We start from the raw sequence: 55,501 nt of genomic DNA on the forward strand, positions 1-55,501 counted from the left end.
GCGTCGCCGCCGTCACCATCAAGCAGCTCGTCCAGGCTCGCGACGGCAACACCGATCAGCGGCTCAGCGATGCTTTCGATCCCGACGACCGACCCATCCTCGAAGCCGTCTCAGCCAAGCTCGAAGGCAAGACCGAACGACAACGCAATCCTCACCCCAAAGGCTCTCTAGCCTTCGCGGCCTGGGCCATCGCCCGCCTCGGCGGCTGGACAGGCTACTACGGCAAGCCAGGCCCCAAGGTCATGCGCATCGGCCTCGCCGAATTCCACGCCATCAAGTACGGAACCAAACTCAATCTGCAAAATGTGTGAATCCGATAGGTATAGTGACGGGGAGAAGGAACGCCTTCACAAAGGATTTCGCCAATCTCCAGCGTTGCTGAAAGGGCGCCGACGCTACGGTCAGCCCCTTCTCCCCGTCACTATACGGGGAGAAGATGCCGGCAGGCAGATGAGGGGCGGCGCCGACATCGATAGTTGGTCCGACGCGACAAGCCCTTGCCCAAGCCCCTGCCCGAGCGCTCAGATGTCGAAGCTGACGACGTGGTCCATCGTCTGCGATGGCAACAGCTGGTCCATCTGCCGCGAGGGCTGGTCGCAGCCGGTCTCGCCGACGACGCGGGCCGGCACGCCGGCAACCGTCTTGTTGTGCGGTACCGGCGACAGCACCACCGACCCGGCGGCGATCTTCGAGCAATGGCCGATCTCGATGTTGCCGAGGATCTTGGCGCCGGCGCCGATCAGCACGCCGTAGCGGATCTTGGGATGGCGGTCGCCGCCGGCCTTGCCGGTGCCGCCCAGCGTCACGCCGTGCAGGATCGACACGTCGTCCTCGATCACCGCCGTCTGGCCGACGACGAGGCCGGTGGCGTGGTCGAGGAAGATGCCCTTGCCGATGCGGGCTGCCGGATTGATGTCGGTCTGGAACACCGAGGACGACCGGCTCTGCAGATACAGCGCGAAATCCTGGCGGCCCTGGTTCCACAGCCAATGCGCCAGCCGGTGCGTCTGGATGGCATGAAAACCCTTGAAGTAGAGCACCGGCATGATGAAGCGGTCGCAGGCCGGATCGCGGTCGTAATAGGCCTGGATATCGACGCGCACCGTCGTCGACCAGTCCTTGTCGTCGGCCGCCATCGCCTTGAATGTCTGGCGGATGAGGTCGGAGCCGATGTCCTGGTGGGCGAGGCGCTCGGCCAGCCGGTGGATAACCGCTTCTTCCAGGTTTTCCTGATTGAGGATGGTCGAATAAAGGAACGCCGCCAGCAGCGGATCGCGGTTGACCGCTTCCATCGCTTCGTCGCGGATCGAACGCCAGATCGGATCTACCGGCTGCACCCTGGTGGGACGGGAAATCGTAACGCTGTTCATCTGATGTCTCCGGCCATCCAATGTCTCGGCCATCCAATGTCTCGGCTTGGCGGCTTGCCTATTCTCCGGCCGCACCTATAAGCCAGATCATAGCACGGGTGAACTCAATTTTCCTTAGTGCTTCGTCAAATGGATTTGGTTGGCGGAATTTCAAGCAGTCATGGAAAACGCAACCTTGATGGACGAGACCCTGAAGCGCGAGCTTTCCGCGCTCTACAAGGCCGGGGACCGCCACTACCACGACCTCGGCCACATCGAGGCGATGCTGGCGCTGGCCAATGATTACAGGGCGTTGCTGCATGATCCTGAAGCAGTCGAAGCGGCGATCTGGTTCCACGACGCGATCTACGACAGCCGCGGCAAGGACAATGAGGCGAGGAGCGCTGCACTTGCCGTGGAGAAGCTCGCCGGCCGCGCCGACGCACAACGCATCGGCCGCATCGCGGCGATGATCACTGCGACCGCCGGCCACGAATTGCCGCCCCTTGGCGACCAGCATTCGGTTCGTGACGCGGCGCTGTTCCTCGACATGGACCTGGCGATCCTGGGTGCTGCGCCTGACGTGTTCGACGCTTACGAACAGGCGGTCCGCCGCGAATATCAGTGGGTCGATGAGCCGATGTGGCGGGCCGGCCGTGCCACAGTCCTGAAGGGCTTCCTCGCCCGCCCGCATATCTTCCATAGCGAAGAATTCCGCCTGCGCTTCGAAACCCAGGCCCGGCAAAACATGGCGCGGTCGCTCAAGGCGCTTGGCAATGACCAAGGCGGATCATAGCCCGACGCGTCGGCCGCTTGCGTCCGGAGATTTGCCCGAAATGAGATCAGGTGAATGCGCCAAAAGTCGATGCCATTGCCCACAGCATGAACACCCCGGCCGCCAGCGACGCGCCGTTGATCACGATGCCAGCCAGGCCGAGCACACGATTGTCGTTTGGGCGCCCAAGCGCCATCAGCCCGAAGACCGCGCCGGTAAGATGTGCCAAAGGCCCGGCCAGGAAAAATACCGCAGCGAAGAAGCCCGTCGCACTGTTCTGGAGCAGTGGGGAGGCGTCGCTCGGCATTGCTATCAACGCGGTGATCGCAATCGCCCCTGTCGCCAATGCGGCCAGCGCTAGAACAACGGACCATTCGCCGAACGTGCTTTTCGTAACGACGCCCGGCAAAGCGGCGTCGCTTCTTCCCCATTGTACCATCGTACCCCCAACCCTGTTTAGCGCGTGGCGGAGTTGAACCGATCCGCGCGTCACGCTTATTTAGTCCTGTATCGTTGCAAAACCGCTAAGAACCCCAGCTTCAGGCCCAATGGCCGCCTTTGGGGAGCCATCCATCAAAGCGGATGCTCGGCATAAAACTCCAGCACGCGCTGCTTGAAGGTCTTGTCGCCGACCGCCAGCATGTGGTCGCGACCTTTGATGTGAAAGGCCCTGGCGTTGGGCATCAACGCGGCGAGTTCATCCGGCGAGCCGCCGATGTCGTCCTTGGTGCCGACGGCGATCAGCGTCGGCTGGGCAATGCGGGCAAGATCGGCCTCGCTCAGCAATTCGCGCGAGGTGGCGATGCAGGCGGCGAGCGCCCGGCGATCGCTGCGGGTCTGGTCGGCGAAGGCGCGGAACGAGCGGCCGCGCGGGTCTCTGGTGCCTGCGGGATCCTTGGCCAGGAGGGCGTCGGCTATCGGATCCCAGTCGCCGACGCCGTCGACCATGCCGATGCCGAGACCGCCGAAGACCAGCGTCGCCACCTTGTCCGGGTCGGAGAGCGCCAGGAAGGCCGATATGCGCGCGCCCATCGAATAACCCATGACATGAGCGCGTTCGATGCCGAGATGGTTCAAAAGCGCTGCCGCGTCCGACGCCATTTTTGCCGGCGTGTAGTCGGCTTCGTCATAGCTCTTTGACGACGAGCCATGGCCGCGATTGTCGAAGGCGATGGCACGGTAGCCGGCATCGTTCAGCGTCTTGAACCAGCCGGGCGACACCCAGTTGACGTAATGGCTCGAGGCGAAGCCGTGGATCATCAGGATCGGATCGCCCTGCCCCGATGCCGGCTGGCGGTCAAGGAAAGCAAGGTCGAAACCGTCATGGGAGAAGAACTGCATCGGCCGAAGATCCTGCCCGTTCAGTCGGAATCGACATTCGGCGCATCGCCCTTGTCGGGCGGCGGCATGGCCGGCCCGGGCGCCGTGCCGATGGCCGGATGGCGCAGCAGGTCGCCGTCCTTAAGGCCCTTTTTGGCGGCGGTGCCTGCCTTGAGCTCGAGTACGAAGCGCACCGGCTCGTCCGGCGAGATGATCGCCTCCGACTGCGGCTCGCCTTGCTTGATCGCCCGGATCCGGCCGTCCTGGCCGACGAAGATCAGGTCGAGCGGCATCGGCGTGTTCTTCATCCAGAAGCTCACATCCTGCGGCGCACCGAAGACGAACAGCATGCCGTGATTGTCGGCCATGTGGCGGCGAAACATCAGGCCAGCCTCGCGCTCGGCGGGCGTGTCGGCGATTTCGACGGAAAAAGAACGCTCGCCGGCCTTCGTCACCGCGACCAGCGGCACCGGATCGACGGGAAGGATCATCGCCTTGCCGTCGGCCGAACTCGGTTGCTGAAAATAGAAGAACGCACTTGCGGCGACGATGAGGAAAATCCCGGCGCATAGCGCGCCCGCCGTCAGCCGGTTCCTGTGAGCCATATGAAATCCTCGACCGGAACTAATGCGAGACCGGCAAGGTACCCATATCGGGGTGAATTTCGGCAGCCATAAGGCCTTTGTCGCCGCGTCCGAAGCGGACCAGCACCACCTGGCCCGGCCGGAGTTCGGTGATGCCGTAGCGGCGCAGCGTCTCCATGTGGACGAAAATGTCCTCGGTGCCCTCACCTCGGGTCAGAAAGCCGAACCCCTTGGTGCGGTTGAACCATTTGACCAGCGCCCGTTCGAGGCCGCTTTCCGGCGTCACCGCGACATGGGTGCGCTGCTCCTGCATCTCCGCCGGATGCACCGCCGTGGAGACATCCATCGAGAGCACGCGGAAGGCCTGCAGCCCGCGCTCGCCCTGCTTGACCAGGCAGACGACGCGGGCGCCTTCCAGGGCGGTCTGAAAACCGTCCTTTCGAAGGCATGTCACATGGAGGAGGATGTCGCCCGAAGTACCATCATCGGGAAGGATGAAACCGTAGCCCTTGGCCACGTCGAACCATTTGATGGCGCCGGCGATTTCGACGAGATCGGCCGTATCGGCGCTCTCATCCCGCTTCAACGCATCGTTACCGGCCCCGTCCCGCCCCATGAAAGAGGCCTTTTCCCCCATAAGAACGCCCCCTTTTTTCAAGAAACACTGCAACTGATTCTTGGTATCAGATTAACACCGCGGCTTCCGGTGTGTGCAAGACCTGACGTGCCTTTTTTCACGGTTCCATACAGGAATAGCAGATTTGCCGTTTGCCGGCGCCGGCAAGCGCGGCCGATTGCCCTTTGGCCGGGCCGCCCCTATGTTGCGCCGCAACGCAACATAAGGAGGAAATCATGCGCTATCTGCACACCATGGTCCGCGTCGCCGACATCGATGCCTCGCTCGATTTCTACTGCAACAAGCTTGGCCTCAAGGAAGTGCGCCGCCACGAAAACGAGCAAGGCCGCTACACGCTGATCTTTCTCGCAGCGCCCGAAGACGAGCAGAGCGGCATCTCCGAAAAGGCGCCGCTGGTCGAGCTGACCTACAATTGGGATCCGGAAGACTACAAGGGTGGCCGCAATTTCGGCCATCTCGCCTATGAGGTCGACGACATCTACGCCACCTGCCAGCGGCTGATGGACAATGGCGTCACCATCAACCGGCCGCCGCGCGACGGCAACATGGCGTTCGTCAAATCGCCGGACGGCATCTCGATCGAGCTGTTGCAGAAAGGTCCGGCAAAGCCGAAGGCCGAGCCGTGGGCGTCGATGCCGAACACCGGCAGCTGGTAGCCGATCACGCCATCTTGAACGGACGTCGACGGGCCCTGGTTCGGTTTTCGCGTCCGCATTCCCCAGGAGAATTCATTCATGCCGACCAGCCATGTCGACGTCGCCACCGAACATGCCAGCCGCTATCTGCAGCAGCTGTGCAAACATTGGGCGCACAAGTTTCCAGTCGAATTCGACGCGAACCACGGCACTATCGATCTGACGCTCGGCCGCACGGTTCTCGATGCCGACCAGGCTGCGCTGCACATTGCGGTGACGACCGATGAAGCCGGCTCGCTCGAGCGCCTGGAAACGGTCGTTGCCGAGCACATCAAGCGCTTCGCCTTCCGTGAAGAGCTGGCATTCGACTGGAAACGCGCTCCGGCCGCGTAGACGACCTCAACCGCCGGCCTTGGCCATCTCGAGCAGCATCAGCACGGTGCGCCAATTGCGCGCCGTGCCAGGCACCTTCAGAACCCGCGGGATGAGATTGGCAAACACCGATTTGGCGAGCCCATCAGGCGCATGCAGGTAGAGCACGTCGCCCTTGACCTCGAAGCGTTCGGGCCCGGTGCATTTTTCCGCCAGCCGGGCGACCTCCTCGGCGGTCGGCTGGCGCTCCAGCGCATAGGCGTGCAGCTTCGTCGGCTCGCCGGCCACTTCCGGATAGGGATTGTCCACCGCCAGCCGCTCGAGCCAGCCGAGATCGCGCACCATGATGCGCGAATGGAACCCCCATTTCTTCTCGAATTCCGCTTCCAACCGCCTGGTCAGCATCGCCGCATCGCAATCTGGCGACCGGAAGACGGCGTTGCCGCTCTGCACATAGGTGGCGATATCGGAGAAGCCGAGCTGCTCGAAAAATGACCTGAGTTCCGCCATTTTGACGATGCGGTTGCCGCCGACGTTGATGCCGGAAAACAGCGCGATAAAAACCTTCGCCGGAGCGTTCGGAAGATCGTTGCTGCTCATATGATGAACCCGGCGAGCGTCTCGTTGTCGGTGATGTCCTGGTAATGGACGCTCTCGGCATCGAAATTCGCCTTGAGCAGGTCGAAATTGCGGCGGTCCTTGGTTTCGATGCCGATCAGCACCGAACCGAAATTGCGCGCCGATTTCTTCAGATATTCGAAGCGGGCGATGTCGTCGTCGGGACCTAGCAATTCGAGGAAATCGCGCAGCGCGCCGGGCCGCTGCGGAAAGCGGATGATGAAGTATTTCTTCAAGCCCTCGAAGCGCAGCGCCCGTTCCTTCACATCGGGCAGCCGCTCGAAATCGAAATTGCCGCCTGACACCACGGCAACGATGGTCTTGCCCCTGATTTCCTTCCTGGAAAAATCCTTGAGCGCGTCGATCGCCAGCGCGCCGGCCGGCTCCAGCACGACGCCTTCGACATTGAGCATTTCGATCATGGTTGCGCAGAGCCGGTTTTCCGGGATCAGCCGCACGGTATCGGCGGCAAACTCCTTGAGGTGGCGCAGCGGCTCGCGGCCGATCTCGGCCACCGCCGCGCCGTCGACGAAATTGTCGACCTTGGCGAGCTTGACCCGCTTTCCGGTGGCGAGGCTCTCGCTCAGGCTCGGTGCGCCGGCCGGCTCGCAAAAGACGAAGCGTGTTTCACGCTGCTGGTCGGCGAAATAATGGGTGACGCCGGCGGCCAGGCCACCGCCGCCGACCGGCAGCATGACCATATCCGGCATGCGCGCGCCGGGCATCTGGCCCGATATCTCGTAGGCGACGGTCGCCTGCCCTTCGATGATGTCCTTGTGGTCGAAAGGCGGCACCATGTGTGCGCCGGCAGTCTCGGTGAATTCGAGTGCCGCGCGGTAGCAGTCGTCGAAGAAATCGCCGACCAGCCTGATCTCGACGAATTCGCCGCCGAACAGCCGCGTCTTGTCGATCTTCTGCTGCGGCGTCGTCACCGGCATGAAGACGACGCCCTTTTTGCCGAAATGGCGGCAGACGAAGGCAAAGCCCTGCGCGTGATTGCCGGCCGAGGCGCAGACGAACAGCTCGGCAGCGTTGCCGGCGGCGAGCGTCTTGCGGAAGAAGTTGAAGGCGCCGCGGATCTTGTAGGATCGCACCGGCGTCAGGTCCTCGCGCTTCAGCAGCACCCGCGCGCCGGTCTTCTTCGACAGATAGTCGTTTTCCTGCAGCGGTGTTTCCGGAAAGATCTCGCGGATCGCGGCAGCGGCGGCAGCGACGCGAGAGGAGAAACTGGTCATGGCAAGAGCACCCCACAGCTAGCCGAATTCGGTCCCGCTATTGCATATCCGGCCTCGCGAAGCCATTGTCCGGCCACCCCGAAAGGGTATTCCCAAAACCGCGTTGGCCGTTAGGAGCGTCTGTTCATGCCTGTCGCATCGGTGGCCCAGAAAACCGTGTCGCTGCCAGAGTTCGGCGAGCCGACGGTGATGCCGCTGGTTACGCGCGCCACCTATGAGGTCCGCATAGCGGCACTGGTCGCGCGCGGCGGGTTCGATGCCTTCGTCGTCTATGGCGACCGCGAACATGCGGCCAATGTCGCCTATCTCTGCGGCTACGATCCGCGCTTCGAGGAGACGCTGCTGGTCATCGTTGCCGGCAAGCCGCCGAAATTACTGGTCGGCAATGAGGGCTGGGGCTATGCCGAGATCTGCGACGGGCCGTACGAGCGCGTGCTCTACCAGACGTTTTCGCTGCCGGCGCAGCCGCGCGACCGCTCGCAAGCGCTGGCCGACATCCTCGTGGATTGCGGCCTGAAAGCCGGCCTGCGCATCGGCGCCATCGGCTGGAAGCCGTTCGGCCCCGGCGATGTCGGTTTTGGCGAAACGACGCTCGACCTGCCGTCCTTCATCGCCGACACGTTGCGCAGCCTTGCCGGCGATAGGGGCGTGGTCGTCAACGCGGCGAACCTTTTGATGAACCCTGCCGACGGCCTGCGCGCCATCAACGAGGCCGACCAGCTGGCGGCGTTCGAATTCGCCGCGACCTATTCCTCGCAAGGCCTGCGCAATGTGCTGCAAGGCATCGAACCCGGCATGACCGAATTGCAGGCGGCGCGGCTGATGGGCATCAACGGCCTGCCGCAATGCTGTCACCCGATGCTGTCGGCCGGCAGGCGGGCGCCCTATGGCCTGCCAAGCCCGCGTCTTGACGTCATCAAGCGCGGCGACCCGATCACCATGGCCTATGGCATCCATGGCTCACTCAACGCCCGCGCCGGTTTTCTGGTCGAGGACGCGGCCGAGCTTCCAAGGGGCATCCAGGACTATGTCGAGAGGCTGGTCGCGCCCTATTTCTGCGCCGTCGTCGACTGGTATGAGACGGTCGGCATCGGCGTTCCCGGCGGCGCGTTGTGGCAAGCGGTGCACAAGCGCATCGGCGATCCGTTCTTTGGCGTGTCGCTCAATCCCGGCCATCTCGTCCATATCGACGAATGGATGCATTCGCCGGTATTTTCCGGCTCCGACATCAGGTTGAAGTCGGGCATGGCCTTGCAGGTCGACATCATCCCGGCGACCGGCACCGATTACTTCACCACCAACATCGAGGACGGCATCGCGCTGGCCGACGAGGCGCTGCGCGAAGAGATCGCCGCGCGCTATCCTGAAGCCTGGCGCCGCATCGAGGCGCGCCGCGCCTTCATGACCGACGTGCTCGGCATAAGGCTGAAGCCGGAAGTGCTGCCCTTTTCCAACATTCCGGCCTTCCTGCCGCCGTTCTGGCTTTCGCGCAACAGTGCGATGGCAGTCGCGAGGCGCTGAGCGCATTTCGGCGCCTGCGACTTACTTCTGCCGCACTTCGCCTGTCCGGGAGGTGCGGCGGAGGTGGATGGGCCTTTGGTTAGGCCGGAGTGGAATTGCTTAAGTGCCCTTGAAGACAATTTGCATCATTGTTCTTGCCGCGCTGCTCGCCGGCTGCGGCGGCCGCCAAACCGAGGAACTGCTCGGCAGCGCCATGATGGCGGTGCCGGTGACGGAAATCGCCGGCAACCACTCGATCTTCATCGCCACCACGCGCAAGCGCTCCGACGATCCCAACAAGGTCTTCGACGGCGAGCGGTCGGCGACGCTGAACTATGCCCGCGTCAACGTCACCGTCCCCGGCATCCACAAGACAGGCCAGATCGAGCGGCGCTCGCGCGGCAAGTCGGACGATCCGGCCAAATACTTCATGGCTTCCGAGGTCGTCGGCTACGACACCCAGCCGAAATTCTCCAGCGCGCTCAGCGCCGACATCGCGGCGCGCGGCGGCCGCGTCATGGTCTTCGTCCACGGCTACAACACCGGCTTCGACGACGCCGTCTACCGCGTCACCCAGATCACCCATGATTCCGGCTATCCGGGCACGCCGGTGCTGTTTTCCTGGGCGTCGGGCGCCAAGACCACCGACTACGTCTACGACAAGGAAAGCGCCAGCGTTGCCCGCGACCAGCTGGAAGTGACCTTGAGAATGCTGGCGCAGACCGGCGCGCGGCGCATCGACATCGTCGCCCATTCGCTGGGGACCTGGGTTACCATGGAGGCGCTGCGCCAGCTCGCCATTACCGGCGACCGCGATCTCGGCGGCAAGCTCGGCGACGTCGTGCTGGCCTCGCCCGACATCGACGTCGACGTGTTCAAGAGCCAGATGCGCCGCTACGGCAAGCCGGACAAGCCGTTCATCCTGCTGCTCTCCGACGACGACCGGGCGCTAAGGTTATCGGGCCTGATCGCCGGTTCGCGGCCGCGCGTTGGCGACTACAAGAATGCTGCCGACCTCGCCAGCTATGGCGTGTCGGTCGTCGACCTTTCCAGCGTCAAGGGCGCCGACCGCTTCAACCACACCAAATTCGCCGACAATCCGGAATTGGTGCAGTTGATCGGCCAGAAGCTGCGCGAGGATGACGGGTTTGCCAGTGACCGCGAAGTGACAGACCGCATCGCCTCGGTCGGACAATAGCTGCATTGCACGGCCGTCATTGTTGACCCTTGCCGCGCCATCGGGACAGTTTGAACTGGACCGTGCCGGCCTCTGCCTCTATCGAATAGGCCAAGACGTCTCCGGCTCGACGTCGCCTTTGCGGGAGCCCGCGTGATCGTGCCTTCGAAGATCTTTCTCGTCGTTGCGTTCGCGCTCGCGGTTACCGGCTGCGCCGGCCAGAACACGCATGACCTGCTCAACAAGACGACGATCACCGTACCTGCTTCCGACATTGCGGCAACGCACAAGATCTTCGTCGCCACAACCCGGCAAAGGGCAACGAAAGAGCCCCGGCAGGTGTTCGACGGCGACCGTTCGCCGACCACCAGCTTTGCCAGCGTCGAGGTGACGGTGCCCAAAATCCACCAGCTCGGCGCCATCGAGCGGGTCAAGGGCTCGGCCAACAGCAATCCGGCGAAGGATTTCACGGCGACCGGCGTCACCTTCTACGAAGGCGCCCCGCAATTCGCCAAGGCGGTCGGCGCCGACATCGCGATGCGCGGCGACCGCGCGCTGGTTTTCGTGCACGGCTTCAACAACGGCTTCGACGACGGCATCTACCGGCTGACGCAGATCGCGCACGACACCAAATACCCGGGAACGCCGGTGCTGTTTTCGTGGGCATCGAGCGGCAAGACGACCGGCTACATCTACGACAAGGAAAGCGCCAATGCGGCGCGCGACGATCTCGAAGCGACGCTGCGCATGCTCGCCAAGAGCCGCGCCAAGAGCATCGACATCATTGCCCATTCGATGGGGACCTGGGTGACGATGGAAGCGTTGCGCCAGCTTGCCATCACCGGCGACCGCGACCTCGGCGGCAAGCTCGGCTACGTCATCCTGGCCTCGCCCGACATCGACGTCGACGTGTTCAAGAAGCAGATGATCCGCTACGGCAAGCCCGACAAGCCGTTCGCCGTGCTGCTTTCGGGCGACGACCGGGCGCTCAGACTGTCGACCATGATCTCCGGCGACAAGCCGCGCGTCGGCGACTATGGCGACGCGGCCGACCTCGCCAGCTATGGCGTCTCGGTGGTCGACCTGACCAAGACAAAGGGCGGCGACCGGCTGAACCACGCCAAGTTCGCCGACAACCCGTTTCTGGTGCAGCTGCTCGGCGACCGCCTGCGCGCCCCGGCGGGCCTCGCCTCCGAAGAAACCGCGCCGGCCCAGCTCGACAATCTCGGCCAGGGCCTCGGCAAGGCCGTCGGCTCGGTCGCCGAGATCGTCATCACCACGCCGTTCAAGGTGCTGACCATCGCCACCGGCGGGTGAGCAACGGCGTGGGCTGCCGGGCATAAGTAGCAATCCTTCGCGCCCCCCTCTGTCCTGCCGGACATCTCCCCCACTTGGGGGGAGATTGGCAGCTTCAGCGCTCTGCTCAATTTTTGCGACGAGGAAGATTGGCGAAAACCGAGGTGACGTCCGATCTCCCCCCTCGTGGGGGAGATGTCCGGCAGGACAGAGGGGGGCGCTGTCCCTCCAGCCTCAAAAGTTCCGCACGACGGCGCTAAACGAACAGATCGACCTTCCGAAACGTCGTCACGTCGATCAGGCCGACATCGGAAATTCTGAGCTCCGGGATGACGACCAGCGCCAGCAGCGAGTGCTGCATGTAGGCGTTGTTCAGCGAGCAGCCCATCTGCCGCATGGCATCGCTGAGTTTGTCCGCCTTGGCGGCGACGATTTCGGCGCGCTCGTCCGACATCAGGCCGGCGATCGGCATTTCGACCAGCGCCAGCTCCTTACCCTTGGAGAACAGCACAACGCCGCCGCCGACCTCGCCCAGCCGGTTCACGGCCAGCGCCATGTCCTGCTTGTTGGTGCCGACGACGATAATGTGGTGGGCATCGTGCGCCACGCTGGAGGCCATGGCGCAGTCGCCGATATAGCCGAAGCCGGAGACAAAGGCGTTGGTGACGCCGCCGGTGCCCTTGTGGCGCTCGACCAGCGCTATCTGGCAGACGTCGTTGCGGCGGTCCATGGCGACCAGCCCCTCTTCAACCGGCAGATCGGCCTCGAGCGCCCGCGTCGGCGCCTGGTTCTCGATGACGCCGATGACGCGCACCCGCACTTCGTTGGCGCCCATGGGTGCCGCGATGTCGAAATCACCGGGTTTGAGTTTCTTGCCGAGCTTGACGGTGTTTTTCGCTGTCTTCGGATAGTCGTAGGCCGCAATGTCGATCTCGAGCTTGCCGCCCTTGGCCAGCCTGACGCCGCGGCCATAGACCTCGTCGATGGTCATTTCGGCGAGGTCGGAGACGATCAGCAGATCGGCGAGCCGACCCGGCGCGATCGAGCCGATTTCGCGCTCCAGCTTGAAATGCTGGGCGGTGTTGAGCGTCGCCATCTGGATCGCGGTTACCGGCTTCAAGCCCTGGCTGATGGCGTGGCGCACGACCCGGTCCATATGGCCTTCGTGCACCAGCGTGCCGGAATGGCTGTCGTCGGTGCACAGGATGAAGTTGCGCGGGTCGAGGCCGCTCTCGGTCACCGCCTTGATCTGTGATGCCACGTCGTACCAGGCCGAGCCCAGCCGCAGCATCGCCTTCATGCCCTGGCGGACGCGGGCGATGGCGTCCTCGGCGCGCGTGCCTTCGTGGTCATCCTCCGGGCCGCCGGCGACATAGCCATGGAACGGCAGGCCCAGATCGCGCGAGGCATAATGCCCGCCGACGGTCTTGCCGGCCCTCACCGTCGCGGCGATCTCGCCCGACATCACCGGATCGTTGGCGGCGACGCCGGGAAAATTCATCATCTCGCCGAGCCCGATGATGTTCTCCCAGGTCATCGCCTCGGCAACGTCGGCGACGGTCAGCTCGGCGCCGGCATGCTCGAGCCCCGGGGCGGAGGGCACGCAGGACGGCATCTGCACGAGCACGTTGACCGGCATGGCGACGGCCTCGTCATGCATCAGCCGCACGCCCGGCAGGCCGAGCACATTGGCGATCTCATGCGGATCGATGAACATCGAGGTGGTGCCGTGCGGGATCACCGCGCGGCAGAATTCCGTCACCGTCACCATGCCGCTCTCGACATGCATATGCGCGTCGCAAAGCCCCGGCACCAGATAGCGGCCACCGGCATCGACCACCTTGGTGCCCTGGCCGATGGCATGGCTGGCATTCGGCCCGCAATAGGCAAAGCGGCCGCCGGCGATGGCGATGTCTGTGCCGGCGATGATCTCGCCGGAATGAACGTTGACCCAGCGCCCGTTGCGGATGACGAGATCGGCGGGTTTGCGGCCCATGGCGACATCGACCAGATGCGTCGCCATCTCGGCCCAGGGTTTTGGTTTCGTCGCACTGGCGGTCTTCGGCATCAACAGGCTCCTCTTTGTCCGACTGTGCCAAGCCGCGAGGATTTTGACCAGCGAGGAAGTAAGCGCGGACGGCGAAACTGCCATTTCCCCCCAAAAGGGGACCCAAAGTGGGGGAGATGTCGCCGAAGGCGACAGAGGGGGTCGGGCGCCGACCTCTCAAGACCTGGGTTCCTCGCCCACCGCGAAGCGGGGGAGAGGTGGCCGCGACGGGGCCGGAGAGGGGGCCTTTCATAGAGCGCGGTCCCCCTCTCCGTCTCGGCTTCGCCGAGCCACCTCTCCCCCACTTTCGTGGGGGCGAGGAACCCAAGCTGAGAAATGAAGCGGCGATTCAACGCTGACAGGCAACTTTGTTCTTGCTTTGTGCCGGCAGCTATGCTACTAATTTGGGTATGGTACTGATTCGTACCGATGACCCGCCCGCAAAGGCGGGTTTTTTGTTTTAGCCGGTTTGTCTCGGTTTTCGCAGTCGACACTCAGAACCGCTACGGCTTCGACTCGGAGCTCTCGATGCATCCATGGGCCGCGCCACCAACCCGCGACCGCAGAAGACGGCTTGACGGCCCCTGCCCGGCATCTGAAAAGGACTGGCCTGCGGACGTGGCGGAATTGGTAGACGCAAGGGACTTAAAATCCCTCGATCTCTGATCGTACGGGTTCGATTCCCGTCGTCCGCACCAGATTGGTCTTCGTTTTTAGTTTCGTAACTGGAGACCAGGCGCTCGACCCGGTTCTGGCCGCCTCACCTCCCGATCGGGTTCAGCTTCAAATGCTGGATCAGGATAATCGTCTTGGCGTCGATGATCCGACCGTCGTGGATACCGGCCAGCGCCTCGTCGAGCGGCATTTCCAAAACTTCGATGTCCTCGCCTTCGTCGTGGGCGCCGCCGCCGTCGGAAATGCGGTCGGCGGGCGAATAGCGGGCGACGAAGAACCAGAGCCGCTCGGTCACGCTGCCGGGGCTCATATAGGGCGAAAACAGCCGCTGCACGTCCTTCAGCCGGTAGCCGAGTTCCTCCTCGGCCTCCTTGCGGATGCAGGTTTCGGGATCGTCTTCGTCGAGCAGGCCGGCACAGGCCTCGATCAGCGGCTCCTTGTGGCCGGTGACATAGGCCGGATAGCGGAACTGCCGCACCAGAAGCACCGTCGAGCGCTCCGGATCGAAAGGCAGGATCACCGCGCCGTCGCCGCGATCGTAGGTCTGGCGGGTGTGCGTTTCCCATTTGCCGTCGCGCCGGCGGTAGTCGAAGACGGTCTTTTTCAAAACCGCCCATTCGTCGGAAAGGACTTCCTCAGAGCGGATGCGAATGCGATCTTCCATGGTGGACTCCCTGCTGCCGCGGCAAGGCGTAGCCGCGGACGCCCGTTCGTGCAATCCGGCCAGCTATTGGTCCAGAGCACCGGTTCACCGTCTCGTGTCTGGCGCTGGCACAATCGGCTGCATAAATAGCGGCAACCCTTCGCGGAGTTTTTTATGACCTCATCGCTTTTCCAGCCGATCACCCTCGACGGCCTCACCTTCCCCAACCGCATCGCCGTCGCGCCGATGTGCCAGTATTCGGCCGAGGACGGCTCGGCCAGCGATTGGCACCTTTATCACTGGATGAACCTGGCGATGTCGGGCGCCGGCATGGTCACCGTCGAAATGACCGATGTCGAGCGGCGCGGCCGCATCTCGCACGGCTGCCTCGGCCTCTATTCCGAGGACAACGAGGCGGCCGCCCGGCGCACCCTGGATGCAGCCAAGCGTGTCGCCGCACCGGGCACGAAATTCGGCACGCAGCTTGCCCATGCCGGCCGCAAGGCCTCCAACCGCGAACCCTGGGAGGGCGGCGGCCCGCTAAGCGCCGATCAGGACCCGTGGCCGATCGTGTCGGCCTCGGCGATCGCCTACGACACCGGCTGGCAGGTGCCGCGGGCGCTGGAGGACGCCGAGATCCTGCAAATCATCGAACGCTTCGCCGAAGCGGCCCGGCGGGCCGAGCGGGCCGGCTTCGACTTCATCGAGTTGCATGCCGCGCATGGCTATCTGATCTTCCAGTTCCTGTCGCCGCTCTCCAACCGGCGCACCGACCGCTGGGGCGGCTCACTGGAAAACCGCATGCGTTTCGCCGTCGAGATCGCCAAGGCGGTGAAGAAGGCAGTGCCCAGGCTGATGCTGGGCGCGCGTCTGTCGATCAAGGAATGGGTCGATGGCGGCTTCGAGGTCGAGGATGCGATCGAAGTGGCAAAAGCGCTGAAGGAAGCCGGCGTCGCCTATCTCTGCTGCTCGAGCGGCGGCAATTCGCCGTTGCAGAAGTTGCCGTCCGGGCCCGGTTACCAGGTGCATCTGGCCGAAGCGGTGCGCAAGGCCGTCGGCATCCCGACGCGGGCCGTCGGCCTTATCGACGATCCGAAACAGGCCGAGGCGATCGTTGCCGACGGCCGCGCCGACATGGTGGCGCTGGCGCGCGCCTTCCTTGCCGATCCGCGCTGGGGCTGGCGCGCCGCGGCCACCTTCGGCGAAAAAATCCACCCGGCGCCGCAGCTTGCCCGCTCGGTGACGACGATGCAGCACTGGATGAAGGCGGCGAACTGACGCCGGGTTCGTCTCGCTGGACGGGCCAGCACAGCTTCGCATTGATCCACTGCCGGTGTAGAGTGGCCGGCCGCGGCTGGGCGCGGCGGGTTGGGGGGAGCAGAGACATGTCGTTCAGGGGGATTTCCATTGCGGCCGCCGCCGCGGTTTTGGCCGGGCTGTCGTTCGGCGCATCGACGCCGGCCGGGGCGCAATATTGCGAAGGTACGGTGCACGGACTTTCCAGGCACTACAATCTGGCAACGGGAAGCGGCTTTCTCGCCGTTCGAGCCCGACCGAACTCGTCGTCACGCATGATCGGGCAATTGTTCAACGGCGACCAAACCGAGATCTTCGACCGCCGCGGAAACTGGTACCAGGTCGATTTCGGCGGCCGCACCGGCTGGGCGAATGCGCGCTGGCTGCGCAATGACTGCGGCTATTGAGCTATTTTCGCCTGAGCTAAAATAGCAGTTGCAACCAAATCGGCCGCTCCGCGTTGGCGGCGATGATGGACAGCAAGCCATTTGAAAAGCCGGTCGTGGTCGAACTCGGCCATGTCGGCAAGTATCGCCACATCCGCAGCGCCCAGGAGGCGGCGGAGTGCCTGATGACGATCTGGCCGCTCAATCGCGGGCCCCGTCATCGTGATGCCCTCGACACTTGCCTAAAAGTGCTGGAAGGTTATCGTTCGACGGCGGATGCGCGCCGGGCACTGATCGAAGCCGCCAGGGAATCGGACGTGCTGGTCGCAGACGACAGGCTGCCAGACGACAGACTGGCCGACGACAGGCTGCATTGAGGCAACGGGCTTTCAACCGGAGGGTTTCATGGCGAAACTGACCTACAAGATCGTCGAGCATGACGGAGGCTGGGCCTACAAGGTCGGCTCGACATTCTCCGAAACGTTCCCGACCCATCAGGACGCGTTGCGCGCCGCCGAGATCGCTTCCGCCGAACAGCAGGTCGCCGGCAACACCGACGGCATCCAGTACGAGGACGCCGACGGCAAATGGCACGACGAGCTCGCCGACGGCCGCGATCGGCCGCAGACCGAGGTTTCGGATTAGGGTGTATCGATATCCCAGTGATGCCGGCGTGCTTTACAGGTCGGTTTGGTAGCGCTACCGTCTCACATCGCGCGTGACCAGGGAGGAGCCTGGGCGCTGTCGCGGGCCAGGCAGGAAAGCGGTTTCCTTCGAAGTCGTTGCAGGAATCAATCGGGAGGAGATCGATGGCGTCTGTCGCAATCGGCGATGTCTACAAATCATTCGGGAACGTCGAGGTCCTGCACGGGGTCAGCGTCGATATAAACGACGGCGAGTTCGTCACGCTGGTCGGTCCTTCGGGTTGCGGAAAGTCGACCCTTCTCAGAATGATCGCCGGCCTGGAAAAGATCTCGCGCGGCCAGATTGCGATCGGCAAACGTGTCGTCAACAACGTTGCGCCAAAGGAGCGCGACGTCGCCATGGTCTTCCAGAACTATGCGCTCTACCCGCATATGACGGTCGCCGAGAACATGGCGTTTTCGCTGATGCTCAAGGGCGTTCCCAAGACGGAGAGCGATGCCGGCGTGCGGCGTGCGGCCGAGATCCTGGGACTGGTGCCGCTGCTCGACCGCTATCCGCGCCAGCTTTCCGGCGGCCAGCGCCAGCGCGTCGCCATGGGCCGGGCGATCGTGCGCGATCCGCAGGTCTTCCTGTTCGACGAGCCGCTGTCCAATCTCGATGCTAAGCTCCGGGTGCAGATGCGCGCCGAGATCAAGGAACTGCACCAGCGCCTGAAAACGACGACGGTCTACGTCACCCACGACCAGATCGAGGCGATGACCATGGCCGACAAGATCGTCGTCATGCATGACGGAATCGTCGAGCAGATCGGGCCGCCGCTCGAACTCTACGACCGGCCGAACAACCTTTTTGTCGCCAGCTTCATCGGCTCGCCCGCCATGAACATGCTCAGGGGCGAGATCGTAACCGACGGCTCGCCGTCGTTTCGCGGCGCCGGCGGAATTTCGGTCCCGTTGGCCTCGGCACTTTCCATCGGCAATGGTGAGCCGGTCGTGCTGGGAATACGGCCCGAGCATTTACGGCTGTCCGACCATCAGGGCATTCCGGTCACCGTCGTGGTGGTCGAGCCGACAGGGTCCGAAGTGCAGCTCATCGGCCGCACCGCCGGCGGCGAGGAGATCGTCGCCAATTTCCGGGAACGCCATTCCTTCACGCCGGGCGAAACCATCCGGCTTACGGCCGAGCCTGGCCTCATCCATCTCTTTCACGGCAAAACCGGACAGCGGTTCGAAACACCCATCGAGCAGTAGGACGGCAAGGACAATAAGCAGGAGGAAGCGAGCATGAAATTCAGCAGACGCGACGTGATCCGCACCACCGCCGGCGTGGCGGCGGGAGCCTTGGGAAGCCGGCTCATCGGTTCTCCCGCCTTTGCCCAGGAGGGGTTGAAATACAAGCCCGAGGACGGCGCCAAGCTCAGGCTGCTGCGCTGGTCGCCTTTCGTGCAGGGCGACGAGGATCAATGGCTGGCCAACACCAAGCGCTTCACCGAAGCGACCGGCGTCGAGGTCCGCGTCGACAAGGAAAGCTGGGAGGACATCCGTCCCAAGGCGGCGGTCGCCGCCAATGTCGGCTCGGGCCCGGACCTGATGTTCGTCTGGTTCGACGACCCGCACCAATATCCCGACAAGCTGCACGACGTGACGGAACTGGGCGAATATCTCGGCTCGAAATATGACGGTTGGCACGATGGACCGCACCAATATGCGACGCGGCAAGGCAAGTTCCTCGGCCTGCCGCTGGCGACCATCGGCAATGCCATCGTCTATCGCGAAAGCTGGGTGAAGGAGGCCGGCTTCTCCGAATTTCCGAAGGACACGGCAGGCTTGCTCGAACTTTGCAAGGCGTTGCAGGCGAAGGGCCATCCGGCCGGCTTCACGCACGGCCACGGCGTCGGCGACGGCAACAACTACGCCCACTGGCTGCTGTGGAGCCACGGCGGCAAAATGGTCGACGAGAGCAGCAAGGTGACGATCAACAGCCCCGAGACGCTGAAGGCGATCGAATACGCGCAGGAGCTCTACAAGACCTTCATTCCCGGTACCGAAAGCTGGCTCGACGTCAACAACAACCGCGCCTTCCTAGCCGGCGAATTGAGCGTCATCGCCAACGGCATTTCGGCCTACAACACCGCCAAGGTCAACAAGGACAAGGATCCGAAACTGGCCGAGATGGCCAAGGACATCCGCACGACCAACCTGCCGATCGGCCCGGTCGGGAAATCCGTCGAGCTGTTCCAGGTGACCACGGCCGTGATCTTCGACTACACACCCTACCCCAACGCCGCCAAGGCCTACCTGCAGTTCATGTTCGAGGAACCGCAAATGGCCAAGTGGATCACGTCCTCGGCGGGCTATTGCTGCCAGACGCTCAAAGCCTTCGACAATAACCCGGTGTGGACGGCCGATCCTAACAATGCCGCCTATGCCAAGGCCTCGGCGACGCTGCGGCCCAACGGCTATGCCGGCCCGCTCGGCTATGCCTCGGCGGCGACCATGGCCGACTATGTGCTGGTCGACATGTTCGCAAAGGCGGTGACCGGCCAGGCGACGCCGCAAGAAGCGATGGAAGAAGCCGAGAAGCGCGCAAACCGCTACTATCGCGTTTGAGCCGGATTCAGCCGGGCAGCCATGCTGCCCGGCTTCGAATCGCGCATGGCCGCCTGGCCGATCAATGAGACCTTAGAGGAGCCGACCCATGGCCGTGACCTCCGCTGCCGCTCAGCCACGCCGGTCGACGCTGTCGCGCATTTTGACGTTCGTGTCTGAAAGTCATAACGCGCTTGGCTTCGGCTTCATGCTGCCGGCGGCGGCACTGCTGCTGGTCTTCCTGACCTATCCGCTCGGGCTCGGCGTCTGGCTCGGCTTCACCGATGCCCGCATCGGCCGCCCCGGCATCTTCATCGGCATTGAGAACTACGAATATCTGTGGGACGACGCCGTCTTCTGGCTCTCCGTCTTCAACACCTTGCTCTACACGATCAGCGCCTCGATCCTGAAGTTTGCGCTCGGCCTCTGGCTGGCGCTTATCCTCAACCAGAATCTGCCGTTCAAATCGTTCTTCCGCGCGATCGTCCTGCTGCCCTGGGTGGTGCCGACGGTGCTGTCGGCGATCGCCTTCTGGTGGATCTACGATTCGCAGTTCTCGATCCTGTCCTGGGCACTTATGGAAATGGGCCTGATCGACCATCGCATCAATTTCCTCGGCGACCCGGAGAATGCGCGGGCTTCGGTCATCGCCGCCAATGTCTGGCGCGGCATTCCTTTCGTGGCGATCACGCTGCTTGCCGGCCTGCAGACGATTCCGCAGTCGCTCTACGAGGCCGCCACGCTCGACGGCGCCAGCCGCTGGCAATTGTTCCGTTACGTGACGCTGCCGCTGCTGACGCCGATCATCGCCATCACCATGACGTTTTCGGTGCTGTTCACCTTCACCGATTTCCAGCTGATCTATGTGCTGACGCGCGGCGGGCCGGTCAACGCCACCCATCTGATGGCGACGCTGTCGTTCCAGCGCGGCATTTCCGGAGGCCAGCTTGGCGAGGGCGCCGCGATCGCAGTCGCCATGATCCCGTTCCTGCTGGCGGCGATCCTGTTCAGCTATTTTGGCCTACAGCGCCGCAAATGGCAGCAGGGCGGCGGAGATTGACATGACCGCGATCGAAACGAGCAAACGCCCGGAACTCGACGAAGGCGGTATGGGCTACCTGCAGAGTTTGCCGCGCCGCGTGGTGACGGTCTACCTGCCGCTGCTGATATTCGTCATCGTGCTGTTGTTTCCGTTCTACTGGATGACGATCACAGCGGTTAAGCCCAACCTCGAGATGACCGACTACGCCAATTTCAATCCGTTCTGGGTGGTGCATCCGACGCTCGAGCATATCCACTATCTTCTTTTCGAGACATCCTATCCAGGCTGGCTGCTCAACACGATCATCATCTCGACCGCTGCCACTGTGCTCTCGCTGCTGGCTGCGGTGTTCGCCGCCTATGCGATCGAACGCTTGCGGTTCTCCGGGGCGCGGCAGGTCGGCCTCGCGGTGTTCCTCGCCTATCTCGTACCGCCCTCGATCCTGTTCATTCCGCTGTCGGTGATGGTGTTCAACCTTGGGCTTTACGACACGCCGTTCGCGCTCATCCTCACCTATCCGACCTTCCTGATCCCGTTCTGCACATGGCTGCTGATGGGTTACTTCCGCTCGATCCCGTTCGAGTTGGAAGAATGCGCGCTGATCGACGGCGCGAGCCGCTGGCAGATCCTCACCAAGATCGTGCTGCCGCTGTCGGTGCCGGGGCTGATTTCCGCCGGCATCTTCGCATTCACCCTGTCATGGAACGAGTTCATCTACGCCTTGACCTTCATCCAGTCGTCCGAAAACAAGACCGTGCCGGTCGGCGTGCTCACCGAGCTGGTGCGCTCGGATGTCTATGAATGGGGGGCGCTGATGGCGGGAGCGCTGATCGGTTCATTGCCGGTCGTGGTGCTCTATTCGTTCTTTGTCGAGCACTATGTTTCCTCGATGACCGGAGCCGTGAAGGAATAGGCGGCATGGTCAGGAATGCGTGAGCTTCCCGGAGGGTGTCAGCTGCTAGTGTCGGACTTCGGCGCAAATGCGCGGTCGGCAATGCGTTCGATGAAAGCGACGACCCGTTCCGGCTCGACGAATTGTGGCATGTGGCCAAGCCCCTCGACCGGCTCGAAATCGAGCCCGCTGATCTTTTCCATCAGCGGCCAGCCATGGATATCGATCCCCAGGACGATGTCGGAAGCACCAAACAGAATGCCGGCTGGCATGGCGATCTCACCATAGCGTTGTTCGATGCGGCCAAGGTCGTGCTCGATGGCCGCGACGTCGGTCGAGGTTGCATAGAAATGGCTTGGCCTCAGCCCGCACCAGCCGCCGCCCTCGACCATATAGTCGGCCGGCGCGGTCTGCGGCGCGAAAATGAAGGCAAGCGTCGCTTCGGCATATTTGAGAGCCGCCGGGATCGCCACCGTATGCGCCATGATCCGCCGCCGCAGCGGCGACCTGACGTATAGCGGGCCGAACTTCTCGCGCACCTCCGGCTCCAGATGGGTCAGCGGTGCCAGCAAGGCGATACCGGAAATCGCCTCTGGACACTCGACAGCCAGCGTCAGCGCGATGGCGCCACCCAGCGAATGGCCGACGACCAGAGGCTTTTCCAGCCCAAGCGCCTCGATAAAGCGCCGCACGATCTCGGCCTGCTCGGGCAGCCGTCCGCTGGCGCCGCTGGCCCGCACCGAATAGCCGGAACCCGGACGGTCGAGCGCGATCAGCCGATAATTCGGGCCGAACCGTCCGAACAGCGTGTGGCCGAATTGATGAAGCTGCGCGCCAAGCCCGTGTAGGAAGACGATCGGCCGCCCCTCGCCCGTCTCGACATAATGGATGCGATTGCCGTCGACCTCGATGAATTTCCCGCTGGCCGGCACCAGCCTTTCGGCCTTCGCCGCGATCCGCCGCGTCGCCAGTATCGGATAGGCTGCCACGACGAGCGCCAGCAGAAGCAGCGCGCCGGGCAGCCATAGAAGAATCGAGACCGGCATGTCTTGCTCATGGCTCCAAACCGGCACGCAGCATCACCCGCCGAAGGGTCCACTGCAAGGGAGGTGGCACAGGTGGATCCGTCGTTTGGCGGCATTGCCGCCGGCCGTCCGCCGCGCTATCTCAGGCGACCCGTTTGCCGGAGCTAGTCATGACCGAAATCGTCACCGCCGCCATGCTCGTCATCGGCGACGAGATTCTGTCCGGCCGCACCAAGGACAAGAACATCGGCCACCTCGCCGACATCATGACCGCGATCGGCATCGACCTGAAGGAAGTGCGCATCGTTGCGGACGAGGAAGACGAGATCGTCGCTGCGGTGAATGCGCTGCGCACCCGCTATACTTATGTCTTCACCACCGGCGGCATCGGCCCGACGCATGACGACATCACCGCCGATTCGGTTGCCAAGGCCTTTGGCGTGCCATGCGAATACGACGCCAGGGCCTACGCCCTGCTGGAAGCAAGCTATGCAGCCCGCGGCATCGAATACACCGAAGCGCGCAAGCGCATGGCGCGGATGCCGCGCGGGGCAGACCACATCGACAATCCGGTGTCGGTTGCGCCGGGCTTTCGCATCGGCAACGTCCATGTCATGGCCGGCGTGCCGGCGATTTTCCAGGCGATGCTCGACAATGTCGTGCCGACATTGCGGGCCGGCACCAAAATGCTGTCGGCAACCGTGGAATGCCCGTTCGGCGAAGGCCTGATCGGCGGGCCGCTGGGCGACATCCAGAAGGCGCATCCGGACACGATCATCGGCTCCTACCCGAAATATGGCGACGGCAAATTCTGGACGGAACTGGTGGTGCGGGCCCGCAGCCAGCCGGCGCTGGACTCGGCACGCGCCGACGTAGAGGCTATGGTGGCGAGCTTGATCAGGGCAAGCAGAGTGGGTTGATCGGCCGGCCTGACGGAACCAGCATCGCGCAGTGACGTTTGTCACGAGTGGGATCGCCGTAAAACTGAGGGATTGCCATGCGCTTCAAGACCATCGTTGCCATATTGCAGAATGAACAGGATGCCGAGCGCGTCCTCGACTGCGCGATCCCGCTGGCCAGCCGATTCCAGAGCCATCTAATCGGCATTCATGCCGAGGCGCTGCCCGTGCCCTACACCTCGGCCACCGGCTTTCCGGACACCGAGTTCCTGCAGGTTTCCGCCGACATGAACCGGGAGCGCGCCGAGAAGTTGCAGGCCGCCTTTTACAAGCGCATCGAGAATTCCGGCCTGTCGTTCGAGTGGCGCAGCCTCGAGAGTTTTTCCGGCGACAGTGCGCTGACCGGCATCTCGACCGTTCGCACCGCGGACCTGATCATCGCCGCCCAGCGCGAATCGGGCAGCGATCCGAGCGCCGACGTCGACACGCTGGTCTACGATGCCGGCCGGCCGGTGCTGGTGGTGCCGCATTTGGGTCCCCTCGTCACCAGCTTCAAGCATGTGCTGCTCGCCTGGAACGGCAGCAAGGAAGCCGCGCGCGCGGCCTTCGACGCCCTGCCCTTCATCATCGAGGCCGAGAAGACGGACATCGTCGTCATCGATCCGCCGGATACGCTCGACGAGGCGCCGGAAACGGCCGGCGCAGAGATCGCCGCCTCGCTGTCCAGGCACGGCGCGACCGTCAGCGTCTCGGTGCTGAGGTCAGGCGGCGCCTCGGTCGACGACATCATCCAGACCAGGGTCGCCGAGTCGGGTGCGGACCTGCTCGTGCTCGGCGCCTACAGCCATTCCTGGCTGCGCCAGCTGCTGTTCGGCGGGGTGACGCGGACGGTGCTGCGCACCGCCCCGGTGGCGGCTTTCCTGTCGCGGTAGAGCATGATCCCGAAAAGTGGAATCCGGTTTTCGGAAAGATCATGCTCAAGAAAAAAGAATAGAGCCCCATCCCGATCATGTCGGGATGGAACAGGCTTTAGGTTCACAGGGATAGCTTTGCCACTCCCCTTGCCAAGGCCAAGCCTTTCCAGTTAATTCCGCGCGCATTCCATAGTGTCTGCGCGCGATGCGCGCTTTGCGGAGTGCGCGAAAGATGTCCCTGCCCGAAAAAGCCTTCCCGGTCTCCTGGGACCAGTTCCACCGCGACGCGCGCGCGCTCGCCTGGCGGCTTGCCGGCGCCAACAAGGGGCAATGGAAGGCGATCGTCTGCATCACGCGCGGCGGCCTGGTTCCGGCCGCCATCATTTCGCGCGAGCTTGGCATCCGCATCATCGAGACGGTCTGCGTCGCCTCCTACCATGATTATACCAGCCAGGGGCAATTGCAGGTGCTGAAGGAGGTCACGCCGGCGCTGCTCGCCGATGACGGCGCCGGCGTGCTGATCATCGACGACCTCACCGACACCGGCAAGACGGCGGGCATCGTGCGCGCGATGATGCCCAAGGCGCATTTCGCCACCGTCTATGCCAAGCCAAAAGGCAGACCGATGGTCGACACTTTCGTTACCGAGGTCAGCCAGGACACCTGGATCTATTTCCCTTGGGACATGGGCTTCACCTACCAAAAGCCGATCGCCGACGACCACGCCGGCTGATTCGCGGCAACGCCGCTCATTGCAGCCGGTCGCCCAAGGCACCATCCGCGACCGACAAATGCCTGCGTGATGCTCGCGCGGCCGCGCCATTTGGGCGAGACCGACGTAAATTGGCGCAATTTCGTTGGTCCATGAAAGATTTTTTACTTTTATTGCTCATGATTAGCCGTAAGATTCGTAAGACGGCAAACGATTCTGGAAGCTGGGGCAAGCTTCTCCGATGTTGACAAGGCCAACGACGCATAACCATCTGGCCGAAAGGGTCCGGCGACTCTTCGGCACGGTGCCGTCCCGCCTGCAGGTTGCCGCCCTGCCCTGGCGCGATAGCGGCGACGGCGTCGAAATCATGCTGATCACCAGCCGCGACACCGGCCGCTGGGTGCTTCCCAAGGGCTGGCCGGAAGCAAAGGAGCCGCTTTGCGAGGCGGCGGCGCGCGAAGCCGGCGAAGAGGCCGGGCTGCGCGGCACGATCTCGCATCACGAGGCCGGCCGCTATTTCTATGCCAAGGTGCTGGATTCCGGCGAGGAAGTGCCGTGCGAGGTGCTGGTGTTCCCGCTGCAGGTCGACAAGGTCGCCGACCGATGGAAGGAAAAGCGGGCACGCACCCGCAAGTGGGTCAGCGCCGCCGAGGCTGTGGGCATGGTGCATGAACCGGACCTTTGCCAGATCATCGCCCATTTCTGCGCCGATCCACGCCGGTTCTCCTGAGCCCGAGCCGCGCATAGCCGCGATCAGGTGCCGCTATGCGGAGGCGAACCTCCCTCGCTGCGCTCCGTTTCTATCCCCGTTATCCACATATGTGACACACAAGATGTTGGGGTCATAAAAGCTACGCAAACGAATCCTTGACGCCGCAAAACGAGTCGCCTTTTATAGGCCATGCGCTCCTGTTGAGAGTGCGACCGGAAAAGTTTCGAGGCCGGTCTTTTTCCCGGAATATGTGCGTTTTGAACCGCATTCCCGCCTGTTCACGAGGCCGGCGAAGGCGTGGAATTTTGAAGCTCTTTTGGGGCGAAAGGGAGGATTGTCGGACTTGAATAAATTGTCTGTTAATACTATATTTAGTGTTTGCAGGTAGGTTCGACGCTAGATAATGTGAAGTTCCCTCGACCGAGGGTGTTACAAAAAGTTTTCAGTTTTGAGGGACCCACAGGGTCCGTGAGCGCGTTGGACAGCGGCCTCGCAAGAGGTTCGACCGGCAGGGCGGCGGAGACTGTGACGATGAGAGCCGGCGGTTTTCGAGCGCCGGCAGACGGCGGACATGCGCGTTTCGTCAAGAGGGCAGAAATCCTCTGGGAAAAGCGCTATATGTAGACAAAAGGGACCGGACCAATGCGCATCGAGCGTCGTTTCACCAAGCAGGGACAATCTGCCTATGCGGAGATCGAATTCCGCAAGGCGCTTTCGGAGATCAAGAATCCGGATGGGTCGGTGGTGTTCCGCTTGGACAACATCGACGTGCCGGCGCAGTTCTCCCAGGTTGCCGCCGATATCCTGGCGCAGAAATATTTCCGCAAGGCGGGCGTCCCGGCACGGCTGAAGAAGGTCGAGGAGACGCAAGTCCCCTCCTTCCTGTGGCGCTCGGTCGCCGACGAAGCTGAACTGGCAAAGCTGCCGGAAGCCGAGCGCTACGGTTCCGAGACCGACGCCCGCCAGGTCTTCGACCGGCTTGCCGGCACCTGGACCTATTGGGGCTGGAAGGGCGGCTACTTCAAGTCGGAGGAAGACGCGCGCGCCTTCCGCGACGAGCTCGCCTATATGCTGGCCACCCAGCGCGTCGCGCCGAATTCGCCGCAATGGTTCAACACCGGCCTGCACTGGGCCTATGGCATCGACGGTCCGAGCCAGGGCCATTTCTATGTCGACCCGTTCACCGGCAAGCTGACCAAGTCGAAGTCCTCCTACGAGCATCCGCAGCCGCATGCCTGCTTCATCCAGGGCGTGCAGGACGACCTCGTCAATGAAGGCGGCATCATGGACCTGTGGGTGCGTGAGGCGCGCCTGTTCAAATACGGCTCCGGCACGGGCTCCAACTTCTCGTTCCTGCGCGGCGAAGGCGAAAAGCTGTCGGGCGGCGGCCGCTCGTCGGGGCTGATGAGCTTCCTCAAGATCGGCGACCGCGCGGCGGGCGCCATCAAATCGGGCGGCACGACGCGTCGCGCGGCGAAAATGGTCATCGTCGACGCCGACCATCCCGATATCGAGGAATTCATCGACTGGAAGGTCAATGAGGAGCAGAAGGTCGCCTCGCTGGTAACCGGCTCGAAGATCGTCAAGAAGCACCTCGAAGCGATCATGAAGGCCTGCATCAACTGCGAAGGCAATGGCGACGATTGCTTCGATCCGGCGGTCAACACCGCGCTGAAGCGCGAGATCAAGGCGGCCAAGAAGGACGCGGTGCCGGAGAACTATATCTACCGCGTCATCCAGTTCGCCAAGCAGGGCTATACCTCGATGTCGTTCAAGACCTACGACACCGACTGGGATTCCGACGCCTATCTCACCGTTTCGGGCCAGAACTCCAACAATTCGGTGTCGCTGAAGGACGATTTCCTGCGCGCCGTCGAGCAGGACGGCGACTGGCATCTCACCGCCCGCAAGGACGGCAAGGTGCTGAAGACGCTGAAGGCACGCGATCTCTGGGAAAAGATCGGCTATGCCGCGTGGGCATCGGCCGATCCAGGCCTGCATTTCAACACGACGATGAACGACTGGCACACCTGCGCCTCGGCCGGTGCGATCCGGGCGTCCAACCCGTGCTCGGAATACATGTTCCTCGACGACACCGCCTGCAATCTCGCGTCGATCAACCTCCTGCCCTACCGCAACGCGGACGGCACGATCGACATATCAGCCTACGAGCACACGGTACGGCTGTGGACCATGGTGCTGGAAATCTCCGTCATGATGGCGCAGTTCCCGTCGAAGGAGATCGCCAAGCTTTCCTACGAGTACCGCACGCTCGGCCTCGGCTACGCCAATATCGGCGGCCTGCTGATGACCTCGGGCATTCCCTATGATTCCGACGAGGGCCGCGCCATCTGCGCCGCCCTCACCGCGATCATGACCGGCACCGCCTATGCCACCTCGGCTGAAATGGCCGCCGAGCTCGGCGCCTTCCCCGACTACGACCGCAATGCGCAGAACATGCTGCGTGTCATGCGCAACCATCGCCGCGCTGCCTATGGCGAAAGGGATGGCTACGAGAAGCTCGCCGTCAACCCGGTGCCGCTGGTCGCCTCGGATCTCAAGCAGCAGGAACTTGCCGACCATGCCAAGGCCGCCTGGGACCGCGCCATCGAGCTCGGCGAGGAGCATGGCTACCGCAATGCGCAGGCAACAGTGATCGCGCCGACCGGCACGATCGGCCTGGTCATGGATTGCGACACCACCGGCATCGAGCCCGACTTCGCGCTGGTAAAATTCAAGAAGCTCGCGGGCGGCGGCTATTTCAAGATCATCAACCGTGCGGTGCCCGAAGCGCTGCGCACGCTTGGCTATTCCGAGAGCCAGATCGCCGAGATCGAGGCCTATGCGGTCGGCCATGGCAATCTCAACCAGGCGCCGGGCATCAACCCCGGCTCGCTCAAGGCAAAAGGCTTTACCGACGAAAAGATCGCCGCGCTCAATGCGGCGTTGAAATCGGCGTTCGATATCAAGTTCGTCTTCAACCAGTGGACGCTGGGCGCCGACTGGGTGAAGGAGACGTTCGGCTTCACCGACGAGCAGCTCAATGATTTCTCGTTCGAGATGCTGCCGGCGCTGGGCTTCTCGAAGAAGGACATAGAGGCCGCCAACATCCATGTCTGCGGGGCGATGACGCTGGAAGGCGCGCCGTTCCTGAAGGTCGAACACCTGCCGGTGTTCGACTGCGCCAGCCCGTGCGGCAAGATCGGCAAGCGTTCGCTGTCGATCAACAGCCACATCATGATGATGGCGGCGGCACAGCCCTTCATCTCCGGCGCCATTTCCAAGACCATCAACATGCCGAACGACGCGACGGTGGAAGACGCCAAGGGCGCCTACATGCTGTCGTGGAAGCTGGCGCTGAAGGCCAACGCGCTCTATCGCGACGGCTCGAAGCTCTCCCAGCCGCTCAATGCCTCGCTGCTCGCCGATAGCGAGGACGACGAGGACGAAGCGGTCGAGCAGCTGATCGCGGCGCCGGCGGCACAGCGCGCCGTACAGGTGACCGAAAAGATCGTCGAGCGCGTCGTCGAACGCCTCTACCGCGACCGCGAGAAACTGCCGAACCGCCGCAAGGGCTATACCCAGAAGGCGGTCGTCGGCGGCCACAAGGTCTATCTCAGGACCGGCGAATTCGATGACGGCCGTATCGGCGAGATCTTCATCGACATGCACAAGGAAGGTGCCGCCTTCCGGGCGATGATGAACAACTTCGCCATCGCCATCTCGCTCGGCCTGCAATATGGCGTGCCGCTCGAGGAATTCGTCGAAGCCTTCACCTTCACCAAATTCGAGCCGGCCGGCATGGTGCAGGGCAACGACGCCATCAAGAACGCCACATCGATCCTCGACTATGTGTTCCGCGAACTGGCCGTCTCCTATCTCGGCCGCCACGACCTCGCCCATGTCGACCAGTCGGACTTCGACAAGACCGCACTCGGGCGCGGCATCAACGAAGGCAAGGCGACGCCCTTCTCCAAGGGCCTGACCCGCGGTGCCTCGCCGGTCAAGCTGGTGTCGGGCATGGGCGCCGAGCCGAAAGGCTTTGCCGGTTCGGGCTCCGGAACTCCAGCCCGTACCGCCCCGACCGCCTTCTCCGGCTCCAACGTGCTGACGCTAAAGCCGGCCAGCGACGAGGCCATCGCCTACAAGCGCGACTACGAGGAGCGCGCCAGGGAACTGGTCGAGGACATCGTCTACGCGGAAGCGTCCGACCCGACGGAGCTGTTCACCGACGAGGCCGCCAAAGAAGCAGCCGAAGCAAAAGCCCTTGCCGCCAACCGGCGCCAGCAATCGTTGATGCAGGGCTACACCGGCAACGAATGCTCGGAATGCCACAATTTCACGATGGTGCGGAACGGGACTTGCGAGAAGTGCGATACTTGTGGGGCTACGAGCGGGTGTAGCTGAGACAGCTGATAGGCAAGTTGATCGCTTGGAGGTGGGTTGACGGCAACCCACCTCTAACGGCCAAAGCAAGCAAATTGCCACCACCCGATCAGGCACGCCCGATGCCTAGCTACTCAAAGCTCGCGACGTTGCTCGTGCGGTCGTTCAAACGCTGTGCTCGGCCCTAACCCAATAAGCGGGTCAGTAGTCCCAGACAGCCGGCACGCAACGAAAGACATCGCCGTCCACCGCCACATGGCAGATAGACGGGAACGGCAGGTGAGTGGCCACCAGCGGCTCGCGGGTCGCCGCCAGCTCCCGCAAAAGATTGATCCGGACGCGGGCCGCCTCCTCGGGGTCGTGTTCGAAGCCGTTGTGCCAGTCGGGTTGGTCGAACCCGACCTGGAACACGGCGTCGCCGGCGAAGGTCAGCCGATCGCCGCCGGACGCCAGGCGGACCACGCTGTGCCCAGGGGTGTGGCCGCCGGTGAGCGTGACGACCACCCCCGGCGCCACCTCGTGCTCCGTCTCAAACGGCCGCAACTGGCTGTGGTAGTCGTTCACGAACCGCTTGGCCGCCCGCCGCAGCGCATCCGGGAACCCCGTTGGCATGGAGACGTGGGAGAAATCGGGCGACTCCCAGAACTTGAGCTCGGCGGCCGCCACGTGAATCCGCAGATCCGGACGCAGCCGGTCCTTCACCCCGTCGATGAGTAGCCCGCCGATATGGTCCATGTGCATGTGGGTAAGCACCACGTCGGTGACTGATGCGAGATCGATGCCGGCGGCCTCCAGTCGCGAGACCAACCGCCCGGCCCTCGGCAAGTGCAAGTCCGGGTCCATCCCCAGCCCGGCGTCCACCAGTATGGTCCGGTCGCCGCTGCGTACGACGACCACGTTCAGCGGCCACTCGAGCACGTCCGGCGGCAGGAACATGTCGTCCAGCCAGGCCGCCCGGAGGGCCGGGTCGACGTTGTATGCCATAACCGGGGCTGGTATCGGCAGCACTCCATCGCTGACCACCAGCACGTCGATGTCGCCGACCTGCAGCGCGTAGCGCGACGGAACCAATTCGGGCTCCGGTCTACCGTTGCTGTGCTTGGCGTTCAGGCTGTCGGCGCAGTGCTGGATCGAGGGGTGTGAAATGTTGTCCAAGCTCATGTTTGTCTCCTGCTGACCAGTCGTGCGGGTTTTTGTTTCTACCTGCGACATGATGCGCTCCTGTTTTGCGTGATCGAGACGTGTCGGTCACGAGCCACGTCGGGGACCCTATGGGGAAGCGTGTCGGCTATCGAGCTACACCTGAGGATGGGTCAGCCTGTGCTCTCAGTGGACCCCAGCGAGGATTTGGTGGTGAAGACGCTGGCATGAGGGAGTAGACGCTCTCGCCCACCGAACCGCGCCCCGCGCTCAGCGTTGACTCGAAGCCGTCCTCGATATCCGCGACGATGTGCTCTTTAGAGCAGGAAAGATCTCAGGAGGAGCTGCCGTTCAACTACGTCGGTGTAGATGATCGGCCGCTGGCCATAATGACATTTCCAACCGAAGAGGTTGCGCCAGGAACACTGAACAGCATCCTCGAGCATTCCGGACGCTTTCATATCGAAGGCTTGCGTGCGGATGGACTGCATGTGCCCAAAGGTGTCAGCCTGGCGGAATATGTAGAGGCGTAGAGCCGTCAGCCGAACCAGGGCTGGTAGCTATCACCGCGCGTTTCGCTTCGACGGCACGGCCTGGATCCCAGGGTCTGCGTTCCGCTTCGCGTTCGCTCCGCCCTAGGATGACGAAGACACGGAGGCCGAAGGCCAATCGCCAAGGCCGGTAGTAGCGGGAACGTCCCTTTCGTCATCCTAGGGCGGAGCAGGAGCGAAGCGACGTTGCGGAGACCCTAGGATCCATGCCGTGCCCCACGCGGCGGACGCCGACGGTGGAAACCAAGCACTCGACCGATGTGCTACTCCGCCTCGGCCACCATCTGCCGGCCACCGACCCAGTCGCGCCAGCTCTTCTCGTCGCCGTGGAAGACGTTGAGGTCGATGCGGCCCCTCACCCCGTGCGACAGGCCGGAACCGGAATATTGCCAGAACAGCCATTTGCGGTCGGGATAGACCTTTGACGGATGCGCGGCCACCGCGCGCAGCCAGAATGGATAATCCGGGAAGGCGCCGCGCAGGTTGTCGCGGTAGAAGTCGGGCGCGGTGTAGATGATCGGGCGCTGGCCGTAGTGGCGCTCGAGCTTGTCCATGAACACCTGCATTTTTTCCAGCACCTTTTGCCGCGAGGGGCGGCGCTTGCAGCTGGATTCGCCGTTCCACTCGACGTCGATCACCGGCGGCAGCGCGCCCTCGACCCGCGGCACATTGCGGATGAACCAGTCGGCCTGCTCGCCGGCGGTGCGGCACCAGTAGAAGAAATGATAGGCGCCGCGCTTAAGGCCGGCGGCGTCGGCATTGCGCCAGTTCCTGGCAAACATCGGGTCGAGATGATCGCCGCCGTCGGTCGCCTTGATGTAGGCGAAGTTGGCGCCCTGGGCGCGCAGCTTTTGCCAGTTCACATTGCCCTGCCAGCGCGAAACGTCGACGCCATGGACGGCAAGGCGCCTTGGCGAGGAGGACTTGCCGAAATTGATCGGCTTGGCGTCGCGAAAACCATAGCGCGTGACCGGCTCGGCAAGCATCGCCGGTGCTGCGCGTGTCAGCCGCTTCGGCGGCGACACCAGCGCGATCACCTCGGCCGGCGGTTCGACGCCCTGGTCGGGTACGTCCATCGCGACCGGCTGTTCGTCCTGCTCCTGGTCGGCGAAGGCTGGCGCGGCGTCGGCAATCGCCGGCGATGCAATCGGCGCTGGCGGCCGCACAACCGAGCTGGTGGTCTCGCTGGACGGCACTTGCAGCGCATCGACGCCGGAGGTCGACGTGCAGCCGGCAAGGCACAGCGCTGCGATCGAAAAGATGACGACGCCTGATATCCGCATCTGGACCTGTACGCAAAACACAACAGACCGAAGGCAGGACAACGCCGCCGGACAAACCAAGCTGGATTCCTAACAAGAAACTACCAACAAAGTTTGAATCGAATTGTTAGGGCTTTGCATCGGGACGCTGGTCCGGAGGTGCGCTATCCCCAAACGTTCGGCCACGTCGCTGCCTCGCAATGCCGCTTGACAACTCACGGCATGAGATTAGTCTTCACTAATCTTACAGTGTAAGGCCCGTACTTGGGAGGAAGTGATGCAGCCCGCCGCCCTGTCAGAATTGCAGCCCGTAGCCCCGCCGGAGCCACACTCGCCCGCCATCGGGATCGACGAGATATCTGGCGATCTCAGCCGCACCATCGAACGCGCCGAGGTCAAGGCCTGGCTCGATCTCTATCGCGCCGCCCCGGCAGACTTTGCCGCAAGGCAAGGCTTAGCCATCGCCGAAGATGGCGATCTCGTCTGGGCCACCTGCACGACGATCCCGTTCATCCATTTCAACTGCGTCAAGAATTTCGGCGTCGAGAGCGCGGCCACCGAGAGCCGGCTCGATGCGCTTCTGACGCATTATCGCGACGCCGGCATTCTGCGGCCCTGGTTCTACACCAATCCACACACCGAGCCCGCGACGCTCAGCTGCTGGCTCGAGGCGCGCGGCCTGCAGCGTCAGGGCGGCTGGGAACGCATCTTTCGCGACGCCACGCCATTGCCAGCGGAGCCGCTTTTCCCGACTGAGAACGTCTCGGTCGAGCGGGTGACGCCGGCAACGGCAAGGGAATGGGCGGGGTTCATCGACAGCCAATATCGGTTGCCGACTTCACCGTGGTTGCTGGCGCTGGCCGGCCGGCGCGGCTGGTATCATTACATGCTGCGGCGGGAAGGCGCGGTGGCGGCGGTGCGCTCGATGTTCATCGGTGCCGACGGCGTGGCCTGGAGCGGCATCGACGCGCCGGTTCCCGGCATCATGGCGCCGAGCTTCGACCTCGATGCAATGCTCGGCGAAGCGATGGTGCGCGACGGACTTGCGGCCGGTGCAAAACTGTTCGTGGCCGACATCGAGGCGCCGCACGCCGAACGAAACGGGCCGGCGTATCGCAACTATGCGCGCCTCGGCTTCAGGCTCGCTTATTTCCGCAGCCATTACAGCTATTTGCCGGCAAATTCCGGCTGACCGCTTCAAGACCCTAGCCGCACAGCCACAGCTTGTGGCAGGTCGTGGCCATCAGGTGGGCCGGCGGTACAAAACGATCGTTGACCGCCACATCATCGTCGGCCCGGCGGACCTTTTCCTCGAGCAGCGTGCGAAGTTCTGCCGGCTGCACGCGGTCGCGCTCCATCACCAGCTTGATCATCGGATCGCTCAAGAGCTCGTCCAGGGTGTTGATGCTGTCGTTCATTCCGTCGCCTCCTCGACTGCTGCCCGCACGCAATAGATAGGCAGCAATGATGGCCCGCCAATGACGCTTTGCCGGCTATCTCGTGTCGCTTCGGATTAAATTTTGTCCAGATTTCACCTCAAGCCGGAGGTGGCGCGCCTTCATATTGCGGCAGGCCGTCGTCGATCTGCACCCAGGGCTGCTTCGAGGCGGTCCAGATATGCATCTCAGGCCTGAACACGCTGGGATCATCGAGCGAACCGGTGGTGACGCCGATGATGCCGGCGGAATCGCGCCGGGAAAACATCGTCGTGCCGCAGCGGGGACAAAAGCCGCGCTTGAGATCGGGCGAGGAATTCACCGTCGCCAGCGGTCCGTCGACCGTCACATCGTCGATGCGGAACAGCACGCGCGCGTTGAAGGCGGCACCCAGCGCCTTCTGGCAGAGCCGGCAATGGCAGACGCGCTCATTGATCGGTGCCGCCTCGGCACGGTAGCGCACCGCACCGCACAAACATCCACCCTGATATATTCCCATCGCCCGCGTCCCTTCCCTGGAGGATAGGCGATACCTATCGATAGGCGTGGCACCGTCAATTGAAAAGCTTTGATGGCGCCATCTATAGCTGTGATGCGGCTGATGGGCGATTGACTCGATGCGCCGCGCCAAGGCCTCATCGACGAAATGCCGGCCATCTCGCGGGAGATGGCCGGCAGACAATTGATTGGGCGTCAGTTCGTTTCGTTGACGACCTCGTCCCAGGTCTTGACCTTGGTCTCGCCATTGAGGAACGGCAGCGCGGCAGCTGTCAGTTCCGGCGCGAAGAACACGTCGTAATGGGTGCGGTTCGGCAGGATCGCCAGGCGGTTTTGCGACAGGTTCTCGCGCATCCAGCCGGCGTCCTTCAACCCGCCGCCAAGCATCTGATAGAACTTGATCTCGTGCTCGGGCCGGTACATGTCGCTGTCGCCGAACACCAGCATCACCGGCATTTTTAGCTTCGGCACGTCGGCCGAATAGTCGTAGTCCTTGCGCATATAGGCGCCGAGCTGGTCCAGCAGTTTCGGAAAATCCTCCGGATGCGGCGCAACCGCGACGTAGGATTTGTACATCGGCGTGTCCTTCATCATGTCGGCCATCGCCGCGCCGACCTGTGCCTGCTGGCCACGCATCTCGGCATAGAAGCCATCCGCGGCGTAGCCGGTCGAGACCAGCACGAGGCGGCGCACCGTTTCGGGATGCTGGACGGCCATGCGGAAGGCGACGCCGCCACCCAGCGAATAACCCATGACGTCGACCTTGTCGTAGCCGAGCGCCTTGACGATCGCCGCCATGTCGTCGCCCATCGCCTCCAGGCTGAGGGGCCGGTCGCCGAGCGCGGTACGGCCATGGCCCTGCAGGTCGACGCCGATGACGGTGCGGTTTTCGGTAAGCTTCGGCAGGATCGGCGCGAACATGTCGGTCGTGCCGAGACCGCCATGCAGCAGAAGCAGCGGCTCGCCCTTGCCATAGACGGCGTAATAATAGTTCAGGCCGTTGATCGGCAGCAGGCCGGATTTTTCCGGCGTCGGCAGTGTTGCGGTTGCGGTCGTCATGGCGGGCTTGGCCTCCTCTGCGTTGATGGTGCCCGGCGCGGCAAAGAACGCGGCGGCCGAGGCGAAAATGGCAAAAAATATCGATCTGGACATATCAGTCTCCCTCTCCCGTTTGCATCAAAGTCGCTTTGCGACCTCCTCGAGCTGTTCGGCGCACAGGCCCCAGCCCTCGTGAAAACCCATTTTCTCGTGCTGTTCGCGGTCGGCGACCGACCAATGCGCAACCCGGGCGATGTAGCGGGTCTTGCCCGTGCCCTCGTCCTCGAGTGTCACAATCCCGGTCATGAACGGTTTGGCCGAAGGCTCCCACGCTTTTGTATAGGCATCGGTGAACACGAGCTTCCTGCCCGGCACGACTTCGAGGAAGACACCGGGGTTCGCAAACTCGTTGCCGTCGGGACCGGCCATGACGACCAGGCTGGTGCCGCCGGCGCGAACGTCCATCTCCGCGCGCGGCGTCGTCCACGGCTTCGGCGCGAACCATTGCGTCAACAGCTTCGGCTCGGTCCAGCAGCGATAGACGTTCTCGCGCGGCGCATTGATGATGCGCGCGAGAACCAGCTCGCGGTCCGAGTTGGGGGCGATGTCGAGCCTGGTGGTCATGATGTTTCCTCACATGTCGGTTTTGGCTTTCGTGTCTAGGACGAACCGACAAGACGCAAGCCGACACGGTCCGTGAAAAAATCCGCGGGACCGGCGATTCGAACGAGCGAAATAAAGTGGCTTCAGTGGCGCTTGGCTTGCACCAGATAGGCGTCAATCTCGGTCTCGCCGAGCCACTTGGCCGCTTCCAGCCGATGCAACCCTTCGACCAGGATGTGGCGCTTGCCGTCATGGCGCACCTGGATCGGCATCTTCATGCCGTTTTCCAGAATGTCCTCGGCTAGATGGCGGACGGTCTCGGGATGCAGCGTCTTCTTGCGCGCGGTCGGCACGTAGATGTCATTGACCCTGACCTTTTGCACTCTCAGCATATCGGCTCCCGTGGCGGACAACGCCGCCCTTTGTGAGATAGTCTGTTTGGCCGGCAAGGCCAAGGGAGCGGCCCGGCAATGGCTGGCCCGATCGTTTCCAATTGACGCTTGGCCGCCCGATGGCCGAAATGGCGGCCTTCGACCTTAGCGGTGTCCATGAACCATCTGCCGACCGAGTTTCCCGATTTCGGACTGACGCCGGAGCAGCGACGCGAGGCGGTGCGCAGCCATTACTGGGAATGGCCCGGTATGGATGGCGGGCGCGGCGAAATCTGGTGCTACAGCGACCGTCTTTCCTATCGCCCTGGCGAGATGGTGGCGCTGCATGTCAGCTCGACGGCCGCCAGTTTCGGCGTCGCGATCATCCGCGACGGCGGCGCGGAAGCGACAATGTTCGAGGAGGCCGGTATCGCGGCGCGCTGGCAAGATACGCCGGACCAATGTTCGGTCGAAGGCTGCGGCTGGCAAGCGTCGTTCGAGTTTCGCATCGGCGACGATTGGCCGTCCGGCGCCTATCGCGTCACGCTTGAAGCGGACGGTCGCGACGGCAAGCCGATCCGCGGCCATCATCTTTTCATCGTCGCGCCGCAGCCCGGCAAGAAGCCCGGCCGCGTGCTGCAGGTGGCGGCCACCGGCACCTGGCTCGCCTATAATACATGGGGCGGTTCCAACCATTATGAAGGCATCACCGGGCCAGGCCGTGACCAGTATGCACGAATGGTGTCGACGCAACGGCCGTGGTGCCGCGGCTTCGTCGTGCTGCCCAAGGACGCGCCGCGGGTGCCGCTCGAAGTCGCGGTGCCGCCGAAAGCCGTGCCGCGCTATCCGCATATGGAATGGGCCTTTGCCACCGGCCATTCGAAGAAATACGCCTCGTCAGGCTGGGCAAGCTACGATAGCCATTTCTTCCGCTTCGCCGAGCGTGCCGGCTACGCCGTCGATCTCGCCAGCCAGCACGATCTGCATTTTTCGCCCGACATCCTCGACGGCTACGACTGCGTCGTCTTCGTCGGCCACGACGAATATTGGACCTGGGAAATGCGCGATGCGGTCGACAGCTATGTCGAGCGCGGCGGTCATGCGGCGCGCTTTGCCGGCAATTTCATGTGGCAGACCAGGCTGGAGGACGAAGGCCGCCGGCAGGTCTGCTACAAATACCGCGCCCGCGCCGAGGACCCGGCCTATCGCGGCGGCGATATAAGGCGCGCCACCAATTCCTGGGAAGCGCCGGAAATCGGCCGGCCGGGTGCGGCGACCTTCGGCCTCAACGCGACACGAGGCGTCTATGCCGGCTGGGGCGGCTGCGCGCCGCGCGGCGTGCGCGGCTTTCCGGTCTACCGGCCGGAGCATTGGGCGTTTGCCGGTACCGGCATCTACTATGGCGACCTGCTCGGCGCCGACAGCCATGTCTATGGTTACGAGGTCGACGGGCTCGACTTCGAGATCCGCGGCGGGCTACCCTACCCCACGCCGGACAGCGGCGCACTGGACGGCCTGCAGGTGCTCGCGGTCGGCATGGCTGCCCAGGTCGAGGAAAGTGCCGACATTCCGTTCGAGGACCAGTTCCTCGGCGACGAGGATGGACGCTTCACCGCCGAGACGCTGTTTGGCGAGGCAAGCGACGCCAATCTCGACAAGGTCAAACGCGGCAACGGCATGATCGTCAATTTCCCGCGCGGCAAGGGCGAGGTGTTTCACGCTGGAAGCTGCGAATGGGTTGCCGGCCTGCTAAGGCAGGATGCGATGGTCGAGCGTGTTACCAAAAATGTCCTCGACCGCTATCTCGGAAAGTCATGACATGCTGAAGTCCCCTGCCCCGGAAACTCGCGAAGCCTCGCATCTGTTTTATCTGTCCAGCCTGCGCCGGCCGCTCATCGACCGCGCCGAGGGCATCTACATGTGGACGCAGGACGGCCGCCGCTTCATCGACGGGTCGAGCGGGCCGATGGTCGCCAATATCGGCCATTCCAACCGCAACGTGCTCGACGCGATGAAACGGCAGATGGACCGCGCCACCTTCGCCTACCGCCTGCACTTCGAGAACGAGCCGGCAGAGGAACTCGCGCGGCAACTGGCGGCCAAACTCCCCGAGAGCCTGGACCGCATCTTCTTTGTCTCCGGCGGCTCGGAAGCTACGGAATCCTGCATCAAGCTGGCGCGGCAATGGGCGGTCGCCACCGGCCAGCCCAGCCGCTGGAAGGTGATCACGCGCTTTCCCTCCTATCATGGCGGCACGCTCGGCGCGCTCGCCGTCACCGGCGACGATGCGCTGGCCGAAAATTTTATGCCGATGATGCAGGTCATGCCGACGGTGCCGGCGCCCATCGCCTGGCGCGACCGCGACAATCTTTCCATGGAACAGCGCGGCATCCGCTACGCCGATATGCTGGAGGAAAAGATCCTCGCCGAGGGGCCGGAAAGCGTGCTCGCCTTCATCATGGAGCCGGTCGGCGGCGCTGCCACGGCAGCACTGGTGGCGCCGGACAGCTATTATCCGCGAATCCGCGAGATCTGCGATCGCTACGGCATCTTGCTCATCCATGACGAAGTGATGAGCGGTGCCGGCCGCACCGGAAAATTCCTCGGCGGCGACCACTGGAACTGCAAGCCCGACATCGTCGCGCTGTCGAAGGGGTTGGGCTCTGGCTACGCACCGCTTGGCGCGCTGGCGGCACCGATGCGGCTGGTGCAACCGTTGCTCGCATCGGGCGGCTTTCAGCACGGCCATACCTATGCCGGCAACCCGCTCGCCTGCGCCGCCGGGCTCGCCGTACTCGGCGAAATGGACCGCCTCGGCCTGATCGCCAACGCGGCCGACATGGGCGAGCTTTTGATGGACGAACTGAAGGGATTGGCCAAGCGGTTTCCATTCATCGCCGACGTCCGCGGCAAGGGCCTGCTCACCGGTGCCGAAATGGTCGCCGACCCAGAAACGCTGAGGCCGATCGAGCCGGCAAAGAAGGCCACCCAGCGGCTGCTCGACCTCGCCTATGAGCGCGGCCTGATCATCTACGGACGCAAGGTCAAGGGCGGCGTCGACGGCGACAATTTCATGGTCGCGCCGCCGATGATCGTCACCGCCGCGCAGATCGGCGAGATCATATCCATCATCGGCGACTCGCTCGAAGTGCTGGCCGGCGAGCTCGACCTGCCGGTCGAAGGCTGAGGGCGAACCATGGCGCTGCGAAAAATCATTATCACCTGCGCCGTCACCGGGTCGGTGCACACCCCGTCGATGTCGCCACATCTGCCCGTGACGCCGGACCAGATCGCCGCAGAGGCAATCGCCGCCGCCGAAGCCGGCGCCTCGATCCTGCATCTTCACGCCCGCGACCCCAAGGACGGGCGGCCGACCGCCGATCCCGAGGTGTTCATGCAGTTCCTGCGGCGCATCAAGCAGGCGACCGACGCGGTGATCAACATCACCACCGGCGGCTCGTCGCTGATGACGCTCGACCAGCGATTGGCCGCGCCGCTCAGGGCCGAGCCGGAAATGTGCTCGCTCAATATGGGTTCGATGAATTTCGCGCTGTTCCCCATGCTCGACCGGCCGCGGGAATGGCAGCACGAATGGGAGCCGAAGCTGCTCGAGGCAACCCGCGACACGATCTTCAAGAACACCTTTGCCGACATGGAGACGGTGCTGGAGAAGCTTGGGCGTGGTTGCGGCACGCGCTTCGAATTCGAGTGCTACGATGTCGGCCATCTCTATTCCCTGGCGCATTTTCGCGATCGTGGGCTGGTGTCGGGACCGCTGTTCATCCAGTTTGTTTTGGGCATCCTCGGCGGCATCGGCGCCGACCCCGAAAACCTGATCCACATGAAGCGCATCGCAGATAAACTGTTCGGCGACGCCTATCAGTTTTCGGTGCTGGCCGCCGGACGCTACCAGATGCCGATGATCTCGATTGCGGCGGCAATGGGCGGCAACGTCCGCGTCGGGCTGGAGGACAGCCTCTACGACGGGCGCCAGCTCGCCAAGTCCAATGCCGACCAGGTCCGCCGGATCCGCGGCGTGCTCGAGGGGCTGTCGCTGGACGTCGCAACGCCGGCCGAGGCACGGCAGATGCTCGCGCTCAAGGGCGGCGACCGCGTGGCGTTCTGAGATGCGGCCGTGACCAATACAGCCACCAACGACATTGTCATCCGCCCCGGCCGGGTGGAGGACGTCGAAACCATCCACGCCGCACTCCTACGGCTCGGCGTGCATGTCGGCGCACATCAGGAGATCACCTCGACTGCTCAGGATCTCCGCACCTATGGCTTTGGCGAAAAGCCTGCCTTCTCGACCTTGATCGCAGAAGTCGGTGGCGAATTTGCCGGGCTGTGCCTCTATTTTCCGATCTTCTCGACATGGATGGGCCGACCCGGCGTCTATGTGCAGGACCTCTATGTCGAGGACCGGTTTCGTCGCCGCAGGATCGGCGAGCGCCTGCTGCGCCGGGTCGCGGCGCAGTGCCGGAAGGCAGGCGGCGTCTATCTCAGGCTGTCCGTCGACACCGACAACAAGACCGCCAAGGCTTTTTACGAACGGTTGGGCATTGGCTGGTCGAGCTACGAGCAGGTGCAGAAGATCGTCGGCGACGCCTTTTTCGCATTTGCCGATGCATCGGAGGAGCCAACATGAAAGCCTTCTATGCCGAAGAACAGAAGCGCCACGACCCGAAGGCGTTCCTCTCAAGCGGCGCGCCGCAGCCCAATCCCGAAAAGCCGGAGCGGATCGAGCGATTGTTAGCCGGCGCAAAGGCTGCCGGCTGCACGATCGAACGGCCTCGGGATCACGGGCCCGGCCCGATTGCGGCGGTGCATACGCCGGAATATCTCGATTTCCTCCAGCATATCTTCGCGCGCTGGCAGCGCATCGAGGGCGCCTCGGCCGAGGTCATCCCCAACATCCATCCGATCGCGCGGGACGGCTCCTATCCGGCCTCGGCGGTCGGCCAGGCCGGCTACCACATGGCCGACACCGCCTGCCCGATCTCCGGCGAGACGTGGCAGAGCGCACTGTGGAGCGCCTGGAGCGCGGTTGAAGCAGCCGAGGCCGTGATGTCGGGAGCGCCGGCCGCCTATGCGCTGTGCCGGCCGCCCGGCCATCACGCCTTTGCCGATGTCGCCGGCGGCTTCTGCTTCATCAACAATTCGGCGGTCGCCGCACAGGTTCTGCGCAAGCAGGCGGCGCGGGTGGCTATCCTCGATGTCGACCTGCACCACGGCAACGGCACGCAAGGCATCTTCTATGCCCGGCCGGACGTGCTCACCGTGTCGCTGCATGCCGACCCGGTACGCTTCTATCCGTTTTTCTGGGGCCATGCCGACGAGCGCGGCGAAGGCGCCGGTCTCGGCTACAATCTCAACCTGCCGCTACCGCGAAAATCCGGCGATGCAGCGTTCCTCGAAGCGCTGGCGGCAGGATTCCAGCGCATCGACGCCTTCTCGCCCGATGTGCTTGTGGTGGCGCTGGGGCTAGATGCCTTCGAAGGCGATCCGTTCGGCGGGCTGTCGGTGAGCACGCCTGGCTTTTCGCGCATTGGCGAGGCGATCGCGGGGCTCGGCCTGCCAACGGTCATCGTCCAGGAAGGCGGCTATCTCTGCGACGAGCTCGGCGACAACCTCACCGCCTTCCTCACCGGTTTTGGCGGCGCCCACAAGCGATGATCCGCCCGTGAGGCCCGCTCAGGATCGTTCCTGCCTCAGCATGGCGACAACGCAGTGCACGTTCTCCAGCGTCTCGTCGATCTCGGCTGAAGTGTTGTAATGAGCTATGCCGATGCGCACCGCGCCCTGCTCGGCCGGAATGCCGAGCTGGTGCACTATCTCCCAGGCGTAGTTGTGGCCGGACCACAGGAAGATGTTTTCGGCATTCATCTGCCGCACGATCGTCTCCGGCACGATGCCGTCGACAGTGAACGACACCGTCGGCACACGCTGATTTATCCGCTTCGGATCGGTGATGCCGTGAATGGTCAGGCCGGCAATATCCGACAGACCGTCGATCAACTGTTGAGTCAGCGCGTTCTCGTAAGCGATTGACACTTCGAAGGCCTTGGCGATTTTCCGCCGACGCGACCCTTGCGCGCCAGCTGCCGCGCCCAACTCGGCAAAATAATCGACAGCCGCCGACAGGCCGGCCATCAATTCAATTTGCGGCGTGCCGAGTTCGAAGCGCTCCGGCAGGGCATTGGACGAGCAACGGCATTTATACGGCTTCAGCGCATCGATGACGTCCAGCCTGCCCCACAAAATTCCCATATGCGGGCCGAAGAACTTGTAAGCCGAGCAGATCAGGAAATCGCAGCCGAGGTTTTGGACGTCGATCACGCCATGCGGCGCGAACTGGACGGCATCGACGTAGACCAGCGCACCAGCCTGCCTGGCGATGCCGGTCAACGCCTTCACCCGGTTGATCGACCCGGTGAGATTGCTGGCGTAGTTGAGCGCGACGAGCCGCGTCCTCTCGGAAAGCAGCGCGGCGAGTGCTGCCTGCTCGACCTGCCAGCTCTGCTGGTCGAAAGGCAGCCAGCGCACGACAAGGCCAAGGTCTTCAGCCAGTTGCAGCCAGGGTGAGACGTTGCCCTCATGGTCCATGCGGGTGAGGATGATCTCGTCCCCGGGCTTCATCGTGCGGCCGAGCGTTCGCGACATGTGGTAGGTCAACGTCGTCATGTTGGCACCGATGATGATTTCCTGCGGGCTCGCAGCGCCGAGGAAATCCGCCATCGCCAGATGGGCCTCGTCCACGATGTCTTGTGCCGCAACGGTGGTCTCGAAGAAGCCGCCGAGATTGGCATTGGTGGTCAGCAGGCAGCGTGACACCGCCTCCGCCACCGCCTGCGGCACCTGCGTGCCGGCAGGATTGTCGAGATAAATGCGCCTGCGGCCCCTGTCGGTCAGCGACAAGGCCGGAAATTTCGCGCGCACCGCGTCGATCCGGAAGTCCATGGCTGTTCCCCTCTCCTTATGACGATCGGACAACTACGTCCCGACGCATTAAGGGCACGGATTGCCGACACGCTGGTGGATCGCATCGACGGCTTTCTGCATGTCCTCGGTCCAGACCACGTCGGCGGAAGAGAGCGCCATTTCGAGTTGCGAAATGGTGGTGGCGCCGACGATGTTCGAGGTGACCAAGGGCCGGTTCGAGACATAGGCATTGGCAAACAGCGCCGGCTCCATGCCGAAGGTGCGCGCCAACCGGTTGTATTCGAGCTGCACCTCGGCAGCATTCGGCGTCTCGTAGCGCTGGCCGCGGTTGAACAATTGCGAGCGCGAGCCCTGCGGCCGCGCGCCATGATCGTATTTGCCGGTCAAATAGCCTTGCGCCAGCGGCGAATAGGCAAGCAGCGACACCTGCTCGCGCTCGCAGACTTCGGCAAGGTTCACCTCGAAGGTGCGGTTGACGAAATTATAGGCGTTCTGCAGCGAGGCGACGCGCGGGCCGAGGCCCTTGTCGGCTTCGGCAATGAAGCGCATGACGCCCCAGGAATTCTCGTTCGACAAGCCGAAATGGCGGATCTTGCCGGCCTTCACCAGTTCATCGAATACGGCAAGCGTCTCGGCGATCGGCGTCTCGCCCTCCGGCACGCCGGCGGTATCGGAGCGTCGCGGCACAGCGCCGATGCGGTTCGGATTGGCGCCCCACGGCACGTCGCGTTCCGGCCAATGGATCTGATAGAGGTCGATGTAATCGGTGTTGAGCCTGGCGAGTGACTTATCGATAGCGTCGAAGATATCGGCGCGCACCAGCTTGGACGGGCGGTCGCCGCGAAACCAGGTGTTGGCGGTGCGACCAACCACCTTCGAGGCGATGATCACCTGGTCGCGATTGCGCTTCTCCTTCATCCAATTGCCGATGATTGTCTCGGTACGGCCTTGTGTCTCCGCCTTGGGCGGGATCGGATAGAGTTCGGCGGTGTCGATGAAATTGACGCCGCGAGCAAACGCCAGATCCATCTGGGCGTGACCGTCCGCCTCGGTGTTCTGCTGGCCCCAGGTCATCGATCCGAGGCAGATTTGCGACACGAAAAGATCGGTCTGGCCGAGACGGCGTTTGTGCATGGAGTTTCTCCGGCGGGAATTTTGCGCGGCTGCGCGAGGAGGAAGCGATAACATACAGGAAAGCGCCGCCCGCTTCCAAGCCCACCGACGGCAGGCCAGGCGACTTTCCCAGAATGCCGGCGAACGGGGGTTATCCCTGCGGCTAACAAAAAAGCCGGACTGCATGTGCATGCAGTCCGGAAGTTCGCCAGGAATGGCGAGGAAAAGCCGGCCAAGTGCCGGCACTGAGGCCTACGGTCGAAGCACCGCAGAAGTTTCGCCGACACAGCCGAATTATGTCGAAAAAGATCAGGGCAGCATGGCTGCCATGCGAATGCTGCACTGCACAATTGTCATGATCTGCCTATACTGACGGCCGTGGAGGTTCAATACGGGGCTTGAATCATGGGATTCTTCACTGAAATGTTCGCTCGCCCGCGTCCGCGGGAACAGCTGCGCTATCGTGCGGCACTGGCGCTGCTCCATTCGATGAGCAATGCCGATCGCGCCGATATCGGCGTCAAGCCGGCCGATTTCCCGCGCATCGCCAGGGAAATGTCCCTGCGCTAAACAGCGCACCGTGAGATATCACGCCGCGGCGGGATATCTCACGAGCGGATCTCAACGCGATCCGAGGAAAATCGACTTGCCCAATGGCACGCCGTTGTGGCGCAGGATGTCGTAGGCAGTGGTCAGGTGGAAATAGAAATTGGGCATGGCGGCGTGCAGCAGGTACTGCATTCCCGCCATCGAAACCTCGCGTCCCGCAAGCCGCAGTTCAACCATCCTGTCATCTGAACCATCGAATTCGGCCGCCGAAAATGTCGAGAGATAGTCGAGCGTCTTGGTGAGGCGTGCCTGCAGATCGGCGAAGCTCGCCTCATTATCCTCGTATTTTGGCACCTCACGCCCGGCAAGCCGCGACGGCGCGCCCTTGGCGTGATCGGTGGCAATCTGCACCTGCCTGGTCAGCGCAAACATGTCCGGCGCCAGCCTCGCTGTCAGATACACCTGCGGATCGATCTTGCGATCAGCCGCATTTTGCTCGGCAATGTTCAGCACATTGGCTAGTGCCTTCAGTCTCGCCGAAAATACCGGCACGGATGCTTCATACATTGATATGGTCACAAGAAATCTCCACGCGGCCCGACTGCCGACGGCGAGAGGTAGCGCTTTCGCAGGGGGTTGTTCAAGCGTCACCACGCCGCCGCAATCGATATGATAGGATTTTTCATCGAGTGGAGGTTCCCGATGAGACGCGCCTTTTTTGCAGCGACCGCTTTTATCTCGCTTGCCGTTGCCGGCCAATCGGCGCTCGCCGCAGACGCGCCTTATATCGACGACAGGTCGAATGCCGAAGTGGTCATCCGGTCGCTTTATAGTGCCATCAGCCGGCACGAATTCGCGCGCGCCTGGGACTATTTCGGCGACACCAAGCCGGCCAAGGATTTCAATTCCTTCGTCAAAGGCTATGACGGCACGGACACGGTCGAAGTCAAAACCGGTGGCGTATCCGAAGATGGGGCTGCCGGCAGCATCTACTACAGCGTTCCGGTCGCCATCCGGGCGACGGCCAAGGACGGCAGCGAAAATGTCTTTGCCGGCTGCTATACGCTGCGCCAGATCAACGCCTCGATCCAGGAACCGCCATTTCGCTCGATCTTCATCGACAAGGGTGCGCTGAAACCCTCAAAGGCCGATTTCGAGGATGCCGTGCCGGCAAGCTGCGGCGATGGACCGCCGCCGCCGAAGAAGGACGCGGCGCTTGAGCAGGCCAACAAGGCGTTTGCCGCGACTTATGGCGACCAGTGCGACAAGGATCTTTTGGCGCAGGAGCCGGAGATTTTCTCGATCCACTATAAGGGCAAGGATGCGGCTGCCAGCGATCCCGAAAGCGAAACGCGGCTTTTCCATTTCGCCTGCTCGGCCGCGGCCTACAACGAAAACTCGATCTATTACATGAGCGACGACGTGCTTGGCGTGAGACAATTGCAGTTCGCCGAACCTGAAATGGACATCCGCTACGAGAACAATGACAGCGACGGCAAATTGCTGGGCATGACCATAGTTGGCTTCCAGACCTCCGGCTGGGCAACCAATTCCGATTACGACGAAGAGACCAAGACGATCACCACCTTCAACAAATGGCGTGGCATCGGCGATGCCTCTTCATCGGGGACCTATCTGTTTCGCAACGCCGATTTTTCCCTGGTCCAGTACGATGTCGACGCGTCTTATGACGGCGAGGAAAATCCGCAGACGGTCGTCGACTACAATACCGCGCCTTAAGGAGCCTTCGACAACATCCAGTTGAGCGTGCCGCGCCAGTCGGTCATGCGGATCGGCGTGCCGTGCGTGCCGGTCTCGAAGCGGACGAAGCGGGTCGGATAGGTTTTCGACTTGGCCAGAATTGATCGGAAGAAGGCTTCCTGTTTCTCGATTGGAAACACCGGGTCCTTGCTGCCTTGGCCGAAGAAGACTGGGACACGACGCTTGAATGCGGGGCTTGAGAAGAAACTCTCATCCCATAGCGAGCCGAGCAGCAGAAGCCCGTCGATGCGCCCGCCGGTGTCATTGCGGGCGGCCAGCTTCCAGCATAATGAGCCGCCCATCGAGCCGCAGGCGACGAAGATTTTTGCGCTCGGCGATTGTTCGGCATAGTGGTCGATCAGCGCGGCGACCTGGGTGGCACCGGCGTCGCCGAAATCGGAAAAATCCGGCGACAGATAGAGGCCGCCATTGCCGGCCATCAGGTTCTTGATGCGGTTGAAATTGCCGCCGAAGGTGAAGTCGTCGGTGCCCTGCTTGCGGCTGCCGCCCTGCCCGTGCAGATAAAGCACGATGATGCTGGCGCCCTCGGTCTTGCCGACGGCGATGTGGCGGACATCGCCGGCATCGGTCTTCAGCAACAAATCCTGCTGCACCTTGCGCACACCGGGATCGGTGTATTGCGCATGCACACGACGTTCAGGCACTTCGTCACGAGCGTTGATGTCGCGCAGCTCACGATAATCGACAACCGTATAGGCACCGTTGCTCTCGGACGAGAGTGTGACCGGATAGGCGAAGAGATCATCCTTGAAGGGTTTGAGTTCGAGAGCGTTGGCGTGGGCGGCACAAGAGAGCGACAAAAGAATCGCCATCAGCAGGGCCGGGAGGCCAGAGGGAGGCAAGCGGAACCGGAAGCAGAAACGAAAGGCCATGCCTCAGCCATGCGTTTTTCGGCTTCGGTTTGTCAATCCTGCAGCACGCCGCCGGCGCTTTCCAGCGCCTCGCGCGTGTCGACATCGACGGCTGCCCCTTCGCCGATCTCGACATCGATGACGTCGAGCCCTTCGGCCTCGACCAGATGGCGGGCCCCGGTATCGCCTTCGAGGTGAGCGATCGCGGCAAACAGCGAACGCGGCAGCAGCACGGGATTGCCCCGCCGCCCATCGTGCGAGGCCCGCACCACCGATCGGCCTTCGCACCTGCGGAACGCCTCGATCAGCCTGTCGAGGTCGGCCGAGGCGACGCCAGGCATATCGCCGAGGACAATCATGGCGCCGGCGGCGTCGCCGGAAATCTTGGCGATGCCGGCCTTCAGCGACGAAGACAGACCCTCGGCGAATTCCGGATTGTCGGCGAACGTCACATCGAGGCCAGACAGTGCATCGCGCACGCGCTCGCGCTGATGGCCAGTGACGACGATGGTGGCCGCGGCTTTCGAACCGACCGCGCGTTCGGCAGTGCGACGGACCAGCGGCTTGCCGTCGAAGAGCGCCAAGAGCTTGTTCGGCCCGCCCATGCGGCTGGAGCGGCCGGCGGCCAGAAGCACGATCTCGACCTTTGGTTCGGCTTTGGCCGGCAATGGCTCGCGCGGCTGCGGCCGCGTCGGAATTTCCATCAACAGCCCGCCGACACCCATGCCGGCAATATGCCTGGCGGTCACGTCGAGGCCGGCGATCAGCCGGTCGAGCACCCAGTCGAAGCCGTTCTCCTTGGGACTGCGGGCGCAGCCCGGCGCACCGATGATGCGCTTGCCGCCTAGTGTGCCTAGCACCAGCAGATTGCCGGGATCGACCGGCATACCGGCGCGGATGACAGTGCCGCCTGCCTTTTCGATCGCAGCGGGAACGACGTCGCCAAAATCGGCCATCGCCGAGGCGCCGAAGATAACCACCATATCGTTGTCGCGTATCAGCGAAGCCGCAGCCTCGGCGACGGGGATAATTTCATGCGGCGTTCGACGCTCCGCCGCCAGCCTGCCGCCCGAACGCGCCAGGCGTGCTTCGGTGACGCGCATCGTCTTGTCGAGCACGCTGGGTTTGATGCCGGGCAGCACCGTCTGGATGACGCCGACGCGCACCGGCTGATAGGCGTTGACCGCAAAGATCTCGCCGCCGGCGCAGATCCCTGCCACCGCATCGACCAAAGCGGAGGCGACCGCAAACGGAATGATCTTCACCGTTGCTACCATCTGACCTTTTTCGACCGGCGCATGCTGCGCGAGCGTGGCGATGGTGATCGTCGGATCGACGGCGTTGATAGCATCGATCATCGCCGCGTCGACGGTGAACATGCCGGCAGCCTGCGCGTGGAGGTTGACCCTGCCGGTCGCGGCGGGCTTCGCCTCGATGTTGCGGTGGATCATGGATGCAGCGATCTTTTCGGCGGCGACGTCCTCGCTGAGATCATCGGGCGCCAACACCGCCGCGACGACCTCGGAAATGCCAGCGGCCTTCAACAGGGACACATCCCCGGCGCTTAGCCTGTGCGCCTTGCGGAAGCGGCGCTCGCCGGCCGTGGTGGCGTGCGCCAGCACTGCCCCTTCGGCCGCATCGATCGCAACGGGACCAAATTTCACGCGACCGCGCCTTTGGATTCGAGGCCGCGCGAGCGAAAGGCGTGGATCGCTTGCGCCAACACCGCGACGGCGATCTCGGCCGGGCTGGCAGCCCCAATGTCGAGGCCGATCGGGGCATGAATGCGGGCGATCTGGTCGGCCGTCGCCCCCGAAGCCAGCAGGCGTTCCACACGTTTGGCGTGGGTCTTGCGGCTGCCGAGCGCACCGACATAAAAGCAGCCGGCGTCGAGCGCCGCCTTCAGCGCGAAATCGTCGATCTTCGGATCGTGGGTGAGAGCAGCCAGCGCCGTATAGCTATCGAGCGGCTGACGCGTCAGCACATCCTCTGGCCATTCGGCATGCAGTGCGATATCGGGAAAACGATCGGGCGTGGCAAAGGCCGTGCGCGGATCGATGATCTCTACGGGATAGCCGGCGATCCTGGCCATCGGTGCCAGCGCCTGGCTGATGTGGACGGCGCCGATCACCACCAGACGCGGCTGCGGCAGATGTACGTTGAGGAAGAACGTCCGCCCCTCAGCTTCGACCGAACCGGAATTGCCGGTGCGAAATGCCTTGGCGACGGCCGCCCCGAGTTCGCCGGCTACCCGGTCGCCCTCGCGCACGACACGGTCGCGGCCGTCGCCGAGATCGGTGACCAGGATTGCCGCGCGGCGGGCGCGGCGTTCGGCGTTGAGTGTCTTCAGGGCATAGGGATCCATTCGAGATCAACCCAATCTTTCGACATAGACCTTGATGCGGCCGCCGCATGACAGGCCGACTTGCCAGGCGGTCTCGTCTGCGACGCCGAACTCCAGCATCTTCGCCTTGCCGCTATCGATGACGTCGACCGCTTCGGTCACCACGGCGCCTTCGACGCAGCCGCCCGAAACGGAGCCGTGGAAATTGCCTTCGGCGTCGATGACCAGATGGCTGCCGACCGGCCGCGGTGCCGAACCCCAGGTCTCGACCACGGTGGCGATGGCGACATCCTTGCCGTCCTTCATCCAGCCCTCCGCGATGATCAGCGGGTCGCGAGCCTCATCGAGATAGATACTGCGTTCCATGATTTTCTCCCTGGGAGACATGTGGTTATGCGACGCGCATCACGCCAGCCTCGATCCACCGGCGCGGGTCGACCGAACGCATAAAAACAGCACGGTCGCCAGCGACCGGTCCGCCACATAATCCGCACAGGTCAACAGATCGAGCGTCTCGTCGATCGTCCGTGGCGCCGGACGCGGTTTTCAACTCGGTCATTCTGTCTCCGCGGGCGCGGCCATCTGAAAGCCTTTACAGAGCGTGGTAGCCGCGGTTGTGATAGATCAGCGGCCGCAAATTATCGCCGATGCGCAAACCTGTAACTTTGCCAAAAAGCACACGATGGGTGGCCAGATCCTTGGTATCGATCAGTTCGCAGTCGAAGACGGCGAGCGCGCCCTTCAGCGTCGGCGAACCGGTCGAGATCACATCCCATTCGGCCAACGCGAAACGCTCCTCGACCGGCAGGCCGGTAATGCCGGAAAAGCGGATCGACAGCGGCTCCTGATCCGAAGCCAGCGTGTTCAGGGCAAATTTGCCGTTTTCCACGAACGGCTCGTTCTTGGGATTTTCACGATTGAGGCAGACCAGGATGGTCGGCGGCGTGTCCGACACCGAGCAGGCCGCGATCACCGTCGCGCCGCGCCTGCCGGCGGGGCCATCGGTGGTGACTACATGTACATGGCCGGCAAAATGGGCCATCGCGTCGCGGTAGGCCTGCGGCCCGATGTCATTCTTCTTCAGCACCGATGATTTTCCACTAGTCAGAACCAACCGTTATATATGGGGGGATATTGCATGCCACAAGCGAAGTGCTTGACGTATATCCAGAATTCGCGTGTTGCACCAAAGCTGGCCAGCCTTTAGGTCTTGACGGCATTGGCGCCAGCAACCACGCGACCGGTGCAGAGGAATTCTTCGCTCGCATGCGACCTTGGACGACCACGATAGCGGTGCTGGCCTGGCTCTCGGTCGCCGGTAGTGCAAGTGCCGAGACGCTGCTGGTCGGCGTCGCGGCACCTTTGTCGGGGGCGTCGGCGATCCTCGGCAAACAGATCGAGGCCGGCGCGACAATGGCGGCTGAAGCGAACGATGCCGAAATCAAGACGATCGATGACGCCTGCACGGCCGACGGTGGCGCCGCTGCCGCGCGGGAGTTCACCGCAGCCAAGGTCAACATCGTCATCGGGTTTTTGTGCACCGACGCAATCGAGGCGGCTCTACCGATCCTCAAGGATGCCGGCATACCGGTGATCACAGTCGGCGTCCGTACGGAAAGCCTGACCGACCGGCGCGCCAAGACCGGATGGCCGATCTATCGTCTCGGGCCACGCGGCGACGACGAGCGCAATGCCGTCGCCGCCATCCTCACCCGCCTATGGCAGAACGAGCTGTTCGCCATCGTCGACGACGGCACGATCTATGGCCGCGAAATGGCCGAGACGTTTCGGGCAGCCGCCGAGCAAGCGGCGCTGAAGCCGGTGTTCGTCGACACGTTCCGGCCGCAGCTCGACAACCAGATCGGCCTGATCGGCCGACTTAAGAAAGCCGGCGCAACGCATGTCTTTGCCGGCGGCGACGGCGATGATGTCGCCATTATGGGCCGCGACGCCGGCCAGCTCGACACCGGAATGGTGTTTGCCGGCGGCGAAGCGTTGCGCGCGCCGCTCGGCGACGTGCCTTATGCCGTCGGCACGCTGATGATTGCGCCGCCCGAATGGGCCGATGTCGCCGACCCCAAGGTGCTGCAGAGCTTTGCCGGACAAAACATCGTGCCGGAAGGTTACACGCTACCCGCCTATGCCGCGGTCGAGATCGCCAAGGCCGCTTCAGCATTGACGCAAAGCTCCGGCGAGAGGCTGGCTAACGTGCTGACCGCGCATGACTTCACCACGGCGATCGGACCGATCCGCTTTGACGAAAAAGGTGACCTGGCGCAAAATCCTTATCAAGCCTACCGTTTCGACGGCGGCCGTTTCGTGCCAGCGGAGAGCCAATGATGTCAAGCACGGGGATGTTCCATACGGGTCCGCGCAATCTCATCACCGACGTCGCCGGCCTGCGTGTCGGCAATGCGGCGAATGCCAAGCTGAAATCCGGTGTGACCACCGTCATCTGCGACGAACCGGCCGTGGCCGGTGTGCAAATCCTGGGCGGTGCGCCGGGCACCCGCGAAACCGACCTGCTCGAGCCGCACAATTCGATCCACGCCATCCATGCCGTGGTGCTGTCGGGCGGCTCGGCTTTTGGCCTTGACGCCGCGTCGGGGGTGCAGGCGGCCTTGCGCGAAAGAGGCATCGGCGTCGAGGTCGGCGGCTTTCGCGTGCCGATAGTGCCGGCGGCGATCCTGTTCGACCTGCGCAATGGCGGCGACAAGGATTGGAGCCGGTATCCGCCTTACCGCGACCTCGGCTACGAAGCCGCGCAAGCCGCCGCGATCGACTTTGCGCTCGGCACTGCCGGCGCAGGTTGCGGGGCTTTGAGCTCCGGCCTGAAGGGCGGGCTCGGCTCGGCCTCGACAGCGCTGGACAGCGGCGTCACCATCGGCGCGCTCGCCGCCGTCAACCCGACCGGCTCGGTGACGGTCGCCGGGACCCGCCATTTCTGGGCGGCGCCGTTCGAGATCGGCGACGAGTTCGGCGGCTTAGGCTTTCCCCACCCGGTGCCTGACGATGCCAGAAAGATCGTGCTGAAGTTCCGTGACAAGCATGCCGCAGGGCAGGCGGAAACCGGCGCCAACACGACCATCGCCGTGATCGCCACCGATGCGGTACTCACGAAGGCCGCAGCCAAACGCCTGGCGATATCAGCGCATGACGGCTTCGTCCGTGCCATTTGGCCGACGCACACGCCCGCAGACGGCGATCTGGTCTTCGCGCTGGCAACCGGCAAGAGCGGCATCGAGCTCGCACCCAACGATGCCATCGATCTCTACGCCGCGGCCGGCGCCACGATGGCGCGCGCCATCAGCCGCGGCGTCTTTGCCGCGACGCCGGCCGAGGGCGATCTGTTCCCGGTCTGGTCATCGCGCTGACCGCGCAACGCTCATTCGGGTTTGCCGTAATCAGATTGGACTTTTGATCAGCTGGGTTCGGATTTTTCTTCTTCGAACGTGACCGCAACATCCGAGTTTGCTGAGAGCCGCACCTTCTGGCCCTCGACCTCGGCGACAAGGCTGAGAGGAATGAAGTGGTGATGGCCCCTGTGAGCGCCCTCGCCGCTGTCGCGCTTGATCGAGATGCAGCCAAGATTCGCGAACGTATGGAAGCACGACGGCCGGATTGGATGCATCGACCTTGTGTTTCAGTCAGCACGATCTTTTGACGGCATCGTGATAGGAATTTAACGGCGTCGACCGCCTGAATGGAAGCCCCATGCGAAATCTTGCCCTGTTTGCCGTCTGCCTGCTTGCCCCGCTTGCAACTTTGGTCGCCGCCCACGCAGGCGATGTCGCCGAGCTTGAGATCCTCGGCTTCAGCCGTGATGGCGGGGTCTTTGCCTTCGAGGAATACGGCGTCCAGGACGGATCGGGATTTCCCTATGCGAACCGCTATTATGTCGACACGGCCAACGACAGTTTCCTGAAGGGCTCGCCGATCCGTGTCCGGCTCGACGACGAGAATGCCGCGGTGGACGCAGCGCGGCTGCAGGCCCGGCAAAAGGGCGAAGCGATCGTCAGTCAGGCGGAACTCACGGCAATTCGCGGCATCACCGCCGGCTTCAACCCGGTGACCGAGCTTTCTGCCGATCCCTTCCGCATGGTGGTCAATCCGCGCCCGATCTTCTCGCCGGTCGACGATCCGCTTGAGTTCCGGCTCGACCAGATCGGCATGAACGACACCGAACGCTGCCAGAGCCTGGGCGAGATCAACGGCTTTCGCCTGCTGCGCATCGAGGCGAAGGACGGCGGCCAGACAAGGATTATTCACGAGGACAAATCGATCCCGCAAAGCAGAGGCTGTCCGACTGGCTACCAGATCGGCGCGGTTCAGACATTTTCGCTGGATAGCCTCAGCGCCTATGCCGTGCTGATCGCGGTGCGCCAATACGGCTTCGAAGGGCCGGACTATCGCTGGATCGCGGTAACCGGACGGCTGTGACGCTCCTGGCCATGCGCACCCGCGCCTTGCATCGTCTGCGCCGCGCTTTACCGCCGCTGCGTGCTGCGTCCGTCGGCGCGCTGCTGTGGGCCATAGCGATGGGCGCCAGCGCGCTGCTCAATCTGCTGCAGTACGACTGGGAGACCCCGGCAAAGATCCGCTTCGTCTCGCTGCTTTATGCTGCCGGCGGTGCGCTGGCTTTCCCGATTGGGCTGTTCCTG

Annotated in this window: 56 protein-coding genes, 1 tRNA gene and 5 pseudogenes (1 of these 62 cut by a window edge); 34 read left to right on the forward strand and 28 right to left on the reverse strand. The window is 63.3% G+C overall.

Translation table 11 applies throughout. The features are described from left to right. Positions 1-311 (forward strand): annotated as a pseudogene (locus tag NKG60_RS13215) (IS4 family transposase); the annotation flags it as partial. Between the two features lie 210 nt (positions 312-521). Here the strand turns inward: NKG60_RS13215 and cysE are convergent. After that, the gene (gene cysE / locus NKG60_RS13220; protein WP_023717455.1) at positions 522-1,370 is read right to left on the reverse strand and encodes a serine O-acetyltransferase; all 849 of its coding nucleotides are present in this window, start codon (positions 1,368-1,370) and stop codon (positions 522-524) included. A 160-nt stretch (positions 1,371-1,530) separates the two neighbouring features. On the opposite strand from cysE, the gene NKG60_RS13225 reads away from it, so the two are divergent. Continuing rightward, complete coding sequence (locus NKG60_RS13225) at positions 1,531-2,145, forward strand: HD domain-containing protein (RefSeq protein WP_352868282.1); 615 nt, start codon at positions 1,531-1,533, stop codon at positions 2,143-2,145. A gap of 46 nt (positions 2,146-2,191) precedes the next feature. Here NKG60_RS13225 and NKG60_RS13230 read toward each other — a convergent pair whose 3' ends face one another. From NKG60_RS13230 to NKG60_RS13245, 4 genes are all read right to left on the reverse strand, one after another. After that, positions 2,192-2,563 carry a hypothetical protein gene (locus tag NKG60_RS13230; protein ID WP_352868280.1) on the reverse strand — a complete coding sequence of 124 codons (372 nt, stop codon included), beginning with the start codon at positions 2,561-2,563 and terminating at the stop codon, positions 2,192-2,194. Between the two features lie 134 nt (positions 2,564-2,697). After that, complete coding sequence (locus NKG60_RS13235; protein ID WP_352868277.1) at positions 2,698-3,465, reverse strand: alpha/beta fold hydrolase; 768 nt, start codon at positions 3,463-3,465, stop codon at positions 2,698-2,700. A gap of 20 nt (positions 3,466-3,485) precedes the next feature. Continuing rightward, positions 3,486-4,049: a DUF192 domain-containing protein gene (locus NKG60_RS13240; RefSeq protein WP_352868275.1), complete on the reverse strand. Its 564-nt coding sequence runs from the start codon at positions 4,047-4,049 to the stop codon at positions 3,486-3,488. 19 nt (positions 4,050-4,068) lie between these two features. Then, complete coding sequence (locus tag NKG60_RS13245; RefSeq protein ID WP_502903448.1) at positions 4,069-4,665, reverse strand: cold-shock protein; 597 nt, start codon at positions 4,663-4,665, stop codon at positions 4,069-4,071. Between the two features lie 215 nt (positions 4,666-4,880). On the opposite strand from NKG60_RS13245, the gene gloA reads away from it, so the two are divergent. Next, positions 4,881-5,321 carry a lactoylglutathione lyase gene (gene gloA, locus NKG60_RS13250; RefSeq protein ID WP_023674793.1) on the forward strand — a complete coding sequence of 147 codons (441 nt, stop codon included), beginning with the start codon at positions 4,881-4,883 and terminating at the stop codon, positions 5,319-5,321. A 78-nt stretch (positions 5,322-5,399) separates the two neighbouring features. Next, entirely contained in the window at positions 5,400-5,693 is a 294-nt protein-coding gene (locus NKG60_RS13255; RefSeq protein ID WP_352868271.1) for a DUF2218 domain-containing protein, read from the forward strand. A 6-nt stretch (positions 5,694-5,699) separates the two neighbouring features. Here NKG60_RS13255 and NKG60_RS13260 read toward each other — a convergent pair whose 3' ends face one another. Beyond that, positions 5,700-6,272 carry a DUF1697 domain-containing protein gene (locus NKG60_RS13260; protein WP_352868268.1) on the reverse strand — a complete coding sequence of 191 codons (573 nt, stop codon included), beginning with the start codon at positions 6,270-6,272 and terminating at the stop codon, positions 5,700-5,702. Next, positions 6,269-7,525, reverse strand: a complete 1,257-nt coding sequence (gene ilvA / locus NKG60_RS13265; protein ID WP_352868265.1) for a threonine ammonia-lyase IlvA — start codon at positions 7,523-7,525, stop codon at positions 6,269-6,271. Before ilvA ends, NKG60_RS13260 begins: the two co-directional genes overlap by 4 nt. 126 nt (positions 7,526-7,651) lie before the next feature. Here ilvA and NKG60_RS13270 point away from each other — a divergent pair, with 126 nt between their 5' ends. The 3 genes from NKG60_RS13270 to NKG60_RS13280 all read left to right on the forward strand — a co-directional run bounded on the left by NKG60_RS13270 (position 7,652) and on the right by NKG60_RS13280 (position 11,519). Further along, on the forward strand, positions 7,652-9,046 hold the full coding sequence (locus NKG60_RS13270) for a hypothetical protein (RefSeq protein WP_352868263.1): 1,395 nt from the start codon (positions 7,652-7,654) through the stop codon (positions 9,044-9,046). Positions 9,047-9,149: 103 nt separating this feature from the next. Continuing rightward, positions 9,150-10,223: an alpha/beta hydrolase gene (locus NKG60_RS13275; RefSeq protein WP_352868261.1), complete on the forward strand. Its 1,074-nt coding sequence runs from the start codon at positions 9,150-9,152 to the stop codon at positions 10,221-10,223. Positions 10,224-10,355: 132 nt separating this feature from the next. Then, positions 10,356-11,519, forward strand: a complete 1,164-nt coding sequence (locus tag NKG60_RS13280; protein WP_352868259.1) for an alpha/beta hydrolase — start codon at positions 10,356-10,358, stop codon at positions 11,517-11,519. Between the two features lie 235 nt (positions 11,520-11,754). Here NKG60_RS13280 and ade read toward each other — a convergent pair whose 3' ends face one another. After that, positions 11,755-13,566: an adenine deaminase gene (gene ade / locus NKG60_RS13285; RefSeq protein ID WP_352868256.1), complete on the reverse strand. Its 1,812-nt coding sequence runs from the start codon at positions 13,564-13,566 to the stop codon at positions 11,755-11,757. Between the two features lie 591 nt (positions 13,567-14,157). Here ade and NKG60_RS13290 point away from each other — a divergent pair. Continuing rightward, positions 14,158-14,243, forward strand: a tRNA-Leu gene (locus NKG60_RS13290). A 62-nt stretch (positions 14,244-14,305) separates the two neighbouring features. On the opposite strand, the gene NKG60_RS13295 is transcribed toward NKG60_RS13290, so the two are convergent. Further along, positions 14,306-14,884, reverse strand: a complete 579-nt coding sequence (locus NKG60_RS13295; RefSeq protein WP_254817694.1) for an NUDIX domain-containing protein — start codon at positions 14,882-14,884, stop codon at positions 14,306-14,308. A 153-nt stretch (positions 14,885-15,037) separates the two neighbouring features. Here NKG60_RS13295 and NKG60_RS13300 point away from each other — a divergent pair, with 153 nt between their 5' ends. The 8 genes from NKG60_RS13300 to NKG60_RS13335 all read left to right on the forward strand — a co-directional run bounded on the left by NKG60_RS13300 (position 15,038) and on the right by NKG60_RS13335 (position 21,733). Beyond that, entirely contained in the window at positions 15,038-16,141 is a 1,104-nt protein-coding gene (locus tag NKG60_RS13300) for an NADH:flavin oxidoreductase/NADH oxidase (protein ID WP_352865873.1), read from the forward strand. Positions 16,142-16,248: 107 nt separating this feature from the next. Beyond that, complete coding sequence (locus tag NKG60_RS13305; protein WP_352662429.1) at positions 16,249-16,566, forward strand: SH3 domain-containing protein; 318 nt, start codon at positions 16,249-16,251, stop codon at positions 16,564-16,566. Positions 16,567-16,628: 62 nt separating this feature from the next. Next, positions 16,629-16,922: a DUF982 domain-containing protein gene (locus tag NKG60_RS13310; RefSeq protein WP_352662432.1), complete on the forward strand. Its 294-nt coding sequence runs from the start codon at positions 16,629-16,631 to the stop codon at positions 16,920-16,922. Between the two features lie 28 nt (positions 16,923-16,950). After that, complete coding sequence (locus tag NKG60_RS13315; protein ID WP_023674770.1) at positions 16,951-17,190, forward strand: DUF2188 domain-containing protein; 240 nt, start codon at positions 16,951-16,953, stop codon at positions 17,188-17,190. Positions 17,191-17,354: 164 nt separating this feature from the next. Continuing rightward, positions 17,355-18,440, forward strand: coding sequence for an ABC transporter ATP-binding protein (locus NKG60_RS13320; protein ID WP_352865866.1), 1,086 nt, complete (start codon positions 17,355-17,357; stop codon positions 18,438-18,440). Between the two features lie 33 nt (positions 18,441-18,473). Further along, the gene (locus tag NKG60_RS13325; protein ID WP_352865863.1) at positions 18,474-19,799 is read left to right on the forward strand and encodes an ABC transporter substrate-binding protein; all 1,326 of its coding nucleotides are present in this window, start codon (positions 18,474-18,476) and stop codon (positions 19,797-19,799) included. 187 nt (positions 19,800-19,986) lie between these two features. Next, positions 19,987-20,838 carry a carbohydrate ABC transporter permease gene (locus NKG60_RS13330; RefSeq protein ID WP_376705884.1) on the forward strand — a complete coding sequence of 284 codons (852 nt, stop codon included), beginning with the start codon at positions 19,987-19,989 and terminating at the stop codon, positions 20,836-20,838. A 1-nt stretch (position 20,839) separates the two neighbouring features. Then, positions 20,840-21,733: a carbohydrate ABC transporter permease gene (locus NKG60_RS13335; protein WP_352865860.1), complete on the forward strand. Its 894-nt coding sequence runs from the start codon at positions 20,840-20,842 to the stop codon at positions 21,731-21,733. A 38-nt stretch (positions 21,734-21,771) separates the two neighbouring features. Here NKG60_RS13335 and NKG60_RS13340 read toward each other — a convergent pair whose 3' ends face one another. Then, positions 21,772-22,758 carry an alpha/beta fold hydrolase gene (locus NKG60_RS13340; protein WP_352865858.1) on the reverse strand — a complete coding sequence of 329 codons (987 nt, stop codon included), beginning with the start codon at positions 22,756-22,758 and terminating at the stop codon, positions 21,772-21,774. Between the two features lie 149 nt (positions 22,759-22,907). Between NKG60_RS13340 and NKG60_RS13345 the strand changes: the two genes are divergently transcribed. The 5 genes from NKG60_RS13345 to NKG60_RS13365 all read left to right on the forward strand — a co-directional run bounded on the left by NKG60_RS13345 (position 22,908) and on the right by NKG60_RS13365 (position 30,381). Continuing rightward, entirely contained in the window at positions 22,908-23,657 is a 750-nt protein-coding gene (locus tag NKG60_RS13345; RefSeq protein ID WP_352865855.1) for a competence/damage-inducible protein A, read from the forward strand. A 77-nt stretch (positions 23,658-23,734) separates the two neighbouring features. Further along, positions 23,735-24,568 carry a universal stress protein gene (locus NKG60_RS13350; protein ID WP_352865852.1) on the forward strand — a complete coding sequence of 278 codons (834 nt, stop codon included), beginning with the start codon at positions 23,735-23,737 and terminating at the stop codon, positions 24,566-24,568. 214 nt (positions 24,569-24,782) lie between these two features. Further along, positions 24,783-25,283, forward strand: coding sequence for a xanthine phosphoribosyltransferase (gene gpt, locus NKG60_RS13355; protein WP_023674762.1), 501 nt, complete (start codon positions 24,783-24,785; stop codon positions 25,281-25,283). Positions 25,284-25,503: 220 nt separating this feature from the next. Beyond that, entirely contained in the window at positions 25,504-25,992 is a 489-nt protein-coding gene (locus NKG60_RS13360; RefSeq protein ID WP_352865849.1) for an NUDIX hydrolase, read from the forward strand. A 624-nt stretch (positions 25,993-26,616) separates the two neighbouring features. Next, complete coding sequence (locus NKG60_RS13365) at positions 26,617-30,381, forward strand: vitamin B12-dependent ribonucleotide reductase (RefSeq protein ID WP_352865846.1); 3,765 nt, start codon at positions 26,617-26,619, stop codon at positions 30,379-30,381. 180 nt (positions 30,382-30,561) lie between these two features. Here NKG60_RS13365 and NKG60_RS13370 read toward each other — a convergent pair whose 3' ends face one another. Continuing rightward, a complete protein-coding gene (locus tag NKG60_RS13370; RefSeq protein WP_352865843.1) occupies positions 30,562-31,572 on the reverse strand; it encodes an MBL fold metallo-hydrolase in 1,011 nt (336 codons plus the stop codon). A 236-nt stretch (positions 31,573-31,808) separates the two neighbouring features. Here NKG60_RS13370 and NKG60_RS13375 point away from each other — a divergent pair, with 236 nt between their 5' ends. After that, entirely contained in the window at positions 31,809-32,033 is a 225-nt protein-coding gene (locus NKG60_RS13375; RefSeq protein WP_352974991.1) for a hypothetical protein, read from the forward strand. Positions 32,034-32,314: 281 nt separating this feature from the next. Here the strand turns inward: NKG60_RS13375 and NKG60_RS13380 are convergent. Beyond that, positions 32,315-33,106 (reverse strand): annotated as a pseudogene (locus tag NKG60_RS13380) (glycoside hydrolase family 25 protein); the annotation flags it as partial. An 87-nt stretch (positions 33,107-33,193) separates the two neighbouring features. Continuing rightward, positions 33,194-33,334, reverse strand: a pseudogene (locus NKG60_RS32245) (glycoside hydrolase family 25 protein); the annotation flags it as partial. A 256-nt stretch (positions 33,335-33,590) separates the two neighbouring features. On the opposite strand from NKG60_RS32245, the gene NKG60_RS13385 reads away from it, so the two are divergent. Beyond that, complete coding sequence (locus NKG60_RS13385) at positions 33,591-34,505, forward strand: hypothetical protein (RefSeq protein WP_352865839.1); 915 nt, start codon at positions 33,591-33,593, stop codon at positions 34,503-34,505. A 13-nt stretch (positions 34,506-34,518) separates the two neighbouring features. On the opposite strand, the gene NKG60_RS13390 is transcribed toward NKG60_RS13385, so the two are convergent. From NKG60_RS13390 to NKG60_RS13410, 5 genes are all read right to left on the reverse strand, one after another. Further along, positions 34,519-34,731, reverse strand: a complete 213-nt coding sequence (locus tag NKG60_RS13390) for a hypothetical protein (RefSeq protein ID WP_023717422.1) — start codon at positions 34,729-34,731, stop codon at positions 34,519-34,521. Between the two features lie 118 nt (positions 34,732-34,849). Then, a complete protein-coding gene (locus NKG60_RS13395) occupies positions 34,850-35,248 on the reverse strand; it encodes a GFA family protein (protein ID WP_352865837.1) in 399 nt (132 codons plus the stop codon). A 194-nt stretch (positions 35,249-35,442) separates the two neighbouring features. Next, positions 35,443-36,399: an alpha/beta fold hydrolase gene (locus NKG60_RS13400; protein WP_352865835.1), complete on the reverse strand. Its 957-nt coding sequence runs from the start codon at positions 36,397-36,399 to the stop codon at positions 35,443-35,445. A 24-nt stretch (positions 36,400-36,423) separates the two neighbouring features. Then, a complete protein-coding gene (locus tag NKG60_RS13405; protein WP_352865833.1) occupies positions 36,424-36,909 on the reverse strand; it encodes an SRPBCC family protein in 486 nt (161 codons plus the stop codon). A gap of 122 nt (positions 36,910-37,031) precedes the next feature. Then, entirely contained in the window at positions 37,032-37,280 is a 249-nt protein-coding gene (locus tag NKG60_RS13410) for a ParB N-terminal domain-containing protein (RefSeq protein ID WP_023674751.1), read from the reverse strand. Positions 37,281-37,436: 156 nt separating this feature from the next. Between NKG60_RS13410 and NKG60_RS13415 the strand changes: the two genes are divergently transcribed. From NKG60_RS13415 to NKG60_RS13435, 5 genes are read left to right on the forward strand one after another with little or no spacing between them, the layout of a single operon-like run. After that, positions 37,437-39,077, forward strand: coding sequence for a N,N-dimethylformamidase beta subunit family domain-containing protein (locus NKG60_RS13415; protein ID WP_352865830.1), 1,641 nt, complete (start codon positions 37,437-37,439; stop codon positions 39,075-39,077). A gap of 1 nt (position 39,078) precedes the next feature. After that, entirely contained in the window at positions 39,079-40,446 is a 1,368-nt protein-coding gene (locus tag NKG60_RS13420) for an aminotransferase family protein (protein ID WP_352865827.1), read from the forward strand. Between the two features lie 9 nt (positions 40,447-40,455). Continuing rightward, positions 40,456-41,385, forward strand: coding sequence for a 3,5-dioxohexanoate:acetyl-CoA acetone transferase (kce, locus tag NKG60_RS13425; protein ID WP_352865825.1), 930 nt, complete (start codon positions 40,456-40,458; stop codon positions 41,383-41,385). A 9-nt stretch (positions 41,386-41,394) separates the two neighbouring features. Continuing rightward, positions 41,395-41,907: a GNAT family N-acetyltransferase gene (locus NKG60_RS13430; RefSeq protein ID WP_352865822.1), complete on the forward strand. Its 513-nt coding sequence runs from the start codon at positions 41,395-41,397 to the stop codon at positions 41,905-41,907. Then, entirely contained in the window at positions 41,904-42,935 is a 1,032-nt protein-coding gene (locus NKG60_RS13435) for a histone deacetylase family protein (protein WP_352865820.1), read from the forward strand. The genes NKG60_RS13430 and NKG60_RS13435 overlap by 4 nt, the downstream gene beginning before the upstream one ends. An 18-nt stretch (positions 42,936-42,953) precedes the next feature. Here the strand turns inward: NKG60_RS13435 and NKG60_RS13440 are convergent, their stop codons facing one another. Both NKG60_RS13440 and NKG60_RS13445 read right to left on the reverse strand, forming a co-directional pair. Next, complete coding sequence (locus NKG60_RS13440) at positions 42,954-44,219, reverse strand: cysteine desulfurase-like protein (RefSeq protein ID WP_352865818.1); 1,266 nt, start codon at positions 44,217-44,219, stop codon at positions 42,954-42,956. 48 nt (positions 44,220-44,267) lie between these two features. Beyond that, positions 44,268-45,335 (reverse strand): aldo/keto reductase, encoded by a 1,068-nt coding sequence (locus NKG60_RS13445; protein WP_352865815.1) that lies wholly within the window; start codon positions 45,333-45,335, stop codon positions 44,268-44,270. Positions 45,336-45,719: 384 nt separating this feature from the next. On the opposite strand from NKG60_RS13445, the gene NKG60_RS13450 reads away from it, so the two are divergent. Further along, entirely contained in the window at positions 45,720-45,884 is a 165-nt protein-coding gene (locus NKG60_RS13450; RefSeq protein ID WP_023674744.1) for a hypothetical protein, read from the forward strand. Positions 45,885-45,935: 51 nt separating this feature from the next. Here NKG60_RS13450 and NKG60_RS13455 read toward each other — a convergent pair whose 3' ends face one another. After that, positions 45,936-46,442 (reverse strand): DUF1993 domain-containing protein, encoded by a 507-nt coding sequence (locus NKG60_RS13455; protein WP_352663333.1) that lies wholly within the window; start codon positions 46,440-46,442, stop codon positions 45,936-45,938. Positions 46,443-46,565: 123 nt separating this feature from the next. On the opposite strand from NKG60_RS13455, the gene NKG60_RS13460 reads away from it, so the two are divergent. Further along, complete coding sequence (locus NKG60_RS13460) at positions 46,566-47,603, forward strand: DUF1176 domain-containing protein (RefSeq protein ID WP_352865813.1); 1,038 nt, start codon at positions 46,566-46,568, stop codon at positions 47,601-47,603. Here the strand turns inward: NKG60_RS13460 and NKG60_RS13465 are convergent. From NKG60_RS13465 to NKG60_RS13485, 6 genes and pseudogenes are all read right to left on the reverse strand, one after another. Then, complete coding sequence (locus NKG60_RS13465; RefSeq protein WP_352865810.1) at positions 47,600-48,457, reverse strand: alpha/beta hydrolase; 858 nt, start codon at positions 48,455-48,457, stop codon at positions 47,600-47,602. The two genes, NKG60_RS13460 and NKG60_RS13465, sit on opposite strands and share 4 nt — an antisense overlap. Before the next feature lie 92 nt (positions 48,458-48,549). Beyond that, the gene (locus NKG60_RS13470) at positions 48,550-50,160 is read right to left on the reverse strand and encodes an NTP transferase domain-containing protein (RefSeq protein ID WP_352974993.1); all 1,611 of its coding nucleotides are present in this window, start codon (positions 50,158-50,160) and stop codon (positions 48,550-48,552) included. After that, a complete protein-coding gene (locus NKG60_RS13475) occupies positions 50,157-50,861 on the reverse strand; it encodes an XdhC family protein (RefSeq protein ID WP_352662501.1) in 705 nt (234 codons plus the stop codon). The genes NKG60_RS13470 and NKG60_RS13475 overlap by 4 nt, the downstream gene beginning before the upstream one ends. 6 nt (positions 50,862-50,867) lie before the next feature. Further along, positions 50,868-51,206 (reverse strand): XdhC family protein, encoded by a 339-nt coding sequence (locus tag NKG60_RS13480; protein WP_352662504.1) that lies wholly within the window; start codon positions 51,204-51,206, stop codon positions 50,868-50,870. A gap of 63 nt (positions 51,207-51,269) precedes the next feature. After that, a pseudogene (locus NKG60_RS32250) lies at positions 51,270-51,399 on the reverse strand (AAA family ATPase); the annotation flags it as partial. Positions 51,400-51,432: 33 nt separating this feature from the next. Continuing rightward, on the reverse strand, positions 51,433-51,927 hold the full coding sequence (locus NKG60_RS13485; protein ID WP_352974995.1) for a flavin reductase: 495 nt from the start codon (positions 51,925-51,927) through the stop codon (positions 51,433-51,435). A gap of 179 nt (positions 51,928-52,106) precedes the next feature. On the opposite strand from NKG60_RS13485, the gene NKG60_RS13490 reads away from it, so the two are divergent. Beyond that, on the forward strand, positions 52,107-53,180 hold the full coding sequence (locus tag NKG60_RS13490; RefSeq protein ID WP_352865804.1) for a branched-chain amino acid ABC transporter substrate-binding protein: 1,074 nt from the start codon (positions 52,107-52,109) through the stop codon (positions 53,178-53,180). A 14-nt stretch (positions 53,181-53,194) separates the two neighbouring features. Beyond that, positions 53,195-54,214 carry a P1 family peptidase gene (locus NKG60_RS13495; protein ID WP_352865924.1) on the forward strand — a complete coding sequence of 340 codons (1,020 nt, stop codon included), beginning with the start codon at positions 53,195-53,197 and terminating at the stop codon, positions 54,212-54,214. A gap of 47 nt (positions 54,215-54,261) precedes the next feature. On the opposite strand, the pseudogene NKG60_RS13500 reads toward NKG60_RS13495, so the two are convergent. Beyond that, a pseudogene (locus tag NKG60_RS13500) lies at positions 54,262-54,411 on the reverse strand (DUF2171 domain-containing protein); the annotation flags it as partial. Between the two features lie 143 nt (positions 54,412-54,554). On the opposite strand from NKG60_RS13500, the gene NKG60_RS13505 reads away from it, so the two are divergent. After that, positions 54,555-55,280 carry a DUF2259 domain-containing protein gene (locus NKG60_RS13505; RefSeq protein WP_352865802.1) on the forward strand — a complete coding sequence of 242 codons (726 nt, stop codon included), beginning with the start codon at positions 54,555-54,557 and terminating at the stop codon, positions 55,278-55,280. An 11-nt stretch (positions 55,281-55,291) separates the two neighbouring features. Next, positions 55,292-55,501, forward strand: the beginning of a protein-coding gene (locus tag NKG60_RS13510; RefSeq protein ID WP_352865921.1) for a hypothetical protein. It continues 291 nt past the right edge of the window; only the first 210 of its 501 coding nucleotides appear in the window; it begins with the start codon at positions 55,292-55,294; the stop codon falls past the right edge of the window.

It is taken from the genome of Mesorhizobium sp. M1428 (assembly GCF_040317515.1).
Taxonomy (GTDB): domain Bacteria; phylum Pseudomonadota; class Alphaproteobacteria; order Rhizobiales; family Rhizobiaceae; genus Mesorhizobium.

Bases quoted from the DNA above. Each gene is read 5' to 3' on its own strand.
- NKG60_RS13505 (WP_352865802.1), top strand. From the start codon at position 54,555: ATGCGAAATCTTGCCCTGTTTGCCGTCTGCCTGCTTGCCCCGCTTGCA.
- NKG60_RS13390 (WP_023717422.1), bottom strand. From the start codon at position 34,731: ATGAACGACAGCATCAACACCCTGGACGAGCTCTTGAGCGATCCGATG.
- NKG60_RS13315 (WP_023674770.1), top strand. From the start codon at position 16,951: ATGGCGAAACTGACCTACAAGATCGTCGAGCATGACGGAGGCTGGGCC.
- NKG60_RS13245 (WP_502903448.1), bottom strand. From the start codon at position 4,665: ATGGGGGAAAAGGCCTCTTTCATGGGGCGGGACGGGGCCGGTAACGAT.
- NKG60_RS13365 (WP_352865846.1), top strand. From the start codon at position 26,617: ATGCGCATCGAGCGTCGTTTCACCAAGCAGGGACAATCTGCCTATGCG.
- NKG60_RS13360 (WP_352865849.1), top strand. From the start codon at position 25,504: ATGTTGACAAGGCCAACGACGCATAACCATCTGGCCGAAAGGGTCCGG.
- NKG60_RS13270 (WP_352868263.1), top strand. From the start codon at position 7,652: ATGCCTGTCGCATCGGTGGCCCAGAAAACCGTGTCGCTGCCAGAGTTC.
- cysE (WP_023717455.1), bottom strand. From the start codon at position 1,370: ATGAACAGCGTTACGATTTCCCGTCCCACCAGGGTGCAGCCGGTAGAT.
- NKG60_RS13495 (WP_352865924.1), top strand. From the start codon at position 53,195: ATGTTCCATACGGGTCCGCGCAATCTCATCACCGACGTCGCCGGCCTG.
- NKG60_RS13395 (WP_352865837.1), bottom strand. From the start codon at position 35,248: ATGGGAATATATCAGGGTGGATGTTTGTGCGGTGCGGTGCGCTACCGT.
- NKG60_RS13435 (WP_352865820.1), top strand. From the start codon at position 41,904: ATGAAAGCCTTCTATGCCGAAGAACAGAAGCGCCACGACCCGAAGGCG.
- NKG60_RS13400 (WP_352865835.1), bottom strand. From the start codon at position 36,399: ATGTCCAGATCGATATTTTTTGCCATTTTCGCCTCGGCCGCCGCGTTC.
- NKG60_RS13490 (WP_352865804.1), top strand. From the start codon at position 52,107: ATGCGACCTTGGACGACCACGATAGCGGTGCTGGCCTGGCTCTCGGTC.
- NKG60_RS13440 (WP_352865818.1), bottom strand. From the start codon at position 44,219: ATGGACTTCCGGATCGACGCGGTGCGCGCGAAATTTCCGGCCTTGTCG.
- NKG60_RS13385 (WP_352865839.1), top strand. From the start codon at position 33,591: ATGCAGCCCGCCGCCCTGTCAGAATTGCAGCCCGTAGCCCCGCCGGAG.
- NKG60_RS13345 (WP_352865855.1), top strand. From the start codon at position 22,908: ATGACCGAAATCGTCACCGCCGCCATGCTCGTCATCGGCGACGAGATT.
- NKG60_RS13480 (WP_352662504.1), bottom strand. From the start codon at position 51,206: ATGGAACGCAGTATCTATCTCGATGAGGCTCGCGACCCGCTGATCATC.
- NKG60_RS13225 (WP_352868282.1), top strand. From the start codon at position 1,531: ATGGAAAACGCAACCTTGATGGACGAGACCCTGAAGCGCGAGCTTTCC.
- NKG60_RS13350 (WP_352865852.1), top strand. From the start codon at position 23,735: ATGCGCTTCAAGACCATCGTTGCCATATTGCAGAATGAACAGGATGCC.
- NKG60_RS13320 (WP_352865866.1), top strand. From the start codon at position 17,355: ATGGCGTCTGTCGCAATCGGCGATGTCTACAAATCATTCGGGAACGTC.
- NKG60_RS13330 (WP_376705884.1), top strand. From the start codon at position 19,987: ATGCTGCCGGCGGCGGCACTGCTGCTGGTCTTCCTGACCTATCCGCTC.
- NKG60_RS13450 (WP_023674744.1), top strand. From the start codon at position 45,720: ATGGGATTCTTCACTGAAATGTTCGCTCGCCCGCGTCCGCGGGAACAG.
- NKG60_RS13230 (WP_352868280.1), bottom strand. From the start codon at position 2,563: ATGGTACAATGGGGAAGAAGCGACGCCGCTTTGCCGGGCGTCGTTACG.
- gloA (WP_023674793.1), top strand. From the start codon at position 4,881: ATGCGCTATCTGCACACCATGGTCCGCGTCGCCGACATCGATGCCTCG.
- NKG60_RS13235 (WP_352868277.1), bottom strand. From the start codon at position 3,465: ATGCAGTTCTTCTCCCATGACGGTTTCGACCTTGCTTTCCTTGACCGC.
- NKG60_RS13240 (WP_352868275.1), bottom strand. From the start codon at position 4,049: ATGGCTCACAGGAACCGGCTGACGGCGGGCGCGCTATGCGCCGGGATT.
- NKG60_RS13445 (WP_352865815.1), bottom strand. From the start codon at position 45,335: ATGCACAAACGCCGTCTCGGCCAGACCGATCTTTTCGTGTCGCAAATC.
- NKG60_RS13415 (WP_352865830.1), top strand. From the start codon at position 37,437: ATGAACCATCTGCCGACCGAGTTTCCCGATTTCGGACTGACGCCGGAG.
- NKG60_RS13335 (WP_352865860.1), top strand. From the start codon at position 20,840: ATGACCGCGATCGAAACGAGCAAACGCCCGGAACTCGACGAAGGCGGT.
- NKG60_RS13310 (WP_352662432.1), top strand. From the start codon at position 16,629: ATGATGGACAGCAAGCCATTTGAAAAGCCGGTCGTGGTCGAACTCGGC.
- NKG60_RS13325 (WP_352865863.1), top strand. From the start codon at position 18,474: ATGAAATTCAGCAGACGCGACGTGATCCGCACCACCGCCGGCGTGGCG.
- NKG60_RS13370 (WP_352865843.1), bottom strand. From the start codon at position 31,572: ATGTCGCAGGTAGAAACAAAAACCCGCACGACTGGTCAGCAGGAGACA.
- NKG60_RS13410 (WP_023674751.1), bottom strand. From the start codon at position 37,280: ATGCTGAGAGTGCAAAAGGTCAGGGTCAATGACATCTACGTGCCGACC.
- NKG60_RS13260 (WP_352868268.1), bottom strand. From the start codon at position 6,272: ATGAGCAGCAACGATCTTCCGAACGCTCCGGCGAAGGTTTTTATCGCG.
- NKG60_RS13465 (WP_352865810.1), bottom strand. From the start codon at position 48,457: ATGGCGATTCTTTTGTCGCTCTCTTGTGCCGCCCACGCCAACGCTCTC.
- NKG60_RS13255 (WP_352868271.1), top strand. From the start codon at position 5,400: ATGCCGACCAGCCATGTCGACGTCGCCACCGAACATGCCAGCCGCTAT.
- NKG60_RS13340 (WP_352865858.1), bottom strand. From the start codon at position 22,758: ATGCCGGTCTCGATTCTTCTATGGCTGCCCGGCGCGCTGCTTCTGCTG.
- NKG60_RS13405 (WP_352865833.1), bottom strand. From the start codon at position 36,909: ATGACCACCAGGCTCGACATCGCCCCCAACTCGGACCGCGAGCTGGTT.
- ade (WP_352868256.1), bottom strand. From the start codon at position 13,566: ATGCCGAAGACCGCCAGTGCGACGAAACCAAAACCCTGGGCCGAGATG.
- NKG60_RS13460 (WP_352865813.1), top strand. From the start codon at position 46,566: ATGAGACGCGCCTTTTTTGCAGCGACCGCTTTTATCTCGCTTGCCGTT.
- NKG60_RS13375 (WP_352974991.1), top strand. From the start codon at position 31,809: ATGTGCTCTTTAGAGCAGGAAAGATCTCAGGAGGAGCTGCCGTTCAAC.
- kce (WP_352865825.1), top strand. From the start codon at position 40,456: ATGGCGCTGCGAAAAATCATTATCACCTGCGCCGTCACCGGGTCGGTG.
- NKG60_RS13305 (WP_352662429.1), top strand. From the start codon at position 16,249: ATGTCGTTCAGGGGGATTTCCATTGCGGCCGCCGCCGCGGTTTTGGCC.
- NKG60_RS13295 (WP_254817694.1), bottom strand. From the start codon at position 14,884: ATGGAAGATCGCATTCGCATCCGCTCTGAGGAAGTCCTTTCCGACGAA.
- ilvA (WP_352868265.1), bottom strand. From the start codon at position 7,525: ATGACCAGTTTCTCCTCTCGCGTCGCTGCCGCCGCTGCCGCGATCCGC.
- NKG60_RS13475 (WP_352662501.1), bottom strand. From the start codon at position 50,861: ATGGATCCCTATGCCCTGAAGACACTCAACGCCGAACGCCGCGCCCGC.
- gpt (WP_023674762.1), top strand. From the start codon at position 24,783: ATGTCCCTGCCCGAAAAAGCCTTCCCGGTCTCCTGGGACCAGTTCCAC.
- NKG60_RS13420 (WP_352865827.1), top strand. From the start codon at position 39,079: ATGCTGAAGTCCCCTGCCCCGGAAACTCGCGAAGCCTCGCATCTGTTT.
- NKG60_RS13300 (WP_352865873.1), top strand. From the start codon at position 15,038: ATGACCTCATCGCTTTTCCAGCCGATCACCCTCGACGGCCTCACCTTC.